At 41.6% G+C, this 48,414-nt stretch carries 48 protein-coding genes and 1 pseudogene; 15 read left to right on the top strand and 34 right to left on the bottom strand.

Annotation, left to right across the window (positions count from 1 at the left end; genetic code table 11):
* Positions 1–125: 125 nt before the first annotated feature.
* Complete coding sequence (locus CSV73_RS14650; RefSeq protein WP_085133021.1) at positions 126–353, top strand: hypothetical protein; 228 nt, start codon at positions 126–128, stop codon at positions 351–353.
* Positions 354–645: 292 nt separating this feature from the next.
* Here CSV73_RS14650 and hpf read toward each other — a convergent pair whose 3' ends face one another.
* From hpf to CSV73_RS16380, 6 genes are all read right to left on the bottom strand, one after another.
* Entirely contained in the window at positions 646–1,200 is a 555-nt protein-coding gene (hpf, locus tag CSV73_RS14645; protein ID WP_099627955.1) for a ribosome hibernation-promoting factor, HPF/YfiA family, read from the bottom strand.
* A gap of 118 nt (positions 1,201–1,318) precedes the next feature.
* The gene (locus CSV73_RS14640) at positions 1,319–1,690 is read right to left on the bottom strand and encodes a PilZ domain-containing protein (RefSeq protein ID WP_158232360.1); all 372 of its coding nucleotides are present in this window, start codon (positions 1,688–1,690) and stop codon (positions 1,319–1,321) included.
* 67 nt (positions 1,691–1,757) lie between these two features.
* A complete protein-coding gene (fliT, locus tag CSV73_RS14635; protein ID WP_099627953.1) occupies positions 1,758–2,111 on the bottom strand; it encodes a flagellar protein FliT in 354 nt (117 codons plus the stop codon).
* Positions 2,108–2,509, bottom strand: coding sequence for a flagellar export chaperone FliS (gene fliS / locus CSV73_RS14630; RefSeq protein WP_085133016.1), 402 nt, complete (start codon positions 2,507–2,509; stop codon positions 2,108–2,110). The genes fliT and fliS overlap by 4 nt, the downstream gene beginning before the upstream one ends.
* 32 nt (positions 2,510–2,541) lie before the next feature.
* Complete coding sequence (locus CSV73_RS14625) at positions 2,542–4,086, bottom strand: flagellar hook-associated protein 2 (RefSeq protein WP_099627952.1); 1,545 nt, start codon at positions 4,084–4,086, stop codon at positions 2,542–2,544.
* A gap of 20 nt (positions 4,087–4,106) precedes the next feature.
* Positions 4,107–4,226, bottom strand: coding sequence for a flagellar protein FlaG (locus CSV73_RS16380; protein WP_143560966.1), 120 nt, complete (start codon positions 4,224–4,226; stop codon positions 4,107–4,109).
* Positions 4,227–4,534: 308 nt separating this feature from the next.
* Here CSV73_RS16380 and CSV73_RS14620 point away from each other — a divergent pair, with 308 nt between their 5' ends.
* From CSV73_RS14620 to CSV73_RS14600, 5 genes and pseudogenes are all read left to right on the top strand, one after another.
* Positions 4,535–6,502 carry a methyl-accepting chemotaxis protein gene (locus CSV73_RS14620; RefSeq protein WP_099627951.1) on the top strand — a complete coding sequence of 656 codons (1,968 nt, stop codon included), beginning with the start codon at positions 4,535–4,537 and terminating at the stop codon, positions 6,500–6,502.
* Positions 6,503–6,615: 113 nt separating this feature from the next.
* Positions 6,616–6,744 carry a YjcZ family sporulation protein gene (locus CSV73_RS14615; protein WP_085133013.1) on the top strand — a complete coding sequence of 43 codons (129 nt, stop codon included), beginning with the start codon at positions 6,616–6,618 and terminating at the stop codon, positions 6,742–6,744.
* A 110-nt stretch (positions 6,745–6,854) separates the two neighbouring features.
* Positions 6,855–6,932 (top strand): annotated as a pseudogene (locus CSV73_RS16995) (YjcZ family sporulation protein); the annotation flags it as partial.
* 139 nt (positions 6,933–7,071) lie between these two features.
* The gene (locus tag CSV73_RS14605) at positions 7,072–9,054 is read left to right on the top strand and encodes a methyl-accepting chemotaxis protein (RefSeq protein WP_099627950.1); all 1,983 of its coding nucleotides are present in this window, start codon (positions 7,072–7,074) and stop codon (positions 9,052–9,054) included.
* 635 nt (positions 9,055–9,689) lie between these two features.
* Complete coding sequence (locus CSV73_RS14600) at positions 9,690–10,202, top strand: sigma-70 family RNA polymerase sigma factor (protein WP_099627949.1); 513 nt, start codon at positions 9,690–9,692, stop codon at positions 10,200–10,202.
* A gap of 424 nt (positions 10,203–10,626) precedes the next feature.
* Here the strand turns inward: CSV73_RS14600 and CSV73_RS14595 are convergent, their stop codons facing one another.
* Positions 10,627–11,181: a competence protein ComK gene (locus tag CSV73_RS14595; RefSeq protein WP_085133009.1), complete on the bottom strand. Its 555-nt coding sequence runs from the start codon at positions 11,179–11,181 to the stop codon at positions 10,627–10,629.
* A gap of 471 nt (positions 11,182–11,652) precedes the next feature.
* Between CSV73_RS14595 and CSV73_RS14590 the strand changes: the two genes are divergently transcribed.
* The 3 genes from CSV73_RS14590 to CSV73_RS14580 all read left to right on the top strand — a co-directional run bounded on the left by CSV73_RS14590 (position 11,653) and on the right by CSV73_RS14580 (position 15,322).
* Positions 11,653–13,002, top strand: a complete 1,350-nt coding sequence (locus tag CSV73_RS14590; RefSeq protein WP_099627948.1) for a sigma-54 interaction domain-containing protein — start codon at positions 11,653–11,655, stop codon at positions 13,000–13,002.
* A 208-nt stretch (positions 13,003–13,210) separates the two neighbouring features.
* Positions 13,211–14,533: a GntP family permease gene (locus CSV73_RS14585; protein ID WP_232319265.1), complete on the top strand. Its 1,323-nt coding sequence runs from the start codon at positions 13,211–13,213 to the stop codon at positions 14,531–14,533.
* A 21-nt stretch (positions 14,534–14,554) separates the two neighbouring features.
* Positions 14,555–15,322 carry a 3-hydroxybutyrate dehydrogenase gene (locus CSV73_RS14580; protein WP_099627947.1) on the top strand — a complete coding sequence of 256 codons (768 nt, stop codon included), beginning with the start codon at positions 14,555–14,557 and terminating at the stop codon, positions 15,320–15,322.
* 107 nt (positions 15,323–15,429) lie between these two features.
* On the opposite strand, the gene CSV73_RS14575 is transcribed toward CSV73_RS14580, so the two are convergent.
* Genes CSV73_RS14575 through CSV73_RS14565 form a run of 3 tightly spaced genes read right to left on the bottom strand, consistent with a single transcriptional unit; the run spans position 15,430 to position 18,240 of the window.
* The gene (locus tag CSV73_RS14575; RefSeq protein ID WP_099627946.1) at positions 15,430–16,221 is read right to left on the bottom strand and encodes a putative hydro-lyase; all 792 of its coding nucleotides are present in this window, start codon (positions 16,219–16,221) and stop codon (positions 15,430–15,432) included.
* A 19-nt stretch (positions 16,222–16,240) separates the two neighbouring features.
* Positions 16,241–17,467: an NRAMP family divalent metal transporter gene (locus tag CSV73_RS14570; RefSeq protein WP_099627945.1), complete on the bottom strand. Its 1,227-nt coding sequence runs from the start codon at positions 17,465–17,467 to the stop codon at positions 16,241–16,243.
* A complete protein-coding gene (locus CSV73_RS14565; RefSeq protein ID WP_099627944.1) occupies positions 17,464–18,240 on the bottom strand; it encodes a LamB/YcsF family protein in 777 nt (258 codons plus the stop codon). Before CSV73_RS14565 ends, CSV73_RS14570 begins: the two co-directional genes overlap by 4 nt.
* 278 nt (positions 18,241–18,518) lie before the next feature.
* Between CSV73_RS14565 and pxpB the strand changes: the two genes are divergently transcribed.
* Positions 18,519–19,259 carry a 5-oxoprolinase subunit PxpB gene (gene pxpB, locus CSV73_RS14560; RefSeq protein WP_099627943.1) on the top strand — a complete coding sequence of 247 codons (741 nt, stop codon included), beginning with the start codon at positions 18,519–18,521 and terminating at the stop codon, positions 19,257–19,259.
* Positions 19,250–20,236, top strand: coding sequence for a 5-oxoprolinase subunit C family protein (locus CSV73_RS14555; protein WP_099627942.1), 987 nt, complete (start codon positions 19,250–19,252; stop codon positions 20,234–20,236). The genes pxpB and CSV73_RS14555 overlap by 10 nt, the downstream gene beginning before the upstream one ends.
* A 53-nt stretch (positions 20,237–20,289) precedes the next feature.
* Here the strand turns inward: CSV73_RS14555 and CSV73_RS14550 are convergent, their stop codons facing one another.
* Positions 20,290–21,045 (bottom strand): IclR family transcriptional regulator, encoded by a 756-nt coding sequence (locus CSV73_RS14550; protein ID WP_099627941.1) that lies wholly within the window; start codon positions 21,043–21,045, stop codon positions 20,290–20,292.
* Between the two features lie 134 nt (positions 21,046–21,179).
* Positions 21,180–22,661 carry a phytoene desaturase family protein gene (locus CSV73_RS14545; RefSeq protein WP_158232358.1) on the bottom strand — a complete coding sequence of 494 codons (1,482 nt, stop codon included), beginning with the start codon at positions 22,659–22,661 and terminating at the stop codon, positions 21,180–21,182.
* A gap of 249 nt (positions 22,662–22,910) precedes the next feature.
* Here CSV73_RS14545 and CSV73_RS14540 point away from each other — a divergent pair, with 249 nt between their 5' ends.
* Positions 22,911–23,609 (top strand): YjjG family noncanonical pyrimidine nucleotidase, encoded by a 699-nt coding sequence (locus CSV73_RS14540; RefSeq protein ID WP_085132998.1) that lies wholly within the window; start codon positions 22,911–22,913, stop codon positions 23,607–23,609.
* Between the two features lie 67 nt (positions 23,610–23,676).
* On the opposite strand, the gene CSV73_RS14535 is transcribed toward CSV73_RS14540, so the two are convergent.
* Positions 23,677–24,384, bottom strand: a complete 708-nt coding sequence (locus CSV73_RS14535) for a gamma-glutamyl-gamma-aminobutyrate hydrolase family protein (protein ID WP_085132997.1) — start codon at positions 24,382–24,384, stop codon at positions 23,677–23,679.
* Between the two features lie 204 nt (positions 24,385–24,588).
* Entirely contained in the window at positions 24,589–25,404 is an 816-nt protein-coding gene (locus CSV73_RS14530; protein WP_085132996.1) for a choline kinase family protein, read from the bottom strand.
* Between the two features lie 1,104 nt (positions 25,405–26,508).
* Here CSV73_RS14530 and CSV73_RS14525 point away from each other — a divergent pair.
* Positions 26,509–26,751, top strand: coding sequence for a hypothetical protein (locus CSV73_RS14525; RefSeq protein ID WP_143560965.1), 243 nt, complete (start codon positions 26,509–26,511; stop codon positions 26,749–26,751).
* Between the two features lie 1,035 nt (positions 26,752–27,786).
* On the opposite strand, the gene CSV73_RS14520 is transcribed toward CSV73_RS14525, so the two are convergent.
* Together CSV73_RS14520 and CSV73_RS14515 are read right to left on the bottom strand one after the other, a co-directional pair.
* Positions 27,787–29,772, bottom strand: coding sequence for an FRG domain-containing protein (locus tag CSV73_RS14520; RefSeq protein WP_158232357.1), 1,986 nt, complete (start codon positions 29,770–29,772; stop codon positions 27,787–27,789).
* Between the two features lie 446 nt (positions 29,773–30,218).
* Positions 30,219–30,422, bottom strand: a complete 204-nt coding sequence (locus tag CSV73_RS14515) for a hypothetical protein (RefSeq protein WP_085132993.1) — start codon at positions 30,420–30,422, stop codon at positions 30,219–30,221.
* A gap of 477 nt (positions 30,423–30,899) precedes the next feature.
* Here CSV73_RS14515 and CSV73_RS16550 point away from each other — a divergent pair, with 477 nt between their 5' ends.
* On the top strand, positions 30,900–31,070 hold the full coding sequence (locus tag CSV73_RS16550) for a hypothetical protein (RefSeq protein ID WP_157111266.1): 171 nt from the start codon (positions 30,900–30,902) through the stop codon (positions 31,068–31,070).
* 149 nt (positions 31,071–31,219) lie between these two features.
* Here CSV73_RS16550 and CSV73_RS14510 read toward each other — a convergent pair whose 3' ends face one another.
* The 4 genes from CSV73_RS14510 to CSV73_RS14495 all read right to left on the bottom strand — a co-directional run bounded on the left by CSV73_RS14510 (position 31,220) and on the right by CSV73_RS14495 (position 35,228).
* The gene (locus CSV73_RS14510; protein WP_085132992.1) at positions 31,220–31,894 is read right to left on the bottom strand and encodes a hypothetical protein; all 675 of its coding nucleotides are present in this window, start codon (positions 31,892–31,894) and stop codon (positions 31,220–31,222) included.
* Positions 31,895–32,188: 294 nt separating this feature from the next.
* Positions 32,189–33,520: a YopA family protein gene (locus tag CSV73_RS14505; protein ID WP_085132991.1), complete on the bottom strand. Its 1,332-nt coding sequence runs from the start codon at positions 33,518–33,520 to the stop codon at positions 32,189–32,191.
* A 678-nt stretch (positions 33,521–34,198) separates the two neighbouring features.
* Positions 34,199–34,783, bottom strand: a complete 585-nt coding sequence (locus tag CSV73_RS14500) for a hypothetical protein (RefSeq protein ID WP_085132990.1) — start codon at positions 34,781–34,783, stop codon at positions 34,199–34,201.
* 208 nt (positions 34,784–34,991) lie between these two features.
* The gene (locus tag CSV73_RS14495; protein WP_085132989.1) at positions 34,992–35,228 is read right to left on the bottom strand and encodes a hypothetical protein; all 237 of its coding nucleotides are present in this window, start codon (positions 35,226–35,228) and stop codon (positions 34,992–34,994) included.
* 102 nt (positions 35,229–35,330) lie between these two features.
* Between CSV73_RS14495 and CSV73_RS14490 the strand changes: the two genes are divergently transcribed.
* Complete coding sequence (locus CSV73_RS14490) at positions 35,331–37,244, top strand: hypothetical protein (protein WP_085132988.1); 1,914 nt, start codon at positions 35,331–35,333, stop codon at positions 37,242–37,244.
* Positions 37,245–37,670: 426 nt separating this feature from the next.
* Here CSV73_RS14490 and CSV73_RS14485 read toward each other — a convergent pair whose 3' ends face one another.
* The 14 genes from CSV73_RS14485 to CSV73_RS16990 form a co-directional block, all read right to left on the bottom strand.
* Positions 37,671–37,769 (bottom strand): flagellin, encoded by a 99-nt coding sequence (locus CSV73_RS14485; protein WP_369802598.1) that lies wholly within the window; start codon positions 37,767–37,769, stop codon positions 37,671–37,673.
* A gap of 355 nt (positions 37,770–38,124) precedes the next feature.
* Positions 38,125–39,537 (bottom strand): flagellin N-terminal helical domain-containing protein, encoded by a 1,413-nt coding sequence (locus CSV73_RS16630; protein ID WP_085132986.1) that lies wholly within the window; start codon positions 39,535–39,537, stop codon positions 38,125–38,127.
* A gap of 217 nt (positions 39,538–39,754) precedes the next feature.
* Positions 39,755–39,976: a carbon storage regulator CsrA gene (gene csrA / locus CSV73_RS14470; RefSeq protein ID WP_085132985.1), complete on the bottom strand. Its 222-nt coding sequence runs from the start codon at positions 39,974–39,976 to the stop codon at positions 39,755–39,757.
* Between the two features lies 1 nt (position 39,977).
* Positions 39,978–40,463: a flagellar assembly protein FliW gene (gene fliW, locus CSV73_RS14465; protein ID WP_085132984.1), complete on the bottom strand. Its 486-nt coding sequence runs from the start codon at positions 40,461–40,463 to the stop codon at positions 39,978–39,980.
* 54 nt (positions 40,464–40,517) lie between these two features.
* Positions 40,518–41,069 carry a DUF6470 family protein gene (locus tag CSV73_RS14460; protein ID WP_085132983.1) on the bottom strand — a complete coding sequence of 184 codons (552 nt, stop codon included), beginning with the start codon at positions 41,067–41,069 and terminating at the stop codon, positions 40,518–40,520.
* Between the two features lie 65 nt (positions 41,070–41,134).
* Positions 41,135–42,010 (bottom strand): flagellar hook-associated protein FlgL, encoded by an 876-nt coding sequence (gene flgL, locus CSV73_RS14455; RefSeq protein WP_085132982.1) that lies wholly within the window; start codon positions 42,008–42,010, stop codon positions 41,135–41,137.
* 16 nt (positions 42,011–42,026) lie between these two features.
* Positions 42,027–43,574: a flagellar hook-associated protein FlgK gene (flgK, locus tag CSV73_RS14450; RefSeq protein WP_085132981.1), complete on the bottom strand. Its 1,548-nt coding sequence runs from the start codon at positions 43,572–43,574 to the stop codon at positions 42,027–42,029.
* A gap of 12 nt (positions 43,575–43,586) precedes the next feature.
* Entirely contained in the window at positions 43,587–44,093 is a 507-nt protein-coding gene (locus CSV73_RS14445) for a flagellar protein FlgN (RefSeq protein WP_085132980.1), read from the bottom strand.
* A gap of 17 nt (positions 44,094–44,110) precedes the next feature.
* Positions 44,111–44,377, bottom strand: a complete 267-nt coding sequence (flgM, locus tag CSV73_RS14440) for a flagellar biosynthesis anti-sigma factor FlgM (protein WP_085132979.1) — start codon at positions 44,375–44,377, stop codon at positions 44,111–44,113.
* A 124-nt stretch (positions 44,378–44,501) separates the two neighbouring features.
* Positions 44,502–44,921 carry a TIGR03826 family flagellar region protein gene (locus CSV73_RS14435; protein ID WP_085132978.1) on the bottom strand — a complete coding sequence of 140 codons (420 nt, stop codon included), beginning with the start codon at positions 44,919–44,921 and terminating at the stop codon, positions 44,502–44,504.
* 5 nt (positions 44,922–44,926) lie between these two features.
* Entirely contained in the window at positions 44,927–45,541 is a 615-nt protein-coding gene (locus tag CSV73_RS14430) for a ComF family protein (RefSeq protein ID WP_085132977.1), read from the bottom strand.
* Positions 45,538–46,908 (bottom strand): ATP-dependent helicase ComFA, encoded by a 1,371-nt coding sequence (locus tag CSV73_RS14425; protein ID WP_198166022.1) that lies wholly within the window; start codon positions 46,906–46,908, stop codon positions 45,538–45,540. Before CSV73_RS14425 ends, CSV73_RS14430 begins: the two co-directional genes overlap by 4 nt.
* A 14-nt stretch (positions 46,909–46,922) precedes the next feature.
* Positions 46,923–47,771 (bottom strand): DegV family protein, encoded by an 849-nt coding sequence (locus CSV73_RS14420; protein ID WP_085132976.1) that lies wholly within the window; start codon positions 47,769–47,771, stop codon positions 46,923–46,925.
* 548 nt (positions 47,772–48,319) lie between these two features.
* Positions 48,320–48,414: IS3 family transposase (locus tag CSV73_RS16990; RefSeq protein ID WP_369802589.1), on the bottom strand; the 95-nt coding region annotated here is incomplete at its 5' end.

The raw sequence follows: 48,414 nt of genomic DNA, 5'->3' as shown, positions 1-48,414 counted from the left end.
GGAACTGGAACTTCAACAAGTTTTAAGGCACCAATAATTTACACTTTCTACAGTGATTAACCTTCGTTCCTCCACTATCCACGTAGGATGGAAGCGGAAGTTGCGGCGACTCCTGGAGGATCAGCGTGAGTTCGAGACCCTGGACAGGTGCCTTAATTTCTGCAAAGTACACAGAAATACGGCAAAGCGAACCCTTTGCTGTTCACTTGGCTCGGGCCGCGCCCTCCAGAAAGCGTCCGCCAGCTGGAGCTGCAATCCCCTCATACTCACCCCGGCCACTTACACTTGAACTTGAACCGGAACCGGAACCGGAACTGGAACTGGAACTTCAACAAGTTTTAAGGCACCAATAATTTACACTTTCTACAGTGATTAACCTTCGTTCCTCCACTATCCACGTAGGATGGAAGCGGAAGTTGGGGCGACTCCTGGAGGATCAGCGTGAGTTCGAGACCCTGGACTGAACGAAGTGAGGGAAGCGGCTCGGGCCACGCCCTAAGGAAAGCGTCCCCAACTGGAGCTTCCATCCCCTCACACTCACAAACTCACTCACCACTCCAAAGCACTTGCTCTTAAACATAACAAACTTAAAAAAAGTTCAAAAACAAAAAAGCCCAGCCAAGGCTGGACTTTTCAGGTTGCGTATTAGTTAGTTTCAATTAGACCATATTTGCCGTCTTTACGCTTGTAGACAATGTGTGTGCCGTCAGAATCTGCATCTGTGAAGATGAAGAAACTGTGGCCTAGCATGTTCATCTGAAGAATCGCTTCTTCTTGATCCATAGGCTTCAAATCGAACTGCTTTGTACGTACTACGTCGAACTCCGCATCGTCCTCAAGCACTTCGGTATTATTGCTATCAACCGACTGGAAGAAAGCCGCTACACCTTCACGCTCACGTGACTTACGATTAACACGCGTTTTATATTTACGAATTTGACGTTCTAGCTTGTCGACGATTAAATCCACAGCTGCATACATATCGTTGTGACGCTCCTCTGCGCGAAGTGTCAAATTCTTCATTGGAATCGTAATTTCCACTTTTGTTTGCTTATCACTATACACTTTCAAGTTAACATTAGCTGTAGCGTTTACACCTTCTGAAAAGTAACGCTCCAGTTTCTCAACTTTCTTTTCAACGTACTCTCTGATCGCCGGAGTTACCTCGACGTTTTCACCGCGAATATTGAAGTCTAACATATGAACTCCTCCTTTGTTTAAACCCTCACTACCTTACTTCTTCATAGTACCCTTAATATCCTTTCTAAAACGTAAGAAATATGCGGAATTGTAAAGAAACTTCTGATTCATGTGGGTTTTACTCTGTTTCTTTCGCTTTACGGGCATGATGTTTTAATTCCTCGGTGATCAGCGCATCCATTTTCTGCTCTTCCCCAAACTCGAATCCATACTCAAAGCCATATTCGGTTTCTTTTTTCCAAGCCACATTACCTAAAATTTCAATGGGTTGCTTATATATTGTGAATTCCAATTGCAATGCAAGAATTTCTGAACGAACAGGCAAATCGAGATGCGTCACGAACTTCACTCCGCCTGTGCTGATATCCAAAATTTCACAGCGTCCTTCATTGGACAGACTTTTCTCTTCATTATTTAATTGAATCCGAAATGTGGCCGGTATGTAGGGATTGAACGAGTAACGAAAGTAGTCATGGCGATTATAACGCATAGGATTATTCCTTTCTGTTGAATACCTATATGTAAAAAAACCGAAAGAGATTCCTCTCTTCCGGTCATCAGTGCTTCGAATCGAAATAAGCACCGTCTTGAGACATCTTACCATATGGATTTACATAGCTATTCATGTTTTCTTTTTTGGCTTGGGCTTCTGAAATATTTGTTCGAATGGCATGTGTGAAGCGTTCCAGACTAGTCTGTACATCTTTCTCTAAACGAATCAATTCCTTACCAAACTCCTCTTCTTCTGCGGTGAAAGGCTGAACGATTTGTGTCTGTAACAGATCACGTTCATTCAGTATCTTGTCGATTTGCTCGATGACTTCATCACGCTTTTCTTCATCTATTATCTTTACTAGCGCAATCAATTTAAGAGAACGGTCACGCCACATCGTCATGGCAGGTCGGATCATATTTCACTCACGTTCGAGTATTGTTTCGAACGATTGATCTGGATTACTTGTTTCCACGTATCGCGAAACTCTGTAATAATTCCTGCCGCTTCTTCAAACATCGCTGGATCATTTTGGATATTGCCATCGATCAATCGACTATTAACGAATTCGTACAGAACGAGCATGTTTTTGGATACGTCATAGGATGTATCCAATGTCAACATCAATTCAGTCACAATTGCTTGTGCTTTTTGAATCGCAATATTTTTTTGCTCCAAATTACCTTTAGCCAGCTCCATCTTCCCTTGCTGAATAAATTTAAGGCATCCGTTATAAAGCATTAAAGTTAGCTCACCAGGCGTTGAAGTCGTCACCGTATTTGTTTGATATGCTGCATAAGGGTTGTTAGTAGCCATGTTCGTCATTCTCCTTTTCTAGCTAAGTTGCATTACATGCCGCCGCCAAGTGCACTCATTAACGCAGCCGACTGGGAATTGGCACGCTGAATTGCTTGCTCCATCGCGTTAAACTGCTTGTAGTAGCGGCTTTCCATCATTTGAAGCTTCGTTTCAAAACGCTCGATTTGTTTGTCCATGTTTTTGAGGGAGCGACCAAGGGCAAAACTATCGTTTACCGCTGTTGAACTACCCGCTTTGACGGTAATCTTTTTTTGAGCTTCTTGTAGTTCGGTACGATACTTTTGTGCAATTCCATTGTCTTTTCCACCAATTAAATCATAAACTGCATTTGGATTTTCTGAAATTTTGGTACGTAATGTATCTTCATTAATGGTTAATTTACCGTTATCTAAATAGTTCTTTGATGGTTCTATTCCTAAATCTTTGAGACTTATTTGAATTTCTTTTCCATCTTTATCAGTAGAGGTAACAGTACTACTCATAATAGAACGTAGATTATTTAACATAGAAGAAAGTGCCGGATCGCCCTTTAAGGTACCACTTTTGGCCTTTTCTTCCCATAGCTCAATTTCTTTTTCTTTCATATCCGCTTTTTCTTCAGCCGATAATGGATGGAAGGACTTGAATTGTTTTTCTTTGATTTTGCTGTTCAGTTTTTCAATCATTTCGTTATAGTCATTGACGAATTCTACTACTGAATCTAGAACCTTATCAGTATCTGTGGATGAGCTAAACGTCACCGGAGAATCCGTTTTTTGCTTTAGCGATACTTCAAATCCATTTATAGTGAATGTATTAGATGCTCGTGTTGTTTCTAGTCCATTAAAAGTAAACTTTGCATCTACGCCTGCTGTTGATCTAGGTCCTTCAGGATCAAAAAGAGGAACTAAGGCATCTGGATTATCAGGGTTTGGTGGAGATGGAGCATTTAATTTTAGATTATCAGCTATGTCACCTGATAATTTTATCTCACCTGAACCACTGTCCTTAGCACTCAACGCAATCTTTCCAGTACCTGAGTCAAAGAATGCACTAACACCTGATTTTTCATTAATTTTTGCTAGGAGTGAATCAATCGTATCTGTGTCAAGTACCTCAATATCGACTGTATCTTTCCCCGGTGCTGTAATCTTTAATGTATCTTTGCCTGAAATCAGAGAGCTACCATCTGCATTCTTCATATCTTTAAATTCTAATGTTTTTGCCTGTTCATCTGAAATTTTTTCACTGTCATGCTTCAGTACGCCACTCTGTAAAGTGGCCTGCGTAGCCAATTGTTTCACTTCAATCGTCCCCGAAAAGTCTGATGTAGAACCTTTCGCTGTAATACTAACCGCTTTATCATCAGACACGCTGACGTTTTTCTTCATATACGTACTTTGCTTCATGACCGTGTCAAATAGCTTATCACTTGATTTTCTCAAGTCCCGGTTCATGGAACGGTAATCGTCCAGTTGCCATTGTGTGTATTGTTTCTTTTGTGTAATTTTATCAAGAGGAATCCGATGCGCTTTCATCATGTCTCTGATGATTGATTCTGTATCGATTCCCGATGCCAATCCGCCGATTCTCATCGTGCCTCACACCTTTTTCGTTATATTTTATGATCGATTAATAATCCAATAAAGTCTTTCCTTGCTACGTGTATATTGAGTAATTTTTTGAGCGGTATTTCACGAACTACCTCTTCTGTTTTCAGCGTACCCACTCTCATATGATGTTTGCACTGGTTGGGTTGCGGGGCTTTCGTCAATTCGGTTAATCATACTGATCCCCCCGTCTTCAATGAACAATCATTACATATAGTATCGGATTGAAATACGCGATGTTGAGTGTAACGCCAGTTTTTCTTCTATAGATTCATAGCGGATTTATTTTTTAGTTGTTGATGACGGATTAAATTTTTTGCTACTTCTTTCTTATATGAATAAATATTTTCAACGTTATGAAAATCAGACTATTAGAACAGTCGAAAGTAATGTATGATAAGGACAATCTATAAGAGTAAAGGAGCATACATCCATGTTTCATTCCATCAAAACGAAAATGATTCTTCTTGTCCTCGTCCTAGTTGCTGGCGGAGTCCTGACCATGACAGGAATTAGTAGCTGGTTAGTGAAAGAACGCACAGAGAAAAACCTGACAGAATCGAGCAGCACGCTACTAACTGAAATGAGTGCGTCCATTGAAGCGGATTTGCGGCAATACAGTAAAGGGTTAGAGTTGCTGACCGATTCATCAGATTATACGAATGCGACCGCCACAACAGGCGGAGCAAATGTCGTAAAAGCACTCACTCACACATTGGATACATATCCAGACGTATCTAGTACATATCTTAGCTTCGCGACTAAAGAAACGATGATTCGTCCTTACGTGGATTTGACAGAGTTTGATCCGACTGGACGTGAATGGTATCAACAGGCGGTAGCAGAAACGGAACAAGTACATTGGACCAAACCGTATATTGACGAAGCGACGGGTAATTTTGTCATTAGTGCTTCAAAAGCCGTGATGAATGGCGATAAACTTGTTGGTGTGGCGGGAATTGATATTCAATTATCCACCATGTCCGAAGGTATCTCGGCGACAACTATCCCCCACGGCGGTTATGCATTCATTCTCGATTCAGAAGGTACGGCTATCGCCCACCCTTCACTCGTCGGAGAGAATGTCATGGATCGTGATTATGTAGCGGACATGTACAAAGAGCCAGCTGGCCACCATACATTTGAGCAAGAAGGCGTCAAAAAAGTGGATATGTTCACGACGATTCCGAACTTCGACTGGAAACTCGGTGTCATCTATGATCAGAAAAACATGCAATCTCTCGCAACAGGTTTACGAAACGTCATGATGATTGCGGCTGTCGTGACATTGACGTTACTGGCCATCATTCTATTCATTTTCATCAGTCGACTACTGAAGCCGATTTTCCGTTTACAAGAAACCGTGCAACAAGTAGCGGACGGTGATTTAACGGTTAGGGCGAACTTCCATTCCACAGATGAAATTGGAGAACTGGCTGCAGGTTTTGATAAGATGCTGGACCAAATGAACAGTTTAATCACAACCGTTACGCATTCCGCATCGAATGTACTGGCGAGTTCCCAAAACTTGAGTGCAGTATCTGAAGAAACGAATGCGACAAGTGAAGAAATCGCAAGCGCTTTGGCAGAAATCACTAGAGGCGTTGTCGAGTCTGCGGAAAATGCGGAAACCGTGACGACTCGTGCGGAGTTATTGAATCAGCAAATTCAAGAAGCCAATGATACAGCCAGCGAAATGGCGAGCTTGGCAACAGAAGCTGTCACATTCAACGCAAAAGGTCGCGCGCAAATGAGTATTTTAAACTCTTCTTTCAATAACTGGAATCAAGACTTGCATCAAATGGGCGGCATGATTGGCTCATTAGAAGATAAAGTGAAAGCGATCAGTTCCGTCATTGACGCCATCACATCGATCTCTTCCCAAACGAATTTACTCGCGTTAAATGCCAGTATTGAAGCAGCGAGGGCCGGTGAACACGGTAAAGGCTTTGCAGTAGTAGCAAACGAAGTCCGTCAATTAGCGGAACAATCCGCGAGATCTGCTGAACAAGTACGTTCTACCATTCATGAACTGCAAAACGGCACGCAGCATGTCATCGAGCAAATGGACAATACGCGGAATACGTTCGAACGCCAAAGCACAGTCGTACAAGATACGGAAGGAATTTTCGAGAGTATTTCCAGTTTCATCGGCGATATGCAATCTCGCATTCATCAAGTCACTACTGCTCTTCAAGAAATGGATACCCATAAAAACGATGTATCTACGCAAATTCAAATTTTACTATCTACAACTGAAGAATCGGCAGCTGCTTGTGAAGAAGTGAGCGCTTCTTCTGATGAACAACTCCACGCAATCGGCTCTGTTGCCGAAGCGGCTGAAGCCTTGACGCAGTTGAGTGAAGACCTTAGTACTGCCGTGGAACGATTCAAAATCTAACAAGATCCGCCTTTCCTTTTTGAAGGATTGGCGGATTTTTTTATAAAAGCCAAGGCACTCTGAGAATCTCTGCATAGAATAAGGGTAGTTCCACATTTGGAGGTGAAATCATTATGGGAGAATCAGTTAAAGGATCTGGATACGGCGGCGGTTATGAAGGCGGCTTCGGCTTTTCAATGATCGTTGTTCTGTTTATCTTATTGATCATTGTCGGTGCAGGATTTATGGGTTACGGTTGCTAATTACTTAAAAAAATGGAGGTGGAGACATGTTTGGATTCGGTGGATATGGACACGGTGGTGGCGGTTACGGAGGATCTGGTTGTGATACTGGTGGATCGTACGGCTCATGCGGTTCTTCGGGTAACGGATTCGCATTGATTGTTGTACTATTTATCTTACTGATTATTGTAGGCGCCGCTTGCCTATAAGACGTGAAGAAGAAACCTGTCGATTTTTCGACAGGTTTCTTCACTTTTCTTTATAAAACGATGAACATATAGGAAATTTAGCCGATATCAAATTAGGTACAATATAGCATCACACATCTTAGGAGGAGTTGAACACCCCGTGTTACGGTCAATTAAAACAAAAATCATCTTAACCGCTATGATTTTATTCATTCTAGGCATCGCATTAATGACCTTAATGACGAATGAACAAGCGAAGAAACAATCGATAGCCAACGCCATTGATTCGAGTGATGCCATCATCAATGAAATGAGTTTTGGAATTTATCACTTTTTGGACAAGTATGAAAAAGGATTGGCATTGCTGGCAACGACCGATCAAATAACTAAATTTACCGGAGAAAACGGTAAAGAAGTATCTGTTAAGGAACTAGAGGAACATCTCGATAATTTCTTGCCTATGTATACAAGTGCAGATGCCATCTATTATTCATTGCCATCTAAATTTACAGTCTTAAAACCGGATGGTGATTTGACGGGTTATAATCCGACGACGAGAAATTGGTATAGATTAGCACAAGAAAATCCAGACGAAGTGCAATGGACGGAGCCGTATTTAGATGATACAACCAATCAGTTTGTCATCACTGCTTCCAAAGCTATTATGAAGGATGGTACATTTATCGGTGCTCTTGGACTGGATATTGAACTGAGCGCTCTGACAGACGAAATAGCGAGCCGTGATATCGGGTATAACGGGTATCCTGTGTTAATCGACGATCAAGGACTGGCGATCGTTCATCCTTCCAAATCAGGAACCGATGTAACAAACGAAGCCCATTTCAAAAAAATGTATGATGCGGATAGTGGTGTAATCCAATATACCGACGATCAAGGGATTGATAAGCGCAATATCTATACGACGATTCCCGACTTAAACTGGAAAATTGGCGCAGTTTATGAAGAAAGCGATCTTGGCGCTATGGCGCGTTCATTACGCAACTCCATGTTAATCATTGCACTTGTGACGTTGATTCTCACATCCGTCGGTCTATTCATTACCATCAGCCGTATGTTAAAGCCACTCGATACAGTCAAGGAGTTGATGGCCAAAGTGTCTGACGGAGATCTGACAGTACGTTCAGAAAACCAGAGTGCCGATGAAATTGGTATCCTGAGTCGTGACTTCAATCATATGGTGCAAAATATGAACGAAATCATCACAGTCGTTCATACATCAGCAGACAATGTCCGATCGAATTCCGAAAGCTTAAGTGCCGTATCAGAAGAAACGAGTGCAGCAAGCAATGAAGTTGCAATGGCTGTCGGAGAAATCGCACAAGGTGCCGCCAAATCTGCAGAAGATGCAGAAATTGTGACAGAACGCATCGACCTTCTCAGCCAGGAAATCAATGAAATTCGAGAAAAATCGCAAGTGATGCTGGATATTGCTACTCAAACAGGTATTCAAAATACCAATGGTCAGCAACAAATGCATGCACTGAAGACTTCCTTTACAACTACAGGTAAAACGCTAGAAGAGATGTCCACCGACATTGATTCACTCGCAATTAAAGTACAAGCAATCGGTAGTGTCATGGAAACGATCATGAACATTTCAAAACAAACCAACCTCTTGGCACTAAACGCAAGCATTGAAGCGGCAAGAGCGGGAGAGCACGGCAAAGGATTCGCCGTCGTAGCAGAAGAAGTACGCAAACTGGCTGAACAATCCGCACGTGCCACAGACGATGTCAAAGTTACAATTGAAGAATTACAAAAAGGATCACATATCGTATCGGAACAAATGCAACAAACGATCCACACATTCCGCGACCAAGGCGTAGTCGTCGGAGATACAGAAAATACGTTTGAAGAACTATCTTCACTCATGGATACGATGCAAGAATCCATCCATCTGGTATCCGATGAAATTCAATTAATCGCTACGCATAAGGATGACGTGTCCTTAACGGTTGAAACCATGTCTGCCACATCACAAGAAACTGCAGCGGCTTGCGAAGAAGTCAGCGCATCCTCAGAAGAACAACTTCGCGCCATCCAATCGGTAACAGAAGCCGCCGAAACATTGACTGAACTGAGCGAGAAGCTATCAGAAGTCATTGCACAATTTAAAATGTAACAGGTTTTAGAGAAGATCCCCATCACGGGGATCTTCTCTTTTTCGTGCGCGCTCTATTGGACATGCTATCCGATCATACTCAGTGCGCGAGCGCTCTATCAAACTCGATATCCGATCATACCCAGTGCGCGAGCGCTCTATTGAACTTGGTATCCGATCATACTCAGTGCGTGAGCGCTCTATCAAACTCGATTTCCGATCATACTCAGTGCGTGAGTGCTCTATCAAACTCGATTTCCGATCATACCCAGTGCGCGAGCGCTCTATCAAACATATCCGATCATACCCAACCCACGAGCGCTCTATCAAACACGTTATCCGCTCATACTCAACCCACGAACGCTCTATCAAACTCGATTTCCGCTCATACCCAACCCACGAACGCTCTATCAAACACCAAATCCGCTCATACCCAACCCACGAACGCTCTATCAAACACCCCATCCACTAACAAAAAAAACAACCACCCCCACCAACTTCATCCAATAAAACCACTTCATTTCCACCCCCAAAAGCATACGCTTCTCCCCAACCAAAACTACTTTATGACGATTCGATATCCCTTTTAAAACTTTCTATTATATAAATACCCAGGGAATACAAAGTGTCGTGCACGACCTGAAGAGGTCACATTTATGGAAAGCAGACAGAATGAAAACTTTGAACACGTAATGGAACAATACGAACCGATGATCTCAGCGGTCATCAGAAAACTAAACATCTATCGTGATTTTGACAACTTCCGTCAAACCGGACGCATCGCCCTATTTCATGCATGGACACGCTTTGATGAAACCAAAGGAAATTTCACGCCGTTCGCCTATCGTTCCATCTACGGTGCGATGCTCGACGACTTAAAAAAAGAAAGTCGATTCAACGAAGTCAACACATCAGTCGAAAGCGAAACCTTAGAACACCTAACACAAAACAACTTCACCGAAGACCCTAACAACGAATTACACGAAATCATCACCGCACTCCAGACTAATGAACGCGAACTGCTAATCAATCTATATGTAGAAAACAAAACCCAAGCTGAATGCGCCACTCACTTCGGTATTTCGGTTTCAGGAATTAAAAAACGTCGGGAAAAACTATTAATGAAATTAAAAGACCAACTAACGGCCAAACGTAATTTAGAAATATAAACAAAAGCAAGAGCTTCCCATTTAGGTAGCTCTTGCTTTTGTCTCTATACATTTTATTATATTAGCTGACGATTCCAGTTGGACGTAAATGAAAGGCAGCGCTTCACGTTACGTCAACCCTTCCACTTGCGAAACCCACGACGTTGCGCAAAACGCGCGCAAGACGAACAAACTTTAATCTTCTTATCATTCGGCAAATAATACCCCTGATAAACAGACGTCCGCTTCTTACAATATTCACACTTCGGCTTAAAGAAATCAAACAACATACTCTTCCCCCCTGACCGCTCATGAACAGAGTTCCCAACCAAACGATTCATTAGTACATTGATTATACCACCCAACTATCAAAACAGTGAACATTTCACAATCCATTCGACAGAAAAAGCGCTCCTCCAAAGAGGAACGCTATGTATACATCTATTTACTCATCCGTAATCTCATAATTGCCACGCTTGTGATTCTTTCGGATCAAATACGTCTTATACTCTTTCCTATCACCGAGCGCCATCTGCGTGAACCTTGCTGTCAAACCATTCTTTAACATACACGTTCGCTGGTATCTTTTCTGGAACACCGAATAACTGCAGTTCACAGTGAAAACATTGCCATCACGGAATATCACTTTTGTATGGCCTTTATCGAACGGTAAGAATGTCAAGATTTGTGACAATGAAAACCACACGCATTCAGTACTCGAAGGTGAATTACTTGGAAATAAATATATATCCAATCGCTCATTCACCATCACAGGTGTCATATGGATTCTCCCCATTAACGCCTTGCCCCCGTCGATCCCGCCGCGCAAACTTGTCCCGTAAAACTGCATGCTCAAGTCCACTACCTCAGTTGGACTTTTGTCCACTCGTACAAAATCACCGTCTTTCAGTAACACCGCACATAACTTTCCCACGTCATCATAATACGGAAATACCATACTCGTTCCCGGTGAAATCACTGACTTTGTTTCTTCATCCATGCCCCATTATCCCCCTTTTTGTAGAAACTCCTTTCGATTAGTAGGATAAAGGGGTATACTAGCGATATGTTGGTATACACCAGCTATTAAATCCTCGAGTCTGTCTCCCACGACATGAAGCACTCGGGGATTTTCTTTATCCACTACGTGACGCATTCTATTCTCACCTCCTTTCAGACATATACATTAACGCACTAAAAAACAGGCCAATAAATATAGCTTTAGTTATCGACCTGCATTCATTCATTTGTAGAAATAGTAAGCGTTTACATAGCCTTTTGCGCATAAAGTACCTGTCTTATAGACAAGTATATAGTACTATATGGATTTCGTCTATATTAATTTCCAGTATTCTGAATTTATTGTTGAATTGCTGTATCATTTGCCATATTATGTATTTAAATGATGGCTCTCTAGAAGTATTGCCTATAATGTTGATGGAAAATAAAATAGGACAGGACGGTGTATTTTTTGAATCGCTTAATTACTAATCTCCCCGAATATGTGCTAAATCAAATATTGGAAAATGCGTTTCAATGGTTCGTTGTAGTGGACCAAGATGCCAAAATTATCTATATGAATCAAGACTATTGTAAATTTCTTCACATTGAACAACGCGATACTATAGGCCGTCCTGTGAATGAAGTGATTGAAAACACCCGCATGCACGAAGTGGTGAAATCTGGAGAAGAACATATTGCCTCTCCTCATTATATTAAAAGAACATATATGCTGGCGAATCGAATACCAATCAGAGTGGATGGTGAAGTGGTCGGCGCATTCGGCAGCGTAGTGTTCCGAGATCTACACGACTGGCATCATCTAAGCTCTCATGTAAAACAGACGTTAGAGAAAATTCATATGGGGGAAGTGGCGCAAGTGCCTAACTCCTATCAAATGACGGATATAAAAGGGTCTTCATCCAGTATTCTTTCCATTAAAGAGACTATTCATATGATCGCTCCGAGTGACTTGCCTGTGCTTATTCAAGGTGAAAGCGGAACTGGGAAAACCTTGTTCGCTCATAGTATCCACCAATTATCGAATCGCTCAGATGAGCCGTTAATTACAGTGAACTGTGCGGCAATACCACCTGATTTATTGGAAACCGAATTGTTTGGACAAGGAAGTACGAGTAATCGAAAAAGCAGAATTCAACTAGCTGACGGTGGCACTTTATTTATAGATGATATCGGTAGCCTGCCCTTACCTGTTCAAGTGAAGCTTCTTCGATTATTGAATGACGGCGTAGTCGAATCATTGAATTCGCATCAGGCAGAACCGGTAAATGTCCGGATTATCGCTTCTTCTAGCCAACCATTAACTGAACTCATCGAAATGAATCAATTCCGAACCGATCTCTACTACCGTATCCAAGCGATTACGCTAAATGTGCCACCACTGCGTGAACGAATGGAAGATTTCTCTGAGATTATCAGTTTCATATTCCATAAGACCATTCGTCAGACAGGAAAAAGAAGTTTGGAGTTTTCGAAAGAGACATTGGACTACTTGAACGCGTACCGATGGCCAGGCAATATACGTGAACTTCAACATGTCATTCAGGCGGCGGTTTATTTAACAAGCGGTGATACGATTACACCAGATGCCTTGCCGCCACAAGTTAAACAGCGCAAGATGAACTATTCCCCTAGCTCACGAACACTTGCCGAATCACTAGAAGAAGTGGAACGAACCATTCTTCTTGATACGTTAGCACAATTTCCGAATAAAAAAGAAGCCGCCGTTATACTTGGTTTAAGTAAAAGTACGTTATATGAGAAATTAAAAAAATATGAGATAGGACCTACTTTCCGATAAGGTGGAATTCATTCCGATATTCCGGACTAGTCTCCTATTATTTCACTACCAGAATTCCTGAAATCCGGAATTATTTTCAGCCATAAACATGTAAACGTTGCTATGTAACGGTTTGCATGTTTTTTTGTTTTCTGTTTAAATACATGAAAGCGCTTCACTTGTAACAATTCAGACAAACTATTTTAAAAACGGAGGGATACGGATGGGTATATTAGGGATGATTGGACTGATCGGTGGTTTAGCTTTACTGATTATTTTAACGATGAGAGGCATGAACATTTTAATCGCTGGACCGGTCTCGGCTTTATTTGTCGCATTAATGAGTGGCATGGCATTATTCCCTCAACTGGCTGGCGAAGGAGAAGAAAACTTCGTCACTAGCTATATGACAGGATTTACAAGTTTCATCATGTCGTGGTATTTAATGTTCCTACTCGGGGCTATTTTCGGTAAAGTAATGGAAGACAGCGGAGCGGCAGATGCCGTTGCGAAATGGTTCGTAGAAAAGCTCGGCATGAAGTTCGCGGTACTCGCCATTGTGATGGCTTGTGCGATTCTAACATATGGCGGCGTGAGTTTGTTCGTCGTTGCGTTCTCTGTGTATCCGATGGCTATCTCGCTTTTCAAGCAAGCAAATCTACCGAGACGTTTCATACCTGCTACATTAGGGCTCGGCTCCGTGACGTTTACGATGACGTCAGCGGGATCACCTGAAATCCAAAACTGGATCCCTATTGAATTTCTTGGAACGAATGCGTACGCCGGCTGGGAAGTCAGTCTCGTCGTCGCATTGTTCATGGCCTTCTTTGGCTACTGGTGGCTTAAGCGCATCATCACAAAGGCTGTCAAGAAAGGCGAACGTTTTGTTGACAGAGCATCAGATCCTACATTCGATACGACGCGCGCATTGCCGAACCCATTCCTATCCATGATTCCATTGGCAATCGTCTTGATCATTTCTTATGTATTCCATGACAAACTAGCACAATCTGCATTAATTCTAGCTTTACTCGGTGGCATCATCTCCACCTATTTCGTCGGCAGAAAATACTCACAAAACTACGGTGCAGCGGTTTCAGCGGGTACACTCGGCGCAATGGTCGCAATTGGCAACACAGCCGCTGTCGTTGGATTCGGTGGCGTAGCAAAAGCAGTCCCCGCATTCCAAGATGCCGTCGCCGTGATGACAAATATCCCTGGCTCTCCGTTAATCGGTGCAGCAATCGCCGTATCGGTTATCGCCGGTATGACTGGATCCGCTTCTGGTGGGCAAGCTATTGCTCTACCGCTATTCGCACCCCATTACATGGATATGGGGGTCAATCCGGAAGCACTTCACCGCGTCGTGGCGATTTCATCTGGTGCGCTCGATTCATTGCCACATAATGGCTATGTTGTCACGACGATTCAGTCTATCGCTGGTGAAACGCATCGTGCTGCGTACGGTGCAATGGCGGCAGTTACAGTTATTGTGCCGACTATCGGTGTCATCATCGCAATCGTTTTATTCTCACTAGGATTCGGTATTTAATAGGTCAAGGAGGAAATCCATATGGTAAAAGATAAAGTATTGCTCATCACAGGGGCAGCTCAAGGAATAGGATTCGAAATATCGAAAGCATTCGCAGAAGCTGGCGCCATTGTCGTGTTGACCGATTTGAATGAAGATAAAGTAAAAGAAGCGGCTGTCACGTTAGGTGGCGGCGCAATCGGCTTGAAATGTGACGTAACGAAAGAACAAGATATTCAACATGCAATCGATGAAGCTATTGCGTGCTTCGGCAGAATCGACATTTTGATTAACAACGCAGGTTTGCAGCACGTCGCAAAGCTCGAAGACTTCCCTACTGCACGATTCGAACTGCTCGTGCAAGTGATGCTCACTGCGCCATTCATTGCGACAAAGCTAGTATTGCCGCATATGAAGAAACAGAAATTCGGTCGAATCTTAAACATGGCGTCTATTAACGGACTCGTGGGATTTGCAGGCAAAGCGGCTTACAACTCTTCCAAACACGGCGTCATCGGGTTGACGAAAGTAGCCGCTCTTGAAACGGCAGCTGACGGTATTACCGTCAATGCGATTTGCCCTGGCTACGTCGATACGCCTCTCGTGCGCAATCAATTTGAAGACTTAGCAGAAGTTCGTGGTGTCCCTCTCGAATCGGTACTGGAAGAAATTATTTATCCTCTAGTTCCACAGAAACGTTTACTAGATGTGAAAGAAATAGCGGATCTCGCGTTATATCTTTCAAGTGATAGCGCGAAAGGTATTACAGGTCAAGCCGTTGTGCTAGACGGTGGGTATACCGTGCAATAAAGTTTCATTCATTTCTAAAAAGTAGGCGTAGCAATAGAACTACGCTTTTCCATAAGCAATCAAAAAAGTTCTCAACTCGACTTGACGTCGGTTGAGAACTTTTTTACTTACAACACACTGAGCTCTGAATCCTTCCTATCGCTAATGAACATACAACCTGGAGAATGCGTGATCATAATGGCCGGCTTACTTTGCATGGCTACAGCTTGCGGAGTAACGCCGCACGCCCAGAACACAGGGATTTCGCCTTCATTGATCGTCACCGCGTCACCAAAGTCAGGTGCGGAAATGTCGTCTATTCCAATCAAACTAGGATCACCGAGATGAATCGGTGCCCCGTGAACGTCAGGGAAACGCGTCGTAATTTGAATCGCGCGAATCGCGTCTTGCGCATTCATGGGTCGCATGCTGACTACGGTCGGCCCTTCAAAAACACCCGACTTTGTGCAGGCAATAGACGTTTTATACATCGGGACATTGCGATTTTCTTCGATATGCCGAATAGGAATTCCACTTGCAAGTAACGGTGCTTCAAATGTGAAACTACAGCCGATTAAAAAGCCGACCATATCGTCTTCCCAGTAGTCCGTGATATCATTCACTTCTTCAGTCAACACACCGTCTCTATAAATGCGATAACTCGGTAGTTCACTGCGAATGTCTGCATCTTCCGCGATCTTAGCGGGACGATACGAACCCGGTTCTGTGACATCGAGCAATGGACAAGACTTCGGATTACGCTGGCAAAACAGCAGGAAATCCAGCGCATGCTCTTGTTTTAATATGACCAAATTCGCTTGCGTAAAGCCCGTAGCCATCCCGGACGTCTGCCCCGTAATGGTTTGCTGTCGAATCAACTTCCGAACTTCTTGTGCTTTCATGGAACGATACGCTTCCATCAATAAAACCTCCTATTCATCAGTCAAAGAGTAATGGAATCTGTTCAATCAATGTCATAACACCCAACACACCCATTACGACGACGACGACTGCGCCGCCAATCGTCAACCAAAGTGGATGCTTATATTCACCCACAATATCTTTCTTATACGCTGCAATGAGCAACGTACCGAGTGCTAGTGGCAGAATCAATGCATTCACTGCCCCTACCAATAACAGAATCGTGACTGGCTTGCCAACAAATGCGAACGTCGAAGTCGATATCACAATGAATAAAATAATGATCCAGTTGTGATATTTTTCGATAAGTGGGTGGAACGAGCGGATGAACGAAACCGACGTATACGCTGCACCGACGACAGACGTGATAGCTGCTACCCACATGATGACTCCGAACAATCTCAACCCAAGTTCGCCTGCTCCCAGTTGGAACACCGATGCAGGTGGATTGTCTGGATCGATTTGCAATCCTTGTGCAACGATTCCGAGCACCGCTAAAAATAATGCCACGCGAATGATACCAGTGACTGCAATACCCGTGACAGAACTTTTCGTAACTAACGGGACAGAATCAATTCCTTTAATCCCCGCATCTAGCAAACGGTGTCCTCCTGCAAACGTAATGTAACCGCCGACTGTTCCGCCAACCAATGTGACGATTGCGAAGAAACTAATTTCAGACGGATTAAACGTTCGAATGATCGCTTCCCCGACTGGTGGCGATGTCTTGAACGCGACGAATACGACCAAAATAATCATGATCACACCCGCGACCGCCACGACTTTGTCCATTACTTTACCTGCTTCTTTTACTACGAAGATCAAAATCGCGAAGATCGCACTGATGATCGCGCCCATAATGGGATCGATGCCAACCATCGCGTTAAGCCCTAAACCTGCCCCCGCTACGTTTCCGATATTAAACGCCAGGCCCCCTGCGACAATGAGGAAAGCCAGAACGAAACCTAATCCGGGTAGCACTTTATTGGCAATTTCCTGTCCACGTAAACCCGACACCGCGATAACTCTCCAAATATTCATTTGGGCAAAGACATCCAAAATTAATGAAATTAAAATAACGAAACCGAAACTTGCTGCAAGTTGTTCCGTAAATACAGTAGTCTGTGTTAAAAAGCCTGGTCCGACAGATGACGTGGCCATTAGGAACGCGGCGCCAAGTAAGACCCCACGAGTTACTTTTTTCTGTTCCTGCTCATGAGTAAGTCCTAACTTCTCATTTTTCATACAGCATCCTCCCTGCCGGAAATAGCGCTAATCGTAATTTCTTCACCACGTAGGCGATCTGTAATGTATTTCGCGAACTCGACTGCGTGCTCTCCATCTCCATGAATGCAAATCGTATCTGCACGTAGCGCGACATCGGTCTGTTGCTGCGAACGTACTTTTCCTTCTTTCACCATCATAATCACTTGTGCTGCAGACTTTTCTTGATCGGTAATCATCGCATCGTCTTGCGAACGCGAAGTGAGCATACCGTTTGATTGATACGTACGATCGGCAAATACTTCATGCGCCGTCACAAGTCCAATCGCTTCCCCAGCTCTTGACAATTCACTATCCGCAAGAGCGAACAATACAAGGCTCGGCGATACATCATAGACGGCCTGTGCAATCGCTTCGGCAATGCCTTGATCTCTTGACGCCATTTGATACAGCGCGCCATGCGGCTTAACATGCTGCATCGGTTCTTGATGTACAGCTAAAAACGCTTGCAGTGCACCAATTTGATAGACGACCATGTCATACGCTTCTTGAGCGGTAATATTCATATCTCGTCGTCCGAATCCAACTAAATCCGGTAATCCTGGATGCGCACCGATTCGGACGCCATTGTCGATCGCAAGCTGTACCGTCTCCCGCATCACGGAAGGATCTCCTGCGTGGAATCCGCACGCTATATTGGCAGACGTAACATATTTCAAAATTTCTTTTTGTTCGCCTAATGTATAACGACCAAAACTTTCTCCCAAATCACTATTCAAATCTACTTTTGCCATGTATATGACCTCCTATGTTTTTCACAATGAACGAACCCGCCAACAGGAAGTAAGCGTTTGCATTCAACTTAGTTCCGATATTCGAAACCGAGGTTTTGAACTTGAAACTTAGTCTATCACAAAAATCTTTTGTTGAATAGACCATTATCTAAATATGGTGAGTATTTTCATTAACCGAATAATAAGCTTGTATTTTCTCTCTAGAAATCTATAATAGAACTACGATTCGTTTTTCAGAATAACGGTTTCGAATTTCGGAATTTGAAGGAGATGTTACGATGAGTGATCAGAAATCTCTCGATATCAAAGCACTTGGCGATTCTGCCATTTTGATAAAATTAGGCGAAGGCATCCATCCTTCCGTCCATCAACAAGTGAAAAACCTGTCTTTCCTATTGGATGAATACCCATTCGACGGATTCATCGAGTCGGTTCCTGCCTATAATAGCTTGGCGGTGTACTACTCTCCGTATCTTGTCCATCAATCAACACATGGCTTTCAAACAGACGGCACGCCTTTGGAAAAAGTCATTCATTATATCAATACGCTAGCTGACCAAATATCCGACCTTCCGGTTACTGAAGGAAGAGTAGTCGAGATTCCGGTTCTATACGGCGGAACATTCGGTCCCGATCTACACATCGTGGCGGAAACGCATAATCTGTCTATTGAAGAAGTCATTGAAATTCATACGACACCTGAATATCTCGTGTACATGATCGGCTTCGCACCAGGATTTCCGTTTCTCGGTGGCCTCGATGAACGAATTGCGACACCGCGAAAATTAACGCCACGGACATCGATTCCTCCTGGCTCGGTCGGAATTGCCGGCAAACAAACCGGTGTCTATCCACTTGAAACACCAGGTGGTTGGCAAATTATCGGACGTACACCAACGGATCTATTCGTACCGGAATTATCTCCCCCGTCTTTATTGCAGTCAGGAGACAAAATCACATTTTATCCGATAACACAACAACAGTATGACGAGCAAAAGAAGGTGAAGATATGTCAGTAAACGTATTGAATGCCGGGCTTTTGACGACCGTTCAAGATATCGGGCGGACCGGTTCGCAAAAGTTCGGTGTTCTTGTAAGCGGTGCCATGGATAGTTATTCCATGCGCATCGCGAACCTACTTGTCGGCAACGATGAACGGGAAGGTGTTCTCGAAATCACATTATTTGGCACGATGCTGCGGTTTGAAGAAGATACATTGATCGCCATTACAGGTGGAGATCTTCAGACAACAATTGACGGGATACCGGTTGCGAATTGGCGGCCTGTTATTATTAAAAAAGGCTCCATTCTCAAGTTCGGCTTTGCGATTGAAGGTTGTCGCGCGTATTTGGCAATTGCTGGTGGAATCGATATACCGGTTGTGATGGGAAGTAAAAGTACGTATTTGGTGGCGGGAATTGGTGGGTTCAAAGGAAGAGCATTGCAGCAAAACGATCACTTGTCGTTCGGTCAGTTGACGAAATCAAACGACAAAGTCTTTACACGGATTGAACGAGCTGGCACACCAGACTGGGCTGTACCGCATCATCCGTTCATCAGCTTGGCTTCCACACAAACGATTCGAATCATGGAAGGCACTGAATATCCGTACTTTGATGAAGCCAGTAAACAACGACTAGTTAGCGAGCCGTATGTCGTCACGCCGCAATCTAACCGAATGGGCTTACGACTTGAAGGACAAGCACTTTCATTAACGGAAAAACTGGAATTGCTATCGGAAGGCGTGACGTTCGGAACGATTCAAATCCCGCCTAACGGCAAACCGATTATTTTAATGGCGGATAGACAAACGGCTGGCGGCTATCCGAAAATCGGACAAGTCATCACCGCTGACTTAGGCAGCCTATCGCAAGTGAAACCTAACGCGAAACTTACTTTTAAACTCATCACCCATGCAGAAGCAGAGCGTGAACTTATCGCAAAAGAAGAGCGGATCAACCAAATCAAAATTGGAATTCAGCAGAAACTTCAATAGTAAATAAAAAACCTTGCATTTCAGTATAACTCTACTAAAATGCAAGGCTTCATTCATCCTGTATATCCAAGCTGCCTGGAGATTTCCAATGCGGCTTTTTTTACTTTTGGAACGAGTATTTTCACATGCTCTTGTTGATAATTCGCTTCAATACCCGCGATACTAATGCCCGCGATTACATCTCCATTAAAATCAAAGATGGGCGCCGCCACAGCAGATGTGAAATTCTCAAGCTCTGAATTACTGAGCGTATAGCCGTTCTGCCGTGTCTCTTGAATAGATGCGAGCAACGACTCTCGATCGGTGAACGTACCAGTACCGAACTGCTGTAATTCGGTCTTATCCAAATACTCGGCGATATAGCTATCCGAAAGATAGGACAAAATAATCCGAGAACAAGCCCCTGCATACAACGGACTGCTTCTACCAATCGCTGTATACAAACGAACTTTCTGGAATGTATCGATCTTCTCCACATAAATCGCGTGATCTCCTTGACGGACAATCAAATTAATCGCTTCTTTCACATCTTGGTGAAGCTCTTCCATAATCGGATACGCAATCTTTCGAATGTCCAGCCGTTTCGAAACCAAACTACCATATTTCAACAGCAACAAACCGAGACGATACTGTGAATCCGCGCCTTTCTCGAGAAACTTCATTTCTTCAAGCGACGATAGCATGCGATAGACGGAGGATTTCGGGATTCCCGATAGGTCAATGATTTCTTGGAAAGTCAGTGCTGGATGATCGACGAATAGGTTGAGTATGTCCAAGGAGCGGACGACTGTTTTATTGTTTGTGCTCATGTTGGCTCCTTTCTGATAGATAGTCTAGACCCATTTCTATATTTTGAATGAAAACTCGTATGGTTGATTATAGCATTGAAGTAGATGGAAGCACATCCCATTTTGTCATCATGAAGTACATGATGGCTTTCCCATCATGCTAACGGCCACGTCTTCATCACCGCCCGCGCCACATGACTACCACTCAATGCAGAAGACAGCGTCCCAGGACCTGGAAACGACTGCTCGCCTGCAATGTATAATTGCGGCAAAGAAGAACGCACACTTTTCGGCTTCCAAATCGCATTCCTGACAGTCAAAGGAAAACCGCCTACTTCTGACTTACCGATATACTTTTGATAGGTCTTCGGTGAACCCGCTTCCGAATACAGTACATACTCTTCAACGGGAAGAACTTTTTGAATTTCAGCAAACATGGCTTGCGCTATAATTTCCTTCTTTTCTTCATACGCTTCTTTTGATAACTCTTCCCACAGCTCGGCATCTGTATGAATCGAACAAGTCATCATCATCTCGTCTTCGATGCGTTCATTCCGGCGATCATAAGCAGGCTGAAACGTCACATAGACCGGGCCGTGACCATCTGAATGAAGTACCGTCCGTTCTTTGTCCGGTACGATCTGCATCGCAAAAGGTAACGGTCTGCCATCCAATTCTTGATGCCAGAATGCGTCTGAAAGAAGCGCATCAATTCGGAAAGCGCCCCACGCAAACTCCTTGGATTCGGAATGACTCGTACGCGGTCCGAACGAAACACCTGCATTGTTGACCACCACGTCATAGTGTTTCGTCTTCTTCCTACTAGTCACAAGCCACTTTTTCTCTTGATATAGCAATTCCGTTACAGGAGACGCAGTAATTACTTCCCCGCCTAGTGCCACAATTCGCTCTGCCAAAAGTTCACTCAACTGACTCATTCCTTTTTCCACATAGAAGCTGCCTCGTCTGTAAATAGTGAGCGCAAGGCTCGACGGCAATAAAGCCGCTTCCGTACAATCCGTTTGTGCCGCGTCAAGCAACTGCGCATCGATGAATTGTCGCAACGGTTCATACGTATCGAGTTTATACGCGCGAAGCAAATCCTCCACTGTCCGCGTAGCATAGCGAGCTAGACGCAACATACTTCTAGGGTGTGTAACCGCATGGCTCGGTAACTTACCCAAGTCATATAGGTGCGCTATTGGCAACGACACGCCAGTAGCTGTCACGCCATATACCGCTTCACTGATTTGCTGTAATGTACGCCAAAAGGCGATAACGTCTTGTCGTCTTTCAGGAAAAACACGCGAAAGCTCATTTTCCCAAGCCATTTTATCTCGATACAATGAAATCTGTCGGTCTTCCATCACCACATCCATCGGGTGATCGAGCAAAACAAACGGGACTTTCAAATCGAGTTTAGTAAACAGCGTGTCTAATAATCCGTGCTCTTCCAATCCAAAAGCAATCGTCGCACCGGCAGGAAATATACGTTTATTTCGTACATAGGAACCTGCTGACCCACCGACTCTCGTAGCTTTTTCAAGAACCGTCACTTGATATCCTTCTTTGACTAACAAAGCGCCGGCCATTAACCCGCCCATACCCGCACCGATAATGCATACAGTTTTACTCATGAAGATCACCTTCTTTCTGTATAGTGAAAGTTTCACTAAAAGACGTTGCACTAGTATTCCTGATGAATGGATGTCACAAAAATACCGCTTAATTATCTTGTAATTCTTACCGATCATCATATCACACGCCTCACGAACCTATGTATCATCTACTTCCATCTACATTCTATCGTGACGAGTAGACAATTCCCCAGCAGTCTATTTCCCATGTTATACTAGTACATATTGTAAAAAAAGGAGTTCTTTTATATGCCATACGATGTACTATTATTCGATTTAGACGATACATTATTCGATTTTGAAGAAACTGAAAAACACGCACTCGGCAATACATTCCACACGTTCGGACTACCAAACGGTTTAGAAGCGTACCGTGACACATACCGCGCGATCAGCTCCGTCATCTGGGACGATCTCGAGCAAGGACGCATCACACTGGAAGAATTAAAAGTAGAACGTTTCCGTCGGTTATTCACACAGCACGAACTGCAAGTAGATGCTTCACATTTTGGAGAGCTATACATCGAAAATCTAGGCCACGAATCACATATGATCGACGGCGTGGAAGAGATGATTACACAGCTAGCTGATTACCGATTGGCGATCTTAACAAACGGTTTCACCATCGCGCAGCACGCTCGCATCGCGGGGTCTCCTTTACGCGATACATTCGAAGCGATCATTGCTTCTGAAGAAACAGGCTACAAAAAGCCACAGCCTGAGATTTTCGAATATACATTTCAGAAACTAGGCATCACAGATCCTTCACGTGTACTGATGATCGGTGATTCGTTAACGTCCGATATACAAGGTGGAATCAACGCGGGTATCGACACATGCTGGTTCAATCCAGACCGTCGTGAAAACCGTACAGCAATTCAGCCGACCTATGAAATTCATTCATGGGCAGAATTCAGCTTAGGACGCAAGAAAGTAACGAATAACTAATGTGAAATTCAAAACGACTACACCCTCCAATACAGTTCGTTGGAGGGTGTAGTTATGTAAAAATTCATTACCTGTTTTCGCTTGCCGCCTCAATAAATTTCTTAAACAACTTCAACGACAACGCATCTTTTTGTTTCACCATCGCTTCAGGGTGCCACTGAACACCTACCATAAAACGATGCGCCGTACTTTCCAGCGCTTCAATCACACCGTCTTTCGCAACCGCTGTCACGACAAGTGGTGCTTTCACTTCCTTCACCGCCTGATGATGCAGCGAATTCACTCGCACTTCAGAAGTACCCGCCCACTCCGCCAACCGACTATCCCCTACAATATCAATGGAATGAAAAGCATAGTCTAAATCTGTCAGCTGATAATGCTGCAACAAATCCTCTGACAGCTGCGCATACATATCCTGATAAATCGTCCCACCAAACGCCACATTCATCAACTGATAGCCTCGACAAATCCCAAACACGGGCTTATCTAGATCCGCCATCGTTTTAAATAGCGCAAGCTCCGACTGATCCCGCTCAGGCAGCACTTTCCCAAGCTGCCGATGTGGTTCTTCGCCATACAAATACGGATCTAGATCTTCCCCACCAATTAGCAATAAACCATCTAACCGATCACAAACGTCTTCAATCGCTTCGAGTCCGACTGGCAAAATAACAGGTACGCCACCTGCTTGTCGAACGGCCTGTATGTATCTAGTCTGAACTAATGTATCACCGTTTTGATCTAGATCTGACGTGACCCCGATTACTGGTTTCATGTATGGCACTCTCCTCTTTAATACTACCAACGTTCCTACGGTGAAAGTAGGCACAATATATTCTATACCCCAATTGATGGGAAGTTAGTCGGGATGATGCATGACTTAATAGGGAAATTTGAAAACCCAGACCCTCCGAATAGAAGATCTGGGATGAATGCAATATCGTTTTATACGTTTTCACAACAACTTTGTACCGAACTTTTAATTCTCATACACCTTATAAAACCGCTCTAACCCTTCGATAAGACGCTCCGTCCGCTTCGCTGTATATTGTTCAAACGAAGGATCTTCCTTTTCTTTAACGAGCGACCATAACGACCAAAGAAAGTCCGACTTCAACTTTTGCAGATCCAGCGACTTTTTCGAAGTAGCCGGCAAACCGTAATAATTGAGTAACACTTGCTCTTGCTGCTCACTTAACTCCCGTTCCAAAACAAACGCCGCTAAATCCCATTCCGGCAAATAATTCGCACTGTACTCCCAGTCGATCAACAGCACTTGCTTCGCATCATTCTGAATAAAATTACCCGTCACCGAATCCATATGACACAGCGCATACTCTTGCCGCTCCCCTTGCATCAACTTCCTCAACCGCTCCTCCAACAACACATACAGGGAAGGAATTTCCGTTAACGCCTGTTTATACTTCTCTACTTCACCCCAATAATCAAAACGATTCCTAAACTCCCTAGTCGACGAATGAAGCGTAGACAACACACCCGCCACTTTCTCCAAATACTCCGGTGTCACAATCAAATCCCGCGTCAAATCAGCCGTCGCATCATAATACGGAGTCATTTTAATCCCGTCATCCGTAAACACCACATTCCCGACCGTCACCCCAATTTCAGCCGCAATCTGCTGATTCGCTTTCTCATTTTGGCGATTAATAATATCTTCAAACTCATGCGCGGGAAAACGTAAAACGTATTTTTGTCCTTTGTGTTCGACCAAGAAGTTCAGATTGGTAAGACCGCCTAGTCTTTTGATGTATGTAAGTTCTTCGATTAGAAACACGTTTTTGCACCTCTGTTTTCTGTACTATAGTATGTATTGTTCTTCCGGTTGACTTCTAAATTCCAAGTATTCATTTATTATTCAAAAAATTAACTCGACAATCAGTTGATGGAAATTAAATACTTTACCGCATATATCTTTTCTTATCACTCCATAGATCAAGCGTTTACTTACGAATGTCAACTCACCTATTAAGATATTATCTTTCAACGCATCATTTAAATCAATAGTAATACTAGATTTCCTATAGATCCATTGAAATGTAGGCGATGTAATGACTGTCTTAATTTCAACTTCACTAATTTCTCTGTCTAAACTGTACTTGAATAAGTTTTCTCTGACCTACTGTTTACAAATTCTTTGACTTGTTCAAGAAACTTCGCTGCTATAGCATTTTCTATATCGTCTTGTAGAGTTCATGACACTCTGTGTGGATTCACTCTGCGTGTCCACTCTCACTTTTCATATAGCGCTTTTTCACGAAAAGGATACACCCATTAACAATTATTTTTGTGAGTGACATGCTTTCGGTTTTTGTCATTCACGTATTGAATAATGAAATGTGCAACGTCGAGATTCTTCTCGACAATGGTTTTATTATTAAGATTCTTTAAGTTCTTTGGTTATTGGCCTGGCGGGTTTAGGCAAGTGCACTTGCTCAATGTCGTCAGGTACACCTGTCGGATTTGGGCAGATTACCTGTGACTACTGGGCAGGGCCTTGTCTCATATTGGGTGGGTTAATTTTTATGTATTTGAGTAGGGATTTTTTATTGATCAAAAAGGTTATTTGATCATGAAATAAATATTTATTAATCACCTACATACCATTTTTTCAAAATCTCCACACCGTATCTATAAATACTTTCATTGTCTTTAAATAAAAATTGTGGTCTATAAGATAATGAGATATCAGTAGCACTTAATCTGTGTGCTTTTGGGTATAAATTCATGACCAACTGAATAAGTATTCTTTGGGAGGTGTTTTATTTAAATGAATATTGAACCAAAAGAGTTATTATTAAAAATGAAAGAGCATGACTTTTTTTAAGACACTACAATTGGCAAAATGGTCAATACGAATTATCAGGAAGATAAGGCTTATGTGTATAAGATATTGGAATTACTTTATGAAAATTTTCACAAAGTTAGATTTGTAGACGATTTAAGTGAAAGTGTAATTGGTAAAGGAAAATGGGCTGTTTTAATTTCTCAAAAGTTTGCAATGGCAGATAAAAGATTTCCTATTCCACAAGTACCTTTTCACTTAAAATATGATGGTAAAGATAACATATTCATAAAGTCTAAGCACTCATATTTTATGCTCATTGGATTTTTTCAAGAGTAAGATGATGAGATATGTGTCTTTTTGAATTTTAAGAATGAAGAGTATAGGGAAATATACAAGGAACTCGTAAAAAATTAGACATTAGTATAAATTTTGATGGCATTTTAGATCCATTTGGTAATTTCTAGATAAGGTGAAAAAGTGAAATTGAAGCGGCTTAATTGTCACTTCTTTTTCAATTGAGTGCGAACTATGCATTACACAACTCATGAACTATTTGGAATAGTATCAGGGCTAAGTATTATTTTGTTCACCTGTACATCATTCAACTCTAGAACGATTCAGAATAGTGCCAGAGTTGTTTGATGCACAGGTAGACAATTGTTAAGCCTTTTGTAAGATCGCCGCAAACCACTCTGGATTGTACCTAACCTTAATTTTTTCTCTAGTTCTATTTTCGCTTCCCTCTCTTTACTTACCAGCATTTTAGAAAAGGAGCATTAGTTCCTTTAAAATCACACTAAAGACTTCACATATAAATGTAACAGAATAGATTTTCAATATGTACATTCCGTTTTTGGTTTGATGTATAGGAAGCAAAGCAATAAAACAAAAAACAATTCACTTTTCATTCTAATGTATCTGTGAGTAAAAATTTCTTGTATAATCATTTTAGCGCACCTAAGCACCAAACTTTCATGATTGTATAAACCTAACGTAAATATTAGAATATTCATGATAGGTTTTCATACAGGTACCCCTCACTAATTTACAACGCATATAAATTCGCGGCTGACCGAATTAACATAAGGCTCCAACTACTTCAATCAGCCTTATTTCTGTATTTTGAAATACAAATCGCAAATTCTGCCCTTGTTTGTATTTTAAAAAAGAGCAATTATGAAATTGACCCATCTATCAAGATATTTAAAAATATAATCTACACAGATTTTCATATTTTGAGTACGTGCATCAACGTCAAATTCATTGAGATTATCTTCTTTCTTTCTACTTTCTTTCTTTCTTTCTTTCTTTCTTTCTTTCTGCGTGCGATATATTCTTCAATGCTTAACATTTGGCCATCTCAATATTCAATCAAATTTCGAATTCCTTAGTATAACTAACCGTTGGTCCCATACCGGTTCTATCAATATAATTACCTTTTAAATTCTCATATTCAATTCCTGATTTTAATAAAAATTCTTTATTTTGCACCGTAGGAATAGCGAGAGAAATATCTACTTTATACTTTCCTTTATTGAACCCAATGTCTTCTTTTCCAAGTCTTCCAAAATCAAATCGTCCATTTTCCACTAACGACTTATTCTGTGCCAATAGTAAATCATTAGAATTTCTCAAAGAAATCATCAGTGAAGCCTTATCAAAGAGATTAGTCGTTCCCCTTATATTCATTGTATTGTCACTGTTCCGGGAAATATCAAGGTTAAAAGTAACATCTAAGCCATCCGGATTTAGTGGTATTGTTTGTTTATATTGGTATTCCCTAATTTTTATTTTTTCAGTATCAATTTCATTGTACTCCTCATCTGAAAGATCAATGGCCTTTTTCCAATATATTGCTTGATCCTTTATTGTATCGAAATGTAACTTAGCATCCCTAAAACAATTTGAAATCTGGTATCTTTTAGCACGAGAATTTAATTCTTCCTTTTTCAGCCACAAGATCACATTATCCAAATGCAAAGCTACTCCTTGAAAATTGTTCAAGTATTTATTAAATTCATCATTTCTTGAATGCCCACAATCACCAAACTTTAGAAAAAGCTTAGTAATCACACTTGCATTATCAAAAGCATATTCTTCTAATTCCTTCATATCTCCGCTTTCAAAGGCGCTTAACATATATTTATAATGGGGTTCAAATTCTTCAAATGCTTTCATGTTTAGAGTAAAAAGAATTTTATCGTCTATAAAGGCATACTCATCATAATAATCAGCCAGTGTACTGTAGGATTTTTCGAAGCGCCATATATAGCCTAATTCATCTGCTTCCCCAATAAGAAGTGGTTTGTAACTAGGATCTAATGATTCTCTAATCCATTGGCCTCTTATCATCCAGTTTTTCATAATATAGTCATCGCCATTCTTTGCAATATAAACCCATACAACATCGTTTTTCCTTCTGTATTGATCAATGATCTGAATTCCAATATTCTTTACCTCTTCTATTCGCAGAACTTTATTTAATACTGCTACAATAGAGCACCTTCTAGCACCTGCATGAGAAACATCTTGCACTTGAAAAATGTTATATGTACCATCCAGATCAAAATCTACTTTTCTATACTTCTCCTTTAGGTAATCGGCAACCGATGGGAACTCTGGATATATAGTAGTTTCGTTAATATTATATTTTTCATCAAGCACTTTCTTAATTGCTTGTTTATGTTCAAAAGGAATCCGTATTACCATTGTTGGTTCAATTGAATCAAGGGGCAGTATAGACTTTCTTATTTCCTTACCAATTGTTTCATTACCGCATATTGCAAAAGAACCTTTTTGGCAATATAATCTTTCATTAGATTTTTGAAGCTCAACAGAGTACTTTATAAATGTTGCTTCTGAAGCAAATTCTAATATTTCATCTTCTGTTATTTTTTCAGAATAGCATTCCAAATATGAACCTTTAATTAAATCTAGATTATATGATTCTAATGTTGCAAGAAGAGACAACAGTTTAATCCTTTTATCATTTAGACTACGCTCCGGTCGAACAAAAACATATACGTTACCATGTGATTCGTCATCAAAATTTTGTACAGCAAAGAAAAGCGCAATTAATGGATCAACTGTTAAATCTACAAGTCTTGTTGGAATTCCATAATGCTGCATTTTCGACAAGCGTTCAATAGGCAGGGGTAAATCAGCAAATTCTATAGATTTCATATTAATTGCTTCTTCGTAGATGAAGTTTTCATTAATTGTATATCCTACATTTCTAGAGACGCTTGATATAATACTTTTATAAACTTCTAATTGGCCTCTATAGAAGACATTATTGTAAATATCATACCTCGACAACTTTTTTAAATAATCATCAACAGTATTGATTTGCTCCATACTATTATTCACCTCTAGCTTTATATATTTTAATTCTCTGCACCATGATATTTTTCCTATTCTTAGCATTATTATAGAATACTTAGTGTTGAGTACCTGTCCACCACCAAACTAACATGATTGTTAACACAATAATCATGTTAGTTTCTCACACAGATACTCTCTACTACGATTTCTCCAAGCGCTCATTCGCCTAATTCAAATTTCGTTGCAAACCAAACGATCGGTTTTTGATGATTACACTATATAGTCCTCCATGCATTTGATATGTTTTATTGCTAATTGTGTATTATATCGGCTACAAATATAGGTATTTTACTGTCTGACGTACTTTCGTGGGGGATAATTACATTGGAAGTATACGGGAGACATATAACGTGTGAGGCATTGGTTATGATAATCGTCAAATTCGATGTTAAAACATGACTTTATTGAGCAAATCAGGTTCAAAGTGTTGTTTGCCTATTCATCATATAACTCATTTCACCAGTATTATTTATTTCCCCTTGATTTTCATATATAATAATTTCGCCTAGTTCTTCAGCTATTTCATCTAACCCCATAGTTATCTCTGTAACAAGTTGAGGTATCTCATGCAATGTATCTTCAACTATCTCTGCCAACTCCCCATTTTTTTGAATTATTTCCACTCTTTCTTTATTTATCTTTTCTTGAGCAAATTGTAATGCTTTTTCTAGGTCTTCTGGTTCGCCAGTGTGATATAGATAAGATGCTTGAGCAACTTAAAATATTTCAGGATTAAACAACGTAATTTCTTGAAGTGTAAGTTCAATAAATTCCACTTTTTGTTTAAGCATTAATAAATATTTTTGCATAGATGCCATATTTACCTAATCTCCAAAATCTTTTACTACCTCTGATATTAATTCTTCTACGCTACCCCAGAACTCAGTGAATTCGTCCCATTCTTTTTTTGATATAGTTCCTTGATAAATATCAAAAACCTTTTCTTCTTTCCCGTAACATGCTTCTATTCATGTAAATTAGTTTTTCACACAGGTACCTTTCACTAAGTTTTATAGATGTGGTACCAATCCCAATTGTTATTTTCTGTAGAATGAGTTTTGATATTAATGTAAGATAGTATTGAAGAAGGAGGTGTAAATATGACAGAAGTCATTATCAATTGCGACACTTGTGAAAGCCAATACTTTGGTGAACACTACGACTCTGAGATCAAGAGTGGTCAATACGGTAAATACAAAGAAGAAACGTATCAATCGCATTGCACTAATTGTGACAAACCAGTTTTCACTACTCGTAACGTTAAGTTATAAAAACAATTAAACCTTTTCCTTTTATTTCCTTAATCTAAACTATTAAAGCGCACCTGTACATCACACAACCCTGGTACTATTTAGAATCATTCCTAAGTTGTGTGATGCACAGGTGCTCAATAGTAAATTTGAAATTCGTTCTGAAAAAATTAACTTTCCATCAATTTATATAACCAGCTCTCCACTAGATCTCTAATTAACTTTTCAGCCTCTTCTAGCTGCATAGGCTTTGATGGTGGATCTTTTTTATCAGACTTGGGGACACCATGTCTTGATGCGTCTCCGCTTGAAGCTGGATGGTTTGCTGTTCTCTTAAAATTTGATCTCTTAGTGCTTGACAACCAACCTTCATTTACAATTTGTTGATCGCGATCTACTATTTCAAACACCTTGTAAAGAGTCGTCCATGTCGCAAAGTCTGGGTTGTTAATTAGACGGAAAACTTTATGCACATTTTCGTTTTTAACAGACAAATCGACCAACCTTTGCACTTTGCAAGCACCCTTTTCATTTAAAGGAACTCTGACTACTAATGATGTAAATATGTCATTAGACGTAAAGTTAACTGTCTCATGATCTCCAACTTGCTGAATAGAGATAACTTCATAATTTATAGTGTTGTTCAGATATGTTGCTAGCGCATTACATACTTCACTCAGCATTCTCATCGCGATTTTTTGAGCTTTCAACATATCAGTCTCCAAAATAGTTACTTCCATTTTTAATTTTTCAGAGTCATAATAAAAACACACGCCATTCAAAGATAGCTTTCCTTCAAAATTAATAATTGGGTCCATATCACAAACAACTTTATACTTTTCCAAATTTACCACTCCTTAAAATCCTAATTTAATGGTAATCCATTCTGAAGTTAAAAAAACCATCTAGTACAACATTACGGTCTTCAATCTTCCTGTTAGACTGACCTGCAAATAGGTTCATTTATTACATGTCAGTCATTTCTCTTTTTCGGAACTGACAGGCAGTGTGTTTGCTTGTTTTATTCTTTGTATAGAACGCTTTTAAATAGATGACCATTTGGTTGATGACAAATTTAAATGTCAAATGAAAGAGTATTGAAATATGGGTAATTTGGTGCTTTCTTTCATTAATATAATTTAACGACCTGGCTCATTACTTTTAGCCCAAGGAACTTTACGAACTCTCTCAGGCTGAAATTCGATATCCAACATCATATTATTATAATCACCTGTATAACCGCTTAGTGCTAAAACAACTAACTCGAAATAACACATTCCCATTCTCCATATATAATTAAACTGTTCGGAGTTTAACTCTTTCTTATTTCTTTCTGGGTGAACTATATCATTTCTAATAGTTGTAAAGAGATGCGGACCATGATCGTAATTATCGCCCATTTCTTGGAACGCTGGAATTCTTTCATAATCGGTCTCTATCTTCAGCTCTGTTAATAACCTTTCAATCTTATTTCCTGCTGACAATAAACCGTTGTATTCCTTTTTGTTTAATAGACTTTTGGTTTCCACAAGATACGCCCATGCTAAAGTTTCCAAACCTGCTTGTATACCAATAATTCTATTTTCAAGATAAGATGGACCAAACCCATCAAAATATTGCGACAATATTCTGGGAAGCTGTTTTTCCCAGTACTTATCTTCCAATAAAATCAATAAACAGCTTAAAACTTCTTCCAAAGATTCTCGAGACTTTTCAGGGTACCAATTAGAAATACTTTTCCAACTTGTTATAGTTGGAATCCTGTAGCAAATCATGCTAAACTCTTCAAAATCAGTATATATATGATTAATATCTACTCGTCGACCAGCGACGAATGAAAATATCCATGCAAGATTTTTTAGTATATTATCTACTTCATTTAAATCGAATGCTTTGCCATTTAACCGCTTTATCTGTCCAATATGAGTTATGCTATATCCGCCCTGCGCTTTAAGCTGACTAAATATAGATTTGTTTTCTGGTGATTTATCTAAAGTGATTAAATAATCTTTATACTTCAACTCTGTTCTTCCTATATATAGCATTTTCTCGTATTGATAAGCTCTATCAAAATTGTTAATGAAATTCAACACGGAAAAATTTAGTTCTTTGAATTTTACGGCAGTAGAAATTGATAATTCATATTGCAAGCTACCTTCTATTGTCGACTCACTTCTACCTTCTTTAAAACCAACATTTATATCTGTCAGATAGAACTCACCTTTAATACCTGTGGGTGTAGTCAATTCCCAACTCACATTTTTCAACAAGTCCAACATTCCGGCTTTTAATATTCTTGCCTTAAAACGTACTTCGGGATTTGGAGTGATCAGATAGTGGATTTCACCTTCCAACTCTACAAGAATTTCACCTGACTTAATTAAAAATTCACCTTCGTAAATTATGGTGTCAGATAACTTTTCTTTGATTAATTCAGGTACTGCAATAGTATCTGTTACTTCATTTGCCATTATTATCTCTCCTTATGTATTACCATTATTTTCAGCGTACCTGTTCACCACACAGTTTTAACGCTATTTAGAATATTACATAAGTCGTGCTATGCACATGTGCTCAACACTAATAGTTGCATATTAGAGTAGGCGTTGTAATTGCAGACCTAATTTCAACGGCATTTCATTTCCTGTCTACAATAGCAATTGAATAAGTATTTTCTACATATTGTTGTAGAGTTCATAACACTATTTGTGAATTCTCTCTGCATGTCTACTCCTACTTTTCATATAGAGCTTTTTCGCGAAAACCATACATCCATTAGCAATTATTATTATGAGTGATATGCTCCCCGGTTTTCTCTTTAACGTACTGAATAATGAAATACCCGAGGTCGAAATTCTTCTCGATAGTGGTTTTATTATTAATATTCTTAAGTTCTTTGGTTATTGGCCTGGCGGGTTTAGGCAGGTGCACTTGCTCAATGTCGTCAGGTACATGAGTAGACTTTAGACAAACCACCTTCAACTAATAAGCAATGCCCCGTCCCATACTAGTTAAGCTAACCCTAAAGTGAATTCACCTGTGCTAAAACATTCATGATTGTTAAACTATCATGTTTACTAAAACATTCTTGATAGCTTTTCACACAGTTACTCACCAATAAAATTGGCTTTTTTAGAATCTACTACCCATTACTTTTCCATATTCGAGTTAAATGTCTTAATTAGTATTTCTACATCTTCATTTGTAGCACATTTTCTCGTAGTGAATAATTCACAAACCTTCACAGTAAATTTATCGGTATGATTCATAATCTCAGCAATCACTAAATCCGCAGCTATCTCGTAAGTACGTTTTTCATAAGGCTTTTTTGCTTCACGATCATAAATTTTTTTTGTTAATTTCTTTTGTTTAATTTGTTGCACATGAACTAATTCATGCAGTAGAATACAACAAATCGTAACCTCAATAACTTTTTCAAAGACTTGAGTATTGTATATTCTAGAAAAGGAAGAATTGATATACCTAGTGATATTTTCTGTATAGAAAACAATTCTTTTGACTTTGTACAAGCTGAAATCTGGAATAGTACTCGCCAACTTATTTTCAATCACATAGCCTTCTTGATCTCTTGGACTTTTTTCTAGTTCAACAACATAACTCATGTCTTCAATATCCAAAACTCTCTTCATCTCCATATTAAATTCTTTTATTTCCTTACTATTTAAAACTCGATTTATTTCCTCAGAACTCGTGCATATAGGATGTAAAGCCATATTTAATTAATCTCCCTTGTATTTTTATACGGTGCGTAAGCACAGAAACTATGTCTATAGATGGTATCTATTATCACCGCTATATAAAGCATTACTACTTAATTCGTCTATGTACACTTTTACCAACAATTTAATTTTTCCAGAATTATAGATGTGTAACTTGGATATACTTTTTTCACCCATTATATTGTTTGATGACTTGCCTACGTTAATACAAATAATCATGCAAATAATTCTGTAACGATCCAACCACCGCCCTATGCTCCTCTATCTGCCCCTCCAACTCCCGCACTTCTTCCCCACTAAGCCGAAACCTCGAAGCATACTCCGCAATTTCTTTCATCTTATACAACCGCTTCTCGATCTCTTCCAATATCCGATCCTGCTGTTTAACCTGCTCCAGTTGTTCTTTCAACCGCTCAATTTCTTCTGAGTTATCCTTCATTTGTTACTCCTCCTTTACACTTACATGCCAGTATAATTAGCTATTAACCTTCCAATATTATATAATAAGAACAAACATTCTTATCTTATAGGAGGGCTCACTATGACGATTGGAACCTTGATGTACTCTACTCATTCACGATCTTACGGCTTTTTACTAGAAGATGGTAATGCTGCGAAGGAACAATACACCGCCAATTGTAAGAACAGTCATCTAAAAATAAATTCGCTATTCTCTTCCAATGAAAAATTAAACAGTCTGCTCTGCGCATTGCTGCTTGGCAGTGGACGTATTACGTCGTCTGCAACTAACCACAAATATTTCCGATTCACTTTCCAAACAAAACACAGTGAATGGGCCCATTCCTGCTATCAACAGTTACAATCCTGTGTACCAGACTTTCTTATTAAGAAGGAACAAACAACGGATGCACGCAGTAAATTCGGCTTTACAGAGCGCGTAGTAATTGAATCTGCACCTTGTGCTACTGCTGAAGCATTATACTGTGAGTGGTATCAAGATGGCTCTAAGGGCATGCCTCTGGAGTTTGTTGAACAATATATGACCGCTCAGACACTCGCGTGGTGGTACCAGGAATGCGGTCACTTGAAAGTGAAAGAAAACGGCACGTTGGAGAAACTGATTCTTTCCACCGAGCAATGGACCGAGGACGAGCTTCAGTTACTTCAATATGTAGTAAATAGTAAATTCAATTTCCTGTTTGCGATAGACGGTCAACGAAGACTTATTCTGTATGACCAACTGCAAATCAAGTATTTTCTAGGTATGGTTGCACCTTGGATCCACCCTGTGTTCTCCTATAAAATCAAGAATGTAGAAGTTCGCAAACCCGTTGCGAAGCGGACTACTATACGGCTTCCCAATCACATATCTATTCCCTCGCCTACAGAAGAAATCAATCAAATGATTCGGCAATACGCTTCCTCTGTTAAAGTAACAACCGAAAACTTTCAAAGATTCAACTACGCGAGACAAGAGAACAATGAATCCAAACGCTACCAAGTGAGTCTTACTGAAGAAAATCGAGATATTCTTTGTTCTGTCCAAGCCTCAACAGGTTTAACTTTAGGTGAGATTGTGCAAGAGTGTTTTCATCAACAGAACTGCTTTTCTCCGCGACCGCTGAATACATTGGATGATCTTTCTACTACACAGCAAAATATCATGCTGGGCTCGATTATCGGAGATGGTATGCTGACTCATAAAAAGTCCAAATACAAAGGTATACGAAGCAGTTATCATGAACACTTTTCAATCAAACAAAAAGAATATCGCGCTTGGAAAGTAATGAAATTGAAACCCTATTTAAGTTTCATTCCAAGAGGGGATCATATTATTTCAAAAACAGGAGACTTATGGAGCAGCCTAGAAGAAGTGATTTACAGTGAGAGCATAGAGGGGAAGAACAGGATTAAACAGCTGCCCCTCAGCATTCTGAACAAATTAGATGATTTGCACAGCTTGGCCACTATCTATATGGATGACGGGTCGCTGTTGCTGACTACCCGTGTAAATCATAATCATAAAAAGATTTACATCACTCCCCATATAGCACTTTATTTACAAAGTTTCACTTACAAAGAATTGCTGCTCTTACAAGGACAAATGAGAAAGTTAACCTCAGTCGAATTCCGCCTGACCAAACTACCAAGCGGTAACGGTTATTATATACGAACTAGCCGGACAGCCGATACATTACAATTCCTTCAAGACTTAGAACACATTGTAGTTACCTGCCCTTCAATGAGTTACAAAACCAACTGGCAGTATCGATTTTACTTAGAGAAACAAAAATGGCGTCAAGAGTATCCGAACTATCAGTTGATTGTCAGCGATAGAAAACGAATGCGCGCCTACACTGAAGATGAAATAAGCAATTTACGACATATGAAGCAATCCGGTAAAACAGATCAACAGATAGCAGATGAACTTGGCCGAAGTTACTGGTCGGTGGTCTATAAAATTAGTGAGCTACGATCGCAAAATTTAATGTAAATTTAAAAAGAGACTCCCTTTAGGAAGTCTCTTTTTATGAGCCGAAAGTTCTATTAACGTAGTAGTTGTAGAACGCCCTGCGGCTGTTGGTTGGCTTGCGGCGCCCCTAATTATTTCCAATTAGGTCTAGACTATATCTCCATCCTTGTACCTAAATACCTAGGATGCTGGGCACTTCGAACGTCAAATGACGCCCTACGGATTTCATCGTCATAGCGATTTGCCTTAGACGGTATATCCTAGTCGTTGAACCTTCTCCAGAGTTTCCTCACAGGAGCTTGGCTGCTGATTGTCCAATTCCACTTTTTTTCAACCGTTCACGTTTGCCGTTTCCAGCTGCGTTGTCGGAAAGTGGACTTCAGGAGGTTCCAGCAATTCACCCAGTTATGCGTCCTATCCGTTACCGAATAGGCGTCCCTGAACCGTTTACCGTAGGAGTTGTAATACTCCGTTCGGAAGCTGGTTCGATTGAGAAAGCATTGCTTGTGCTGCTTGAGTTAAGATGTTGTTCTTCGTAAAGTCCATCATCTCTTTCGCCATCGTGCGAACATTAGCTTTCACTAATGACTAGACTATATCTTCACCCTCCACTCTCGGTAGGGGCCGGGCACTTCGGATTCACAAGCTACTCCCTCTTGTGTTTCCTACGGATTTCATCACCATAGCTTGCGCCTTAGATGGTCTATCCTAGTCGTTGAACCTTCTCCACTCTTTCGAGACAGGAGCTTGGCTGCTGATTGCCCAATCTGTTCTTTTTTCAAGCCTTCACGCTTACCGTTTCCAGTTACGTTGTAGCAAGAACAGTTTCAGGGGTTTCCAGCAATTCACCCGGTCGTACTCTCTGACCGTTACCAGTCAGGACGACTGTGTCTGTCACTGCTTACGCAGCTAAGACATAATCCACGTCGCGGATACGTGATTCCGCCGCTGTTAAGTTTTCGGAAGATGTTCCGAGGTTGTTGATTGTGTGTTCTAGGCGGTTCTGGTTTGCACCTAGTTTAGAACGCTCTGCTGAAACAGTATCAATTGCCTTTTGAATTTGAGTTACAGCGTTGGCTGCGTTTTTAGCATTTGATACATCCAACGCTTTTTCGTTAGAAGCTGAATCAGTTCCGTTATTCACACCTTCTGTAGCTGTGAATCCTGCACCTGAACCAGTTAAACCAAGCGCAGCTGATCTCATATCGCTAATATCAACAGACATCGATTGGTTTTCATTCGCACCAATTTGTAATGATAATGATGCATCGTTTCCTGTAACTTTTGGAGCTGTCGCTGACTCTTGTCCACCATTTTGTGTTAACTGAATTTTACCTTCGTCAGTTACACTTGCAGTATACTTTGCAGCTAATGTTGCATCATCATTAATCGCTTTTGACAATGAAGCAGCATCTTTCCAGCCATCGGCCCCTAAACTATCATGTTTTAATACTTTGCCATCAATTGTAATGTCAGAGCTACCCACATTAAGTTCGTAAGTACCTGCAACCGCTGTTATTTCTTCAGTTACTGCATCTTTCCCCCCTGCAACAGTTGCTCCTGTTGTAGCTGTTGTTGAAGTACCAGTAACTTGTACCCCTGGAAGATCTTTGGCACCAAGAGCATCATTAATTGCAGTTTGTAGGTCATCTTTATCTACTAGTCCCGCAGCTGAAAAATCACCATTAATAGTAATTTTATTATCAGCGACAGTTACTGTCAAAGGAGTTGAAGCAGCACTAGTTCCAATTTCTATTTCATAACCGTTTAATTTTGAACCTGCTCCTGCGAACTCAATGTCAAAACCACCAACTGAAACTTGTGTTGCAACTGTTTCCGGCGCTATTGTTGCACCAGTTACACCAGCTTTAGTAGTTGTACTGCCCTCAGTACCTTTAGAACCATTCAACAGTTTTTGAGTATTAAATTCAGTAGTGTTACCAATACGGTTAACTTCTGAAGTTAAAGAATTAAGTTCTTTTTGAATTTCATCACGATCACCAGTTGTATTTGTATCGTTACCTGCTTGTACAGCTAATTCACGCATACGTTGAAGTATATCATGCGTTTCATTCAAAGAACCTTCAGCTGTTTGAATCAAAGAAATACCATCTTGAGAGTTCTTAGCTGCCATATCCAATCCACGAATCTGACCGCGCATTTTTTCGGAGATTGCCAGTCCAGCTGCGTCATCTCCAGCTTTGTTAATCTTTAAACCTGAAGACAATTTCTCAATATTGTTAGCTGCTGCTGCGTTGTTAGAACCTAGTTGGCGGTGCGTGTTCATCGCTGCCATGTTGTGATTGATAATCATGTTAATTTCCTCCTTGAGTGGTTGTTGGGTACACGTCCTTGTGTCCCTTATTTGTACTACGGTTTTGAGTGCCGGCCGGACGCTCTCTGCCGCTTACACTACTAATATCGGATAGTTGACTAGAGTGTTTAGTAGTTTATTAAAATCTTTTTTCTATTTATTTGAAATGTGGAAATGAAATGACTTGTACTGCCTTTAATGGTGAAGTAATTACTATTTACTTGTTATCCTTTAAGTTTTTATACCAGTCAATATCCAGCGATAATGACTCGGCATTCGTATCCTTAATAGACTGAATGAGCTCCCCCCGTACAATATCTACTGATTTAGGCGCTTCAATCCCCACCCGTACCGTATCGCCTTTTACTTCGAGAATCTTTACTTCTATATTATCTGCGATTTTAATCGTATCGCCTGCTTTACGTGAGAGTACTAACATATTATTCGCTCTTTCCGCTAGTTGTTTTTTCTTTCATTTCATCCAATTTCTTTTCATCAATTGGATGTTTGATAAGATAGCGCTTATCATTTAATACCATTTGTTTCGCTTTTCTGTTGTTTGTTTGGAACAGAAGAGGTGCTTGTAAGTTAATTGTCGATTCTTCGAAAGGTTCTTTTATGAAGACGATACCGAGTACCATTAATTCTTCTGGACTTTTCACTTTTAGTAAATCTATTGTTGGATCATCTATTTTGAAATCATACTCTTCTACAATTTTGTATGGATTCGCTACAACAAAAGCTACACCTGCTTCTTTCGTAGACTGTAGTACTTGAAATTCCTGATTCTCTCCAATTGGTAAGATGACGAATTCTTCTTCCTCTTCGAATCCGGGAAGTCCTTTCGGGAAGTGCCATGCTTTCGATAGATCTACTTCAATTTTACCGTGGAATTTTGTTGCGATTTCTTTAAGTGGTTGTGTCACTAGATTTCTCTCCTTTTCAACGTTTTACTGGTTTACTACTCAACGTACTTTTTATTACACTTTCCAATCAATCTCTATCGATCCGTACTGTTGCATTTCTACAGATACTTTCCCAGGTGTGTAATTGTGGATCGGCTTATTTATTTGTGCGTCGATTTTCGGCTTCTGCGGTGTCACATTAATATCTAGTGAACCTTCAGAAAAACTCATTTTGATTTTCGTACGGTCGCCTACAAATTTCACTTGCAGTTCGGCCATTGGTTTCTCCGTGTTCTGTTTGACGATATCTGCTATCGTTGAACCGTTTTCAATTTTCATGAGTTGCTGGCCTTCTTGCGCGCGACGAGCTGTGCCTTCTTGTACTTTTTGTAATCCATATTGAGCATTATCAGCCGTTCGGCGAAATACACTTTTCATATCGATATCTGCACGATTTTCTGTCGTGTCGAGTGATAGTTGCGGTCGGGTCGTCGACATTTCCAAAATGGCTGCTGGTTGTTCAATGCTCAGCGTGGCTTTAGGTTGTTGGATTTCTTGAACAGGTTTCGTCACTTGTAAATTTATTTTGGCGGGTGTCGTTTGGATTTGAAGTTGTGGAATGTTCACTTTTATCACTCCCTTACTTTCTTATATAAAAATAGCGGACACTTGCGTAGTGTCCGCCACATCTTTTAGCGTAGGAAATCCATTAAAGAAGGCTGCATAATTCTCGCGCCTACTGACAATGTGGCACGATGGATCGACTCTGCCGTAATCAGATCGGTAATCGTTTTCTCAAAGTTCACATCTTCGTTTTGAGAACGTTGTTTTTTTGCAGCACCTTCTTGCATCTCCAGACGATTTTTCATCAGTTCTGCACGGTTGGAACGGGCACCGATGTCTGCACGTTTAGACAATACAGTATCTAACTTGCTGTCAATAGAAGTGATTAAGCCACTGAAGCCTTCTCCTGTCGCAATCATCCCTTCAACTTCTCCAAACATATCATCAATCTCTTTAAACATCTTATTTACATCGGTACTGACTCGTAAGTTTATGCCGTCGAATACTTCTATTTCTACATTGGCGGAAAAAGATTTTCCATCTTCAAACTTACCCGTATCTTTATTAAAAAGTGGTTGATCGGTCATATTGCCACTAAATATATGTTTGTCGCCGACTTTGGTGTTAGCAAGGTCGCGTACGTGCTCACGAAGCTGATTCATTTCTGTTTCAATGGCTTTTCGTTCATTTTCACCCATCGTACCAGTATTTGCCGCATTCGTAGCCAATTCTTTCATTCGATGCAATACTTGTCCTACCCCGTCCAGCGCATCATCCGAACTATCCAACCAGTTATTCACTTCGCCCATATTCTTCTGGTATTGTTCTACTTTGTTCACTTGCATGCCGTAACCCATGCCTTTCATGACGACGACGGGATCATCGGACGGGCGATTGACTTTTTTGCCTGTATTCAATTGTTCTTGCAGTTTGCCCATATTATTATAGCTGCTCGATAAGTTGCGCAGCATGTTTTGCGATAGCATCGATTGTGTTACACGCATGAAAATTCCTCCTTCATTATCTGCCGACTGTGCCCATTCCGTTGATGATTTTGTCGAGTGTTTCGTCCATCACGGTGATCATGCGGGCAGATGCGTTGTACGCTTGCTGGAAGCGGATCATGTCAGTCATTTCTTCGTCGAGTGAGACCGAGCTGATGGAAGCGCGGCGATTTGATACCGCTAATAGTAAAACTCCTGAGCTTTCCGTCATGTTAAGTGCTTGTTGCCCTTCGACTCCGAGTTGCCCAATCGTTTGAGCGTAGTAGCTCTGCACGCTTGAACCGTCTAGTCCTGGTAACTTCGCAAAGAATACATCGCCTAGTTTTTTAGCGTTTTGACCGTTACCGACTTCCGCACCCGTTTTAGCATCCGAGGCTGCTAGCTTATTTGGATCTTTTCTAATTGCATCATTTACTGCGATGTTACTTGCAGAAAATTCGGTTGCGCCAGCTGGTAAAACAAAGAATGGCTCGCCTTTTACACCTGCTAAGTCGGTCCCTTCTTCATGAACTGCATTAAACGCTTTCGCAAACTCATTCGCCATTTTATCCAGTTTCGTCATCATCTCTGGGTATAGACCTTTTTCTTTTCCGTCTGAATCGATATATCCGTACGAATCCACAAGGGACTTCAATTCACCGCTTTTGACCATTTCGTTAACAGACAGCTTACCGTCAGCAGGATTCTGAATCGGTCCACCTGTAAACGTGAAGCCTGTCATTAAATTGGGAAACGGTTGATTCGGGTCATTGCCGTCTACAGTGAGTTCTGCGACTTGGTCTTTTTCTACTACGGTGATCGTTTTTCCTGGAACATTTGTTTTAATTTTAATTGTCACGGTACCTTCCGCAATAGCCGACGCACGTCCGCCTGATTTCTCATAGCTCGTTTCAATCGGTAGATAACTAGACAATTGATCTAGCAACCCGTCACGCGCGTCATAGAGATCGTTCGGCAAGTAGCCATTCGGTTCGACATTGGCGATTTGTTTGTTTAGTTCTCCAATTTGAGTTAGCAACGAGTTAATATCTTTTGCGCTAAAGTCAATTTCATCGCCTAGATTTCCTTTAACTTCAGAAATAGACTTGTAAATATAGTTAAACGAGTCAGCTACCGCCACCCCACGTTCCACAACCACCGCACGCGCCCCGCCGTTTTCCGGACTCGACGCAAGTGTCTGCAATGATTGCCAGAAGTCGCTCATCGATTGCTGTAAACCATACTCGGAAGGTTCGCCAATCGCGTCTTCCATTTGTGCAATCGCATTCGTACGTGATTCCCAGTATCCTAGTTTCGTTGATTCACTGCGAAATTGATGATCGACAAACGAATCACGAATCCGTTGAATGCTACCTGTTTCAACGCCTGTTCCAAGAAATCCTGGCATTGTGCCTGCGTTTATTCCGATCCCTGGAAAGCCGGATGTTGCTTGCATGTTGACGCGCTGGCGTGTGTAACCGGGTGTGTTGACGTTTCCAATATTATGCCCTGTCGTATAAAGAGCGGATTGCTGTGTGTACAATCCGCGTTTGCTAGTTTCTAGTCCCATGAATGTTGAGCGCATAGTGTGTCCTCCTTAAGCTTGGGAGTCGAATGAAGAGAGCTTGGTTTTCGCTCCGCTTTGTGACTGCCCTTGTACTTCGTTTTTCGAATAGTTGACGGTTTCCGGACGCGGACGGACCATGTCCAGCGATAGATTCACAAATTGAAGTGATTGATAAGTCAGTTGCTGATTGAGTTCATTCTGCTGTTTCAACTCATGAATCGCATGCAGGAGACGGTCCCTCGCCTCTGCTAACTGTTCTTTGTCCGGAGCGCTTGCTAGTTCGATTAATTGTGTCATAGTCGGTTCAGCAAGTACGGCACTTCCTTGTGCGGTTATATACTGCTTCACTTCCTGTACACGTTTTTGGTCCATTTGCACAATAGCTGCTAAGTGAGCTTGCTCCTCCTTCAACAGCTGGTCAATCCCGTCGACGTCGCCGCTTTTCAGCAATGCGGTCTTGTCGTTCGACAGACGGAGCAAGCTCATATGCAGTTTTTCTAGGTGATTGAGCGTTGTCAAAATTGGTTCAATGGACATGTGTAACCCTACTTTCATTATAGCTTATTGAAATATGACACCATTCTGGCAGCGAGTTTACCCGCATCTACTTGATATTCTCCAGATTGCACTTGCGCTTTCAATTCCTGTACTCGCTGTTGTCTGGCCGATTCAATCGGTGAAGTTGCGGATAACTTTTTCGCCTCTGATGAAATCTCCAGCTTATCCGTTTTCACTTGTGCTGTTTGCTTCATTTGATCCACTTTCATTTGCTGATTTCGGTACGGGTTGACGGCTTGTGGTTTAAATCCTTCTATTTTCATACGTCTCGCTCCTTTCACTTCTTGTGTTGGATTTAGGTACTACTCTTTACTTCGGCAGATTTCATGAAGTTTTTAGAGGCTTTTGTATGAAAAAACGAGCAGTACGAACTGCTCGTTTCGCATGTCATCCTCTACGGTCTTTTTGTGTGTAGTATGTGCCTTTTTCTTGCGCCTCAATCGCTTCACGGAGCTCTTGCGCCGCATCAAATGTCCGTAAGTCCGCTTGAATTTCATCGGTACATTTGGCACAGATCTTCCCTGACGATGTTAATGCGCCACATTTATCACATGGATAGCCAAGATTCGGGAACATTGCCGGTTGCAGTCTCCCTTTACGCACCCAGCGATGCAGTAATTCCTGTGTTACGCCGGTTACTTCTACAATCCGCTCGATAGTCGCTGCACGGTTCTCTCGTTTACGTAAAAATCGATAGACTGTTTCATACATTTCTTCTTCCGCTTGCGCACACGTGCCACATACGTCTCGAAGTCCTGTGTAATTAAACATACTGCCACATGTCGGACAATTTCTAACTTCCGCCATCTCTCTCACTTCTCTCTAATAGGTCTGAATAACGTCACAGCTTCCACTCGGTATACTCCGCGCTGTTTCAACGCTTCAGCTGCGTGACGCAATGTGGTGCCAGTCGTATAAATATCGTCAACAAGCACGTGCACTGCCTCATTATAGAGTATATCGGCCGTTACGTGGAATAGTTCAGTCATTGCGAGACGTTCACTGCGTGATTTTTCCCCCATTACCGATTCCGTTGTTTTTGTAAGTAGCGAGTGATACGAAATATTCGCGGCGTCCAGTAACGCATCCACTTGCGAAAACGTTCGTTTCTTTTTATTGATCGGATGCATCGGAATCGGTACGATGATCTTTTTGGAATCGTTCAGTACCCTACGTAATGGGGAGGCAAAAATTTGTGCGAGCGCGACGTCTTGCATGAACTTGAACTGATGCAAGTACTCTCTCGCTGCTTCATTATATGCATAGAGTGAATGAACAGAATCGAGAACATCGTCTTCTATGATTCTGTCGATACGTTTGAATTTTTCGAGACAAATTGGACAGGCGGACGTGTCTTGTTGAAGACCGAGGAAGTGTTGCCAAGTGGGCTGGTCATGTAGTGGTTTATCGCATAGTAAACACGTCATTGCGGCACCACGGTGTTGTTTAGCTTACGAATTTCTCGTTTCGCTTCGTCCATCGCATAGGTGATGCCTTGATGGAACAGTACGAAGTCACCTGACGTGTTCGGTACGGAGCGACCCACTCGCCCACCAATTTGGATGAGTGCGCCTTTATTGAAAATTGTTTGCTCCGCTCCGACAACCGCCACTTGCACGTTCGGAATGGTAATCCCCCGCTCGAGTATCGTCGTCGTCAGCAAGCCAGGAATTGCTTTTTGTCTAAGTAACTGTACCCGCTCTTTGCGATCTTCATGTTCCGCATGGACTGCACAAATTCGCTCATCGAGTTTCTGAAATAACGGTTCTGCGAGTTCCATCAGTTCAATTTGATGAAAGAAAATGAGAAACGGTTGCTGTTTAGTCAGACGTTCGGTTGTCCAGCGCAGTAATTTCGCCGGAATCCGTTTCTTTTTCAGCTGTTTCTCATAATTCCATAACGCCACGTTTCGCGGTACGGGTAACGGCTGCCCGTGATAACGCCGTGCCAGAACCGAAATATAGCCTTGCTTTTTATTCATCGCCAGCAACTGACTCGATGGCGTTGCCGTCACAAAATGAATCGGCGCGTTCGGTTTTGCTGCTTTCCTGACGGCTTGTTGTAACGTTTCGTCCGCTGTGTAAGGGAACGCATCGGCTTCATCCACGAAGACCGCATCGAACGCCTCGTGAAAACGGTAGAGCTGATGGGTCGTCGCAAGAATTAGCTGTGCGTCAAAATGTTCTACTTCTGCCCCGCCATATAACGCTTCTACTGTCGTATCCGGAAAAGCAGTCACTAACCGCGGCAATAGTTCTAAGATGACGTCCACGCGAGGCGCTGCTAGACAGACCCGCTTGCCTTCATTTAATACATAATGAATCGGCTGAAACAGCATTTCCGTCTTGCCCGATCCGCACACTGCGTAAAGTAAATGAGATACGCCCCGTTTCGTACTTTCAAGCAATTCACGCGTCGCTTTCTGCTGAGAAGGTGTCAAATTTCCTTGCCAGTTCATACGGTGATTCGTCGGGAAAGTCGGTGGTGTGCCTGTCCATGTGAGTAGTTGCGAACAACATGACACGCGCCCCATGTTGAGACAATTTCTACAATAGGCGCAAGGCGCTTCGCATTGAGCGCACGCGAATACAGTGAAACGCGTTTGATTTTCATTATGGCAACGCTGACACGTATAGTGCGTACCATGCCACGTCTTGTTCGTTGTGACGCCTGGTTCTATATTGATATCGCCTTGACGAATCGCTTCGTCAACGACTTCTTCCGAAAATGGCACAAGATGACGCAACCAAATGCGCCCTGCCAAGAATTGCTTGAGTTGGTGTCGTTCGGACATGCAGTTCCCCCTGTTCAGGTTCCGCGTCGTTTCACCCAACCAAGTCCCATAGCCCCTTCACCAAGATGCGTGCCGATCACCGGACCAAAGTGGCTGATCGTGAAATCGACGTTCGGATGTTTTTCTTCTAATAGTCTTTTCCATTCTACTGCGTCGTCATAGCGATTCGCGTGGATCACTGCCGCATCTAACAATTGGTTTTTCGCATCTTCCGACAGTAAATCCGAAATGCGCTTCATCGCTTTTCTAGCGGTACGGATTTTTTCAAACGGTACAATGACTTTGTCTTCGAAATGCAAGACGGGCTTCACTTGCAACAGTCCGCCAACTAGCGCTTGTGCACCGGATAAACGACCGCCACGTTGCAGATGCGATAAGTCGTCCACCATGAAATAGGCTTTGATGCCTTTTTGCATGTCTTTTAATTCTTCAATAATCGCATGCGGATGTACGCCTTCATTCGCAAGCTGTGCTGCACGGATCGCGTAAAAGCCTTGGGGATAGGCTGAAATTTCCGAATCAAACGCCAGCACTTCTAGTTCCGGTACGAGCTCGGCCGCCTGTATCGCACCCATATACGTTCCGCTAATGCCGCTCGATAAGTGAATCGTAATGACCGCATCGTAGTCTTTCGCGAGTTCGCTAAATAGCGCTTCGAAGTCACCGATCGCGGGTTGTGATGTCTTCGGTAACGGGCCTTTACCGCGCACCAGTTCATAGAATGCTTCCGTGGTAATATCGACATCTTCTTTGAATTCTTTGCCGTCGATAGTTACGAGTAACGGGATCGTGTAAATCCCAAGTTCTGCTTTTATGTCATCCGGCAAATACGCCGTCGTGTCTGTCACAATCGCTGTTTTCAATATGATCAACTCCTGTAACTTATTCTACCTGAAATCGGTGGAGTTGGCATCCATGAAGAAGAAATTGGAGCAGTAAGTCGGAATTAGTTTTCGTGGAGAGAGTCGCTGCCAGACACTTTGATTGAGTTCACGTTCAAGACCTAATTCAAGTGCAAACGTCAAGAGACGATGGCGGACTTGCAGACGGGGCTCGCGATTGAGCGTTTGATTGGTTTTATAGAGCGGTTAGCGTGGTGGATAGAGCGGTTACGGGGCTTGATAGAGCGGATAACACGCTGGATAGAGCGGTAACCGGGCTGCATAGAGCGGATAACACACATGATAGAGCGAAAAACAAGCTGCATAGAGCGGATCTCAGCCAACTATGAGCGCGGCCAAAGCGCGACCCGACCGCAGCCCGACCGCGACACCCAAGCCCAGCCCAACCACCAACCACCAACCCCCTCCTTATAACCAATGAACTCATCCAACAGCAGTAGTATACACAAGAAAAAAATCCTTCCGAGTCATAAAATGTACCCTTTGTAAAGGACAATTATAAAAAAAGCCTAAGCTGCTTGTTGAAGCTGTCGTCTGTATTCTGCAGGCGGCAGCTTTTTCAAGTTCCACTGCCCGCGATAATGGTTATAGTACGTCATATAAC

This window comes from Sporosarcina sp. P1, assembly GCF_002743155.1.
GTDB classification, from domain to species: Bacteria; Bacillota; Bacilli; order Bacillales_A; family Planococcaceae; genus Sporosarcina; species Sporosarcina ureae_B.
This window is presented reverse-complemented; position numbering and strand designations above follow the sequence as displayed.

Coding starts and splice junctions, on each gene's coding strand:
- CSV73_RS14425 (WP_198166022.1), bottom strand. CDS start 46,908: ATGTCCGAACGACACCAACTCAAGCAATTCTTGGCAGGGCGCATTTGG.
- CSV73_RS14565 (WP_099627944.1), bottom strand. CDS start 18,240: ATGGCAAAAGTAGATTTGAATAGTGATTTGGGAGAAAGTTTTGGTCGT.
- hpf (WP_099627955.1), bottom strand. CDS start 1,200: ATGTTAGACTTCAATATTCGCGGTGAAAACGTCGAGGTAACTCCGGCG.
- CSV73_RS14615 (WP_085133013.1), top strand. CDS start 6,616: ATGGGAGAATCAGTTAAAGGATCTGGATACGGCGGCGGTTATGAAGGC.
- flgK (WP_085132981.1), bottom strand. CDS start 43,574: ATGCGCTCAACATTCATGGGACTAGAAACTAGCAAACGCGGATTGTAC.
- CSV73_RS14595 (WP_085133009.1), bottom strand. CDS start 11,181: ATGGATGAAGAAACAAAGTCAGTGATTTCACCGGGAACGAGTATGGTA.
- CSV73_RS14500 (WP_085132990.1), bottom strand. CDS start 34,783: ATGGCTTTACATCCTATATGCACGAGTTCTGAGGAAATAAATCGAGTT.
- pxpB (WP_099627943.1), top strand. CDS start 18,519: ATGAGTGATCAGAAATCTCTCGATATCAAAGCACTTGGCGATTCTGCC.
- CSV73_RS14490 (WP_085132988.1), top strand. CDS start 35,331: ATGACGATTGGAACCTTGATGTACTCTACTCATTCACGATCTTACGGC.
- CSV73_RS14445 (WP_085132980.1), bottom strand. CDS start 44,093: ATGTCCATTGAACCAATTTTGACAACGCTCAATCACCTAGAAAAACTG.
- flgL (WP_085132982.1), bottom strand. CDS start 42,010: ATGCGTGTAACACAATCGATGCTATCGCAAAACATGCTGCGCAACTTA.
- csrA (WP_085132985.1), bottom strand. CDS start 39,976: ATGTTAGTACTCTCACGTAAAGCAGGCGATACGATTAAAATCGCAGAT.
- CSV73_RS14545 (WP_158232358.1), bottom strand. CDS start 22,661: ATGAGTAAAACTGTATGCATTATCGGTGCGGGTATGGGCGGGTTAATG.
- CSV73_RS14520 (WP_158232357.1), bottom strand. CDS start 29,772: ATGGAGCAAATCAATACTGTTGATGATTATTTAAAAAAGTTGTCGAGG.
- fliT (WP_099627953.1), bottom strand. CDS start 2,111: ATGATCCGACCTGCCATGACGATGTGGCGTGACCGTTCTCTTAAATTG.
- CSV73_RS14625 (WP_099627952.1), bottom strand. CDS start 4,086: ATGAGAATCGGCGGATTGGCATCGGGAATCGATACAGAATCAATCATC.
- CSV73_RS16380 (WP_143560966.1), bottom strand. CDS start 4,226: ATGAGAGTGGGTACGCTGAAAACAGAAGAGGTAGTTCGTGAAATACCG.
- fliS (WP_085133016.1), bottom strand. CDS start 2,509: ATGGCTACTAACAACCCTTATGCAGCATATCAAACAAATACGGTGACG.
- CSV73_RS14495 (WP_085132989.1), bottom strand. CDS start 35,228: ATGAAGGATAACTCAGAAGAAATTGAGCGGTTGAAAGAACAACTGGAG.
- CSV73_RS14575 (WP_099627946.1), bottom strand. CDS start 16,221: ATGGAAGCGTATCGTTCCATGAAAGCACAAGAAGTTCGGAAGTTGATT.
- CSV73_RS14580 (WP_099627947.1), top strand. CDS start 14,555: ATGGTAAAAGATAAAGTATTGCTCATCACAGGGGCAGCTCAAGGAATA.
- flgM (WP_085132979.1), bottom strand. CDS start 44,377: ATGAAAATAGAAGGATTTAAACCACAAGCCGTCAACCCGTACCGAAAT.
- CSV73_RS14535 (WP_085132997.1), bottom strand. CDS start 24,384: ATGAAACCAGTAATCGGGGTCACGTCAGATCTAGATCAAAACGGTGAT.
- CSV73_RS16550 (WP_157111266.1), top strand. CDS start 30,900: ATGACAGAAGTCATTATCAATTGCGACACTTGTGAAAGCCAATACTTT.
- CSV73_RS14505 (WP_085132991.1), bottom strand. CDS start 33,520: ATGGCAAATGAAGTAACAGATACTATTGCAGTACCTGAATTAATCAAA.
- CSV73_RS14485 (WP_369802598.1), bottom strand. CDS start 37,769: ATGGACTTTACGAAGAACAACATCTTAACTCAAGCAGCACAAGCAATG.
- CSV73_RS14600 (WP_099627949.1), top strand. CDS start 9,690: ATGGAAAGCAGACAGAATGAAAACTTTGAACACGTAATGGAACAATAC.
- CSV73_RS14555 (WP_099627942.1), top strand. CDS start 19,250: ATGTCAGTAAACGTATTGAATGCCGGGCTTTTGACGACCGTTCAAGAT.
- CSV73_RS14570 (WP_099627945.1), bottom strand. CDS start 17,467: ATGAAAAATGAGAAGTTAGGACTTACTCATGAGCAGGAACAGAAAAAA.
- CSV73_RS14540 (WP_085132998.1), top strand. CDS start 22,911: ATGCCATACGATGTACTATTATTCGATTTAGACGATACATTATTCGAT.
- CSV73_RS14620 (WP_099627951.1), top strand. CDS start 4,535: ATGTTTCATTCCATCAAAACGAAAATGATTCTTCTTGTCCTCGTCCTA.
- CSV73_RS14550 (WP_099627941.1), bottom strand. CDS start 21,045: ATGAGCACAAACAATAAAACAGTCGTCCGCTCCTTGGACATACTCAAC.
- CSV73_RS16630 (WP_085132986.1), bottom strand. CDS start 39,537: ATGATTATCAATCACAACATGGCAGCGATGAACACGCACCGCCAACTA.
- CSV73_RS14430 (WP_085132977.1), bottom strand. CDS start 45,541: ATGACGTGTTTACTATGCGATAAACCACTACATGACCAGCCCACTTGG.
- CSV73_RS14640 (WP_158232360.1), bottom strand. CDS start 1,690: ATGCGTTATAATCGCCATGACTACTTTCGTTACTCGTTCAATCCCTAC.
- CSV73_RS14435 (WP_085132978.1), bottom strand. CDS start 44,921: ATGGCGGAAGTTAGAAATTGTCCGACATGTGGCAGTATGTTTAATTAC.